Below are 42,005 nucleotides of genomic sequence, written 5' to 3'. Positions count from 1 at the left end.
CATATGTCCTCACCCATCTTTATTTAAAAATACTCCCTCTTTTCTTATTTCGACATATTCCTTCAAAGATTAAGGTGAAAATTCTTATTTTTTTCTTTTTCAATTTGTTAACTTATTATTTTTTCACTATTCTACGATTATTGTTGTTCTCTAACGTTGAAATTTCTATTTCATTTACCTTATTGCTATATTGCTCCTCCTAATTTGTTCCCTAACATAGAGAAAGACAGGGATGGAACCCCTGCCCTTTCTTAGATCAATGCTTATTAAAAAATAAATTGACCTAATAGCTTTTACTGCCGCGAAAATGCTTGTTCCGTATGAGGTGAATCAGTGGCGGAGCAGCAATGTTTTTAGAAATTGTCATCATTTTCATTATTAATTGTTAGAAGAAGAAGCCGCAACCGCAACGTCTTCTGCAACCGCAAAAGAAATCACTTCTTCTGCGATCTGTTCTTCTGCAATCTGTTCTTCTGCGATCTGTTCTTCTGCGATCTGTTCTGCGGACTTCTCTTACATTCACTCTATTGGCAGCAATATTTACTTCATCGGCCCTAATATTCTGAACTCGTCTTCTTCCTGTTTGCTGGAACATTCATCTTCCCCCCTTTCTTTTTCACTAATATAGACTATGTTTTAGTTTAAATATGGAGTGGACAAACAACTAAAATAAAGTGCCCATTTTCTAAATATGCTCGCCTTTTTTATAGCAATCATTCTATCCCTTTACTAGTTGAAACCTAGCTTTTTAAGCTCACTCTTCAGAAAGTTGTTTCTATCCGTTATAAATTTACAAATGAATTCCGGTTCCATATCAAATTGTTCGAAATACATTTTTTTATAGGGATCCTTTAAAACAAAAGGACGGAGGTTCGTATATATGTCCTGTATTATTGGTTCCATAAAATCGACTGTAAATTGATGGTTGAGGATTTGATCGAGGTTTTTATAATATAAATTTCTAAATGAAGGAACATCGAGCATTCTTGCCGATAACGTATTAAAACCCTCTATTCTAACATAGTCATAATCCATAATCTCCCCATGAACATCTCTTCCCCAAGTTGCATCATAATCCCAAGGAAGAATTTCAAATACCCCCCCATCACCATTCCTGCACAGAGCATAGTTCTGAACAAATCCATCGTAGTTTTGAGTACAAACCGCACCTGCTAGCCAAAGCAAATACTTTTCAACATCTATATAATTTCCTATCTCTCGTTCAAATTCTTCTCTTAAAAGTGTATTGGCTTTGAAAATAAACTCTTGTAAGATTAAACATTCTTCGTCCGGTCCATACTTTATTTCATAGCCCATTTCTAAAGATCTCTTAGGAGCATTATCATATTCACTAATCAGTGAAAAATTTGCATCTCCATCAATCGCGTAAAATATCGATTGTACTGGAATATTCCTTTTTTTGAAAAAGTATTCATCTACTGACTCTAATTGCAAATAGACTCCTTCTTGTTTTCCATTTAATACAAGAAAAACATGCTCTGCAGAGGGGGCCATGACACCGATACTAGAGAAAAAATCAAATGAAAGCTTATTTCTTATTAATGAATGATCTTTATATTCTGCATTTAAATGCAGCTCTTTTGCCCCATTCCAAGTCCTAGGTTTATAAAAGTGAATATGATAAGATTTCTTCTCAAACTCTCGAACATAATATCCTCGGTACCTAATATCAATGTCATGCTTTTTATTTTGAATGTTAATTTTTCCTGTAACAGATTTTTCTGCCCAAATATCCTTCTTTAAATCGATGAGGCTTTTCGGATTTATAAATAAGTTATAAATTGGTATATCTGCTTTTTTCAAAATAATCCCCCCTAACCGAACCGTTATTAAATCGTATGAAAAACATTTAAAGGATGACAGTCCTATTTCCAAAAATACGCAATCGTCTAAGGCAAAACTTCTTTCGGATCCGTATTCTAATAGCAGGAAAACGAAGGATGAACCAATCAATAAGGAGGATATGACTTTGAGAGGTTATAGTGAAGCCGATATCCGTCGTGCGGTTAAAGAAGTGATCGCTGCAGGAATGGAAAAGTTTCTATATCAAGAGCCATTTTCATCTAAAAGATCAAGGCAGTCTGATAGCAGAAAATGTTCGCTCGATACAAGAATGGATCGTGAGAATGATGAATAAAAGCTTTGCAGATGCAAAGCTTTTTAATTACAAAGCAATATACATAGGATTTTTTAATTAAGGGGAAGATACATGAAGAAAAACGAAAGGAGCAGATACAAATGGCAAGAGGTAAAGAGTTTAACCATAAAAATAAAAATCACCCGGGTAATTTCCCAGACAATTCAGTAATAGAAAGTAAAGCAACAGAGGCACAAGAGGATGAAGAATTTCTTGTTGTCCAAGAAGCATTCAAAAATCGCATAGAAGGTCACGATGGAACTGAATTTCGGGATAAGTAATTCGAACAACTATCTAGTATAGTATCAATTTAACTGGACAAGTTTTCCTTTTTTGAAAAATTGTCCAATCAATCTACTTTGCTGGACAGCTTTTTTACTTTTTCCTAAAAGCTGTCCACTAAACCTACTTTGTCGGACAGCTTTTTCACATTTTCCAAATACCTGTCCACTAAACTTACTTTGTCGGACAAGTTTTTTCCTTTTGCCGAAAACCTGTCCACTAAACCTACTTTTCCAGTCAGCAACCCTCCACAATTTAAATCCTACAGACAGTTCATATCAAATTCCTTAAGCCATGAAGCACAAGCAGCCGTATCCTTTGCGAAGATTCGATCCTTTGTAATAGACGGAACAATTTTTCTCGCTTCTAAATAAAACGACTTGGTTTTCTCTCCCATTTTTTCATGTCCCTTGAATTCCGCTGCCTGGAGCGCACAAATCAACTCAATCGCTAGTACATTGTTCACGTTCTGAATAATTTGATACGCATGTCTCGCAGCAATTGTTCCCATGCTGACATGATCTTCTTGGTTCGCAGAAGATGGAATCGAGTCAACACTAGCAGGATGAGCTAAGGTTTTATTTTCGGAAACTAAAGCAGCCGCACAGTATTGAAGAATCATCGCACCTGATTGAAGTCCTGGTTCCGGGCTTAAAAACGGCGGCAAGTCATTCAGCTGCGGATTGACTAAACGCTCAATTCTTCGTTCTGAAATGTTTGCAAGCTCTGCAACCGCAATTTTCATAAAATCCATGGCAAGGGCGATCGGCTGTCCGTGGAAGTTTCCGCCTGAAAAAATATTTTCTCCTTGGTCAAAAATAAGCGGATTATCTGTTGCTGCATTCATTTCAATCTCAAGCTTCTCTTTCACATAGTCTAATGCTTGCCATGAGGCCCCGTGAACTTGTGGAATGCATCGAATGGAATAAGCATCCTGAACACGAATTTCCCCTTGCTTCGTGATAAGTCCGCTGCCTGATAAATATTCTCTCATTCTCCTAGCTGTCTCTACCTGCTGTTTGTATCCTCTAGCTAAATGAATTTTTTCATCGAAGGCATCAATAATCCCATTTAATCCTTCCATCGTAACAGCGGCAATTAATTCACTTTGGTAGGCAAGCCTTTCCGCTTCTAAATATGCAACAACACCCATTGCCGTCATTGCCTGGGTACCATTAATGAGAGCCAAACCTTCCTTCGCTTCCAATGTTAACGGCTCCAAGCCTTCTTCCATAAGGACCTCAAGTGCAGGTCTTCTTTCCCCTTTATAAAAAACCTCTCCTTCCCCAACAAGAACTAATGCTAGGTGAGAAAGTGGCGCTAAGTCCCCGCTTGCTCCTAACGATCCTTGCTGTGGAATAACCGGGTGGATTTCTCTGTTCACAAGCTCGAGCAATCTTTCAATAACAACGGGTCTTGCTCCTGAAAAGCCTTTTAACAATGCATTTGCTCTAAATAGGAGCATGGCACGTGAGACAGACTCAGGAAATGGCTCTCCAACTCCACAGGCATGTGAACGAATCAGATTAAGCTGCAGATCCTTCACATCCTTCTGATCAATAAGCACATCACTAAACTTTCCAAATCCTGTAGTGATTCCATAAATCACTTTTTCTTCCTCCACAATCCTCTTCACAGCATCATGACTTTCCTTGACGGCAACCATACTTTCTTTCGATGGCTCTACCTTTTCTTTTTCAAATAAAACCCTTCTTGCTTCCTCTAGCGTTAATGTATTCCCTGTTAAAATAACCATGTCCTTCCTCCTCGGTATGTTGTTAACTTCCTTTAATGTTAAAGTGTTATCAGATAAAACAACCATTTCTTTCCTCCTCAGTACATTAGTGAGATAAAGAAAAGGCTGTACTTCAAACAAGCGTTTGAAATACAGCCTTTTTATCGAATGTAAAAATTAATTTCCTATTACGCATCATCATGATCATTCCCATTTCAAAAATTTTGCGAATATAACTAATTGTATGTTCAGTAGGAGGGGGATGTCAACGAATAATTTACAAATTTTAACAAATTAGATTGTTAGATTGTTAGTGTAGTAAAGGAATACGGTGACAGATTTATTATCCCTCTAACTGGATTCCCTGATATGGAAATATTATTACATTGATGAGGTTTTAAAAAGCAGATTAATATAAACGTTGTAATATATTTTAAAGAAAGAAGGAGCAACGAGAGTGACAAAAACAATATTCAGAATTTTTTCCATACTTTTCATCATTGCTGCTGCAACAATGCCACAGTTTGCCTCTGCACAAGCAGAAGTGGTTTCTTTTAATCTCTCGTCAAATACAGTTGCATTTCAAGGCAGAAGTGTTCCTGGTTATGTAACAGTTGACTTGAAAACGAATGAGCCAACACGCGGATACCTAAGGGTAGAAGGAAATGGCCGCCAAGCAACAATTAATCTCTCGTCACTTGAGTACAAAACAACTCACAAGATCGACTGGGTTCCATGGGACGATGTGAAGAAGGAACCGCTGCCGGCAGGAGAATACCAGATTAAAGCGAACTTGTCGGATAGAGACTTAAACCAAATGGTCGGATACCCGCTTGGAAAATTAATCGTTGTATCAGAACCTAATCCGAAACCGCTGTTTGATCAAGTTTCTATCAGTCCATGTGATTTTTCACCTAAATACGGGAAATCTTCTGAAGCAGTACAAATTCAATATAATCTTAACCGCCCAGCAGAAGTTCAGCTCAGCATTCAGAAGAATGGAGACGAAATTTTTGCAGGCGAAAAAATGAAGCTAACACCCAGCAGTCAAACTTTCAATTGGAACGGCACAGATAAGTCCGGCAGAATTGTAGCTGATGGTGAGTATATTGTTGTTTTTAAGACTATCGAAACAGGCTACAATTATCCTGAAACGAAACAGCGTTCTGAAAAAGCTGGAATCATTACCATTAAAGACGGCGATTATGATATTCCTCAATGGAGATTGAAGGAGTTAGTTACTGAGGCCTCATTTAAAAATTCCGTAATCACACCTGATGGCGACGGCGTAAATGATTCAGCAGAAGGCAAATTTACTCTTACTGAACCTGCCAAAGTTTCCGTCTATATTGCAAATGCCGCAGGTGCACATGTTAAAAATGTAATGACTGAACAAGCACTTCAACCAGGTGTGCATACTTTTAACTGGGATGGAACTGACATGATGGGCGGGAAAGTCCCGAACGGGAATTTTACCATTAAATTGCTAGTCATTGAAGGTGCAAATTTAGGTTATATTTCCTTCCCTAATTCAATTTTGAGAGCTGAAGGCGGCTATGAGTTTAAAATTTTGCAGCCGCAAAAAAATGTTCGTGTCATCATCGAAAAAGCAAATATGTCTATTGATCCAATGGGACAAGGCTATATAGCGCAAAAAGGCGACATCTTCCCGCTTCTCTCTGAAACCATTGTAAATGATCAATATGAGGTACTTGTTAAAGAAGGTATATCTGGAAGAATCAATGTGAAAGATGTTGAATTTGTTTCCGAGTCACCTTCCCAGCAAAATACGACGGACTATATAGTACAGTCAGGCGATACATTATGGAAAATTGCTGAAAAACACAAAACAACCGTTGCAGAAATCATCAAATTAAACCAATTAGATCCGAATAAGTATTTATCCGTGGGGCAGACATTAAAGGTTCCAAACGAGACGCCAGAACCGGTTCCACCGTCTGAGCAGACGATTCATATCGTACAATCAGGGGATACGCTCTGGAAAATTGCTCAGAAATACAATGTTACTGCTCAAACAATCGTTGTAGCCAATAAGCTTGACCCGAATCATTATCTTTCAATCGGTCAGAAACTAGTTATTCCAATGGCTAGTCCTTCTCCACAGCCATCAACTACTTACAAGGTACAATCAGGGGATACTTTATGGAAGATTTCCCAAAAGTTTGGAACTACAATTGATGCGATTGTTGCAGCAAACAAGCTCGATCCTGCAAAGCATTTATTTATCGGTCAATCTTTGGAAATTCCAGAAAAATCTCCAGTTATTAAGCCCGTTATTCATACTGTACAGTCTGGGGATACTCTGTGGAAAATAGCTCAAAAATATAGTACATCTGTGGATACAATCGTTAAAGCTAACCAGCTTGACCCAGCAAAATACCTTGAAATCGGGCAAAAGCTTATAATAAGATAGAGATCCGCTTATCAAAGGGATGACAGTGCCTTTGGCATAATGTTTAATCATTTTTTTTACTATAAACAACGAATAAAAAAGAAAGAGCGTGTTTTGAAAAAAATCGAAACACGCTCTTTCTATATTCAATTGAATCATTCTTTTGAAAAATTTGAAGCAATAAAAACCTTATTCAAAACAAGATTAATCAAATTTTAACCCTTTTAATGCTTCCGCCAGCGCATTATTCAAAGGTTCTTCTTCTTTTTGCTGGTTTTTCAAATACTTTTGGACAGTACGTTTATCCACTTTGCCTTTTGATTCTTTTTTGCGGCGTGCCTCGAAAGCAGATAATTTTTCTCGATATCCACATTTACATGTGAAGATTTGGCCATCACCTTCGCCGCGCAGCTCAAGTTTTTTGTGGCATTGCGGGCAGCGGGCGTTCGTAACACGTGAAACATTTTTACGATGTCCACATTCTCGGTCTTGGCATACGAGCATTTTGCCTTTTTTGCCGTTTACTTCAAGCATCGGTTTTCCACAGTCTGGACAGGTTTTTGTGGAAATGTTGTCGTGCTTGTATTTTTTATTGCTAGCTTTAATTTCAGCAACGATTTCTTTTGTGTAGTTTTTCATTTCGCTGATAAATACATCTTTTTTCAGCTTGCCATGGGCAATTTGTTCAAGTTTTTGCTCCCATTCTGCTGTCAAAGCAGGGGATTTCAGTTCATCAGGAACTAGATCCAGCAGTTGACGGCCCTTTGAAGTAAGATGAATGTCCTTATCACGCTTTTCAATCAGGAATGAGTTAAATAACTTATCAATAATGTCAGCCCGTGTTGCAACTGTTCCTAATCCGCCTGTTGATTTTAATGTATCTGCCAATTTCTTATTCTGCGTATCCATATACTTCGCTGGATTTTCCATTGCCGAAAGTAATGTCGCCTCATTAAAGCGCGCAGGTGGTTTTGTTTGACCAGACGTTTGTGCGATTAGTTTTACGTTTAATGTATCGCCTTTTTCGATGCGAGGTAAAATTTGTTCTTTTAAATCATCTACAGCTTCTTCATCATCGTAGCGGTTTTCGTATACTTCTTTCCAGCCTGCTGATAAAATTGTTTTTCCTCTGGCTACAAAGTTTTCCTCGCCGATTTTCGCACGAAGCGTAAGTTGTTCGTATTCAAATGCCGGAAAAAGGACCGCCAAAAACCGCTTTACAACTAAGTCATAAATTTTCCGTTCTTTATCATTGAAGGATGAGAAGTTTACATAGCTTTCTGTTGGAATGATGGCATGGTGATCAGATACCTTGCTGTCATCCACAAATGCTTTCGAAGTTTTAATCGGTTTGCTTAAAATCTTATGAGCTAATGATCGATATTCTCCTGCTCCACAAGCCTTTAATCGTTCTGGAAGCGTCCCGACAATATCCGAAGAGATAAAACGTGAATCCGTTCGAGGATACGTTAAAACCTTATGCTGCTCATACAGCTTTTGCATAATGTTTAATGTTTCCTTTGCAGAGTAGCCAAAAATTTTATTCGCATCACGCTGTAATTCCGTTAAGTCATATAGACCTGGTGAGAATGATTTCTTCGGCTTTTTTTCAATTTCTGTTACTATTGCATTTTGTTTGCCTAATTTCCCTACAATCCCATCCATTTTCTCTTTATCAAAGCTGCGGCTATTCCCTTTTGCATCTTGCCAAGTCAGTTTTAATTGGTCTGTCGTTTGGGCTTCGATGCCGTAATAGGTTTGTGCTTTGAAATCTTTAATTTCATCCTCACGAGCTGCAATGATGGCAACAGTAGGTGTTTGAACACGGCCGCAGTTTAGCTGGGCATTGAATCTAGTTGTTAAGGCGCGCGTTGCATTAAGACCGATATACCAGTCAGCTTCTGAACGTGCGACAGCAGATGCATATAAATTCTCATAAGCCTTACCCGGCTTCAAATTAGCAAAACCGTCTTTTATCGCTTTATCTGTAACAGATGAAATCCATAGCCGTTTAATCGGTTTATTATCCTTTACTTTATCGATTATCCAGCGCGCGACTAATTCTCCCTCTCTTCCAGCGTCTGTAGCAATGATGATTTCATTGACATCCTTTCTAGTCAGCTGGCTTTTTACAGCTTGAAATTGCTTTCCAGTCTGCTTAATAACTGTCAATTTCATCCGCTCAGGAAGCATAGGCAGATCTTCTAAATTCCATGTTTTATATTTCACATCATAGGCTTCTGGATCAGCAAGTGTGACTAGGTGTCCCAATGCCCATGTAACGATATATTTATCGCCTTCCAGAAATCCATTTCCTTTTTTATTACACTTCAGCACACGTGCAATATCGCGTGCAACAGAAGGTTTTTCTGCAATTACAACACTTTTTGCCATTTTAAAAAACATCCTTTCAAATTCCGTATGTTAAATATAACATACAGACAGTTTTTCTGAATAATTCATTGTATAAGTACCTTATTGGGTTGCACATCCTCCAAAACAATGAAAAAGAAGTTGTCCATTAATCCCAACATCCGATTAATCGACAACTTCTCCATATTCATTACTTCAATACATCTGCTCTCAAGATAAACTGAGCCAATTCTTCCATTTGATCCGAAATAGCACGGTCGCTTTCTAACGGTGGGCAAATGGCTCTAACTTTTTCTAAATATTCTCTAGTAGCAGGAGCTAGCTGGCTTTCTGCTTTTTCTAAATAAATAGCTTGGGAAGCACAAATCATTTCAATCGCTATAACTCTAGCAGAATTATGAATGATTTCCCTTGCCTGACGTGAACCAATTGTACCCATGCTCACATGGTCTTCTTGGTTTGCAGATGTTGGAATGGAGTCAACACTTGCTGGGTGAGCAAGGACTTTATTTTCAGATACTAGTGCTGCTGCTGCGTATTGAGCCACCATCAGTCCACATTCTAAGCCTGGATCTGGAGCAAGGAAAGGAGATAAGCCGCTTAATTGCGGATTTACTAATCTTTCCGTTCTGCGTTCTGAAATATTTGCCCACTCTGCTGCGGCAACCTTTAGGAAGTCCATTGAAAGTGCAATTGGCTGACCGTGGAAATGACCACCTGAAATGACTTCTCCGCTTTCTAACACAATCGGATTGTCCGTTGTGGAATTCATTTCAACTCTTAAGCGCTCATCCACATAATTAAAGGCTTGCCATGAAGCACCATGTACTTGCGGGATGCAGCGGATAGAGTAAGCATCTTGAATGCGGATTTCTCCTTGACGTGTAATCCGTTCACTGCCTTCTAGCCACTTTCTCATCCGTGAAGCAACGAACTCAAGCTCAGGATGTGGACGTACAGCGAGTAGTTCGCTATCAAAAGCAGAAATGACACCATGAAGGGCTTCCATCGTTAAGCACGCTGCCATATCTGCTGCCAAACCGACTCTCTCTGCCTCGTTAAGAGCAACAACTCCAACTCCGGACATACATTGTGTTCCATTGATTAATGCAAGGCCTTCCTTCGCTTGAAGGGAAACCGCCTTCAATCCTGCTCGTTCTAAAGCCTCTCCTCCAGGAAGAATTTCACCCTTGTATTCTGCCTTCCCTTCACCTACTAATACGATTGCGATATGAGAAAGTGGCGCTAAATCACCGCTAGCTCCAACTGAGCCTTTGCTTGGCACGATGGGATGCACACCTTCATTGATCATATCCACAAGCAGCTGAACAGTTTCTTCTCTAATTCCAGAAAATCCGCGCAGTAAAGCATTTGCACGCAATGTCATCATGGCTCTTACAACAGGAGTAGGAAGAGGTTCACCAACACCTACAGCATCTGCTCTTAATAAATTTAATTGTAATTTCTCTATATCATCTTTCTCAATTTCAATATCACTTAGCTTCCCAAATCCTGTGTTCACACCATAAAGTATTTTTCCATCATTAAGCTGCTTTTCAATGCGGTTCCGGCTGGCGCGGACCTTTAGGCGGTTTTCCTCTGGGATTGATACTTTTGCAGTACCTCTAACAATCTTTTCTACCTTATGTCGATCTAATGTGACTCCATCAAGTTCTACTAGATCCAATCCTGCAATTCCACTGTTGCTCATAAGTTGTCCACTCCTCAATTTAAATACTAAAAATTCAGACTCTATAAAGTATTATAAAACTATTGCGACCAAGACACCAAATATAAAAATTAGGTATTGTAATGAATGAACATTGGTACACATGTGTGGACAATCTTCTCCCCTTCGCCTAGCGTCATAATTCTGCCCGTAAACATGAAAATAAACTCAGCTAACGCATTAAGAAAAACCTAGCCAAATTGTAATTACATGATTAATGCCACAACGACTGCCACAAATGTAAGTATCTATCATAGATCCCTAAAGTCTCTTAACCTATTTTTCTATATGATTTTTATACCATTGTTCAATTAAAGCTGCTGTTAGTCTGCCAGTATTAACTAAGTTTTCAATGCTGATGCATTCTCTGAAAGAATGAATATTTTGGAAGCCTAAACCAAGCGTTAAGCATGTTAGTCCATTTTCATTCAGAACATTTGTGTCTGCCCCGCCGAGTGTTTCTGTTAAATATGGCTTTATATGAATATTTCTTGCAGCTTCTTCTGCATTTCTTACGAGAATATCGTTTTCAGGGATATCAAATCCACTGTATTTCTTTTCAATTTTCACATTTACTTTTCCGCCTTTTTCCTCTGCTGCTCGTTTCATTGCTTCAGCCATATGATCTAGCTGCTGATCCAGCTTTTCCTTTGAAAAGCTGCGAACTTCCCCAGCAACCGTTACACTTCCGGGAATGATGGAAGTCAGTTCTCCACCTTTAATTATTCCTATATTCGCCAGTGTCTCATCATCAATCGTGCCTAACTTCATGTTAATTAAACCTTCAGCAGCTATAAGAAACGCACTATTTCCCTCTTCAGCATTGAGGGCAATATGTGCAGCATTTCCTTCTACTTCCATCCAGATCCGGGAGCTATAAGGTCCTTTTAGAATAATTTGACCTACATCCCCGCTGCTGTCGAAAATATAGCCTGTTTTACTCTTTGCTTTCGAGTAATCCATATATCTGGCACCAACTAAACCTGGCTGCTCATTAACAGTTAAAATAAATTCGATTGGCCCATGTGGAATACCGCCTTCAATAATAGCTCTCATTGCTTCCAAATAGGCTGCAAGAGCTGCACGATCATCAGCTCCTAAAATGGTTGTTCCATCAGAATGGATTACTCCATTTTTTATTACCGGCTTAAGCCCTTCTGTTGGCAAAACTGTATCCATATGCGTGGAGAAGAATAATGGCGGAATAGATGGATCTGTACCTTCGTGCCAGGCGACAAGGTTGCCAACCTCGCCATCAAAATTTTTGTGTGCCTCATCGAACTCTAACGTAAAGCCTAGTTCTGGCAATGCCTTAATCAAATAATCTGCAACAAGCTGTTCCTTTGTGCTAGGACCATTAATTTTTGCTAATTCTAGAAATAGCTCCTGCAATCTTTCCCCATTTACATATTCGGCTGCACTGGATGTATGTTTTGTTGTCATAATTGAAACCCTCCCATTTGCTCTGCATGCGTCACCATATTTTAATAGACTTACTTTTTGATCTCGTGATTAAAGGACATAGTTTGAAGATCTCGTAGGTTTTATGTCCTTTAAATCATGATTAAAGGACATGGTTCGGTGATTCCATCGATTGTATGTCCTTTAAAGACTGATGGTTTATGAAAAGTGCGATATTTTTCCTATGGATTTTCAAATATCTATTAACTAGCGGCTAACGACGACTTTTCCTTTTTTAATGACCGTTTCAACGATATTTGTTCCAAGCTCGTAAGCAATATGCTTATAGGTTGGGACATCCCAAATTTGCAGGTCTGCTAGTTTTCCTTCCTGAATCACGCCACGATCATCTAAATCAAGTGCCCTCGCTCCGCCATATGTAGCAGCTTTAATCGCCTCTTCAACAGAGAATTTATATAATCGGCATGCAAGATTTATTACAAACTGCATGGACTCTGTATAACAAGCTGGGCAAAGGTCAGTCGCAAGCGCAATTTCCATTCCTTTGTCTAGCATTTGGCGTGCATCGAATGGCTGTTTATGGTTAACAGCAAAATCCAAAGCTGGCATTAGCACTCCCGTTACCTTAGCTTCAGCTAGCTTTTCCATGACTTCAACTGGTGTATAATTTAAATGGTCAATCGAAACCATTTTCATTTCCGCTGCTAAATCAGAACCGCCGATATAAGAATATGCATCCGCATGAATTTTTGGCTTCATTCCATATTTTAGTCCTGCTTTAAGGATTAATTCAGATTCTTCGGCCGTAAAATAACCTTCATCACACCAAACATCACAGAATTCCGCGAGTCCCTGTTCTCCGACTTTAGGAATCATTTCGTTGATGATGACATCCAAATACTCACTTTTCGTCAGATTCTCTGGAAATCCATGTGCACCTAAAAATGTATTTAACACATCAAGCGGAGTTTCTTGATCCAGCCTTCTGCCTACCTCTAAAATTTTTATCTCACTATCTGTTGTCAGTCCGTAGCCGCTCTTGCCTTCAATAGTTGTAATGCCATGCTCAAGCATTGTCATCACACGTTTTTTCGATTGCTGGAATAATGTCTCTTCTGGTTCATTTCGTGTAAGTTCTACTGTTCTGCTCGGACCTGTTGTAATGCTTAGCTGCTGGAGTTTTTCGGGTTTTCCAGTTAGTTTAGCAGCATATTCTTCCACTCGCGTTCCATAGAAAACTAAATGAGTATGCGAGTCAACAAAGCCTGGAGCGACCACCTTACCTGTTCCATCAATAATAGAGGACTCTCCCAAATCAAAATTTCCTTTTACCTCTGCCTCTGTTCCAACTCCAACAATTTTTTCATCCTTAATTGCAATCCATGCATCAGTCAGGATACCAATTTCCTCCATACCCTCACCGATACATGTAATGACCTCGGATGCATTGCTGATTACTAAGTCTACTTTTAACTTGACCTTCGTTTCAGACATGCTACAAAACCTCCTTTAAGTCTATCAAGCTGTTTATTTTGCTTCTTCTGAAAAAGATTGGGGCTCAAAAGAGTTCCCCCCATGAGCCACCTGATCCATTTTTACAAATTTTTAAGCTTTTACATCTTCTTTTTCTAAATCCTTCGGTCCAAATGTTGCTTTTGGAGACCACCATAGTGGGATTTTGATGCTTTCATTTGTAAGTTTTCCTTTTCCGTTCGCAACATCTTGTGCGATTTCATAGCCAGCCTGTGCATGGCGGACAACCCCAATTCCAGAGTCAACTGTCATCGCTACTTCAAGTCTCATATCAGACTCATCTGTTCCATCTGCGATCATTGTTACACCAGTGTGAACGGCTTCACCCATTGAGTAGTTCGCTTGAAGAGCGATTAAGTCACACATACCCACTGCATTCAACAGACCGTTCAATACCGGCCAGTCAGAAATTAGGTCAGAACCATCCTTCATGTTTTCAGATTCAAATGTTGGGTTCACGATAGAACCTGAGTCCAAGTTGTCACGAGAGAATGCAACCGGACCAGAAAGCTCGCCGCGGCGGATCATATCGTTTACTTCCAATGCAAATGCTTTTCTCTGACCAAAGCCCATATAACAAATACGAGCTGGAAGTGCTTCAATTGGAATATGCTTCATCGCAAGCTTGATCCAGCGAGTTACTAGGTAGTCATCTGCAAATTTTTCTAAAATCATTTCATCAATTTTTCTTAAATCTTCTGGGTCTCCAGATAAGCATACCCAACGGAAAGGTCCGCGGCCTTCGCAGAACAATGGACGAATGTATTCCGCTACAAAACCTGGAAGACGTTTCGCTTCCTTCGGATCAAAACCGGCATCGACACATTCTTTACGGTGACTTGTACCGTATTCAAAGGAGTGAACGCCTAAGTCCATAAATTTGATTAGCGCTTTCAATTCACGGATCATCGTTTCGCGAGCTTTTTCTAAGTAAAGGGTACGATCTGTATCACGAAGCTTTTCTGCTTCTTCTACTGTGTAGCCAGCTGGTAAATAAGAAATTGGATCGTGGCCTGGTGTCATAGAAGTTGAGATGTCTGGCAGCCACCCTTTTTCAAGAACCTCTTCGAAAATATCTGCGGCGTTTCCAACTACCGCGATACCAAGTGGCTTACCTTCAGCAGCCGCTTGCTTCGCCATAGCAATCGCATCATCCAATGAATCGGCTAAAACATCAATAAATTTCTTTTCAATACGGCGCTTAATAATCTCAACATTAGAGTCACATAGAATGGCAACTCCGCCATGCATGGTCATAGCTCTCGTTTGGTTTCCGCCCATTCCGCCAGCTCCAGCTGTTAGAAGGATTTTCCCAACAAGAGAATCATTGTAATGAAGACGTGCGATTGCCGATAAAGTTTCGAAAGTGCCTTGGATAACACCTTGTGTACCGATATACTCCCATGGAGCTGCAGTGTAGTTCGCATACATCGTTAAGTTTTTATCTTGTAAATCGTAGAATGTTGGCCAATCTGCCTTCATGATATTGGTTGTTGCCATAACAACGGTCGGCGCATATTTATGAGTTTTAAATACCGCAACTGGCATTCCAGATTGAACAACTAAAGTTTCATCATCTTCAAGTTCTTTTAACGATTTCACAATCGCATGGTAAGATTCCCAGTTACGTGCCGCTTTCCCAATCCCACCATAGATAACTAGCTCTTCTGGCTTTTCCGCATTTTCCATATTATTTTCTAGCATTCTTAGAATAGACTCTTGTCTCCACCCTTTACAGCGAAGCTCTGGTCCTCTTTGTGCTTTAACGGAATATAAGATTTCTGGTTGTGACATGAATAATTCCTCCAATACTAAATTAATTAAATTCTTATCTAATTATTTTGCAAGTATTATGCCAAGTTAGTAAAACTCGCTGAATTTTTCTGATTTAACCTATTTATTTTTGTCTTTTCATATTTTTCTGGTTTAGAAACCTATAATTCTGTCATTCCTTTTAAATTTTCAATGCGTTTCCTTGAATAAATCGCAGATAAATTTTGCGCTTTTTGCGAAAAATTCGAAAAGCAACTCCAAAATACCTAAAACCGATTTCAATCAGAGGATGCAGATATAATTTGCATGCAAATTATAAAAGAAAAATGCACCCACCCCGTTAGGATGAGTGCATAATACAGATAATTTGTGATTTTTTTCAATCTTGCTCGAATAAGTAAGGGCATGTAACAACATTGGTGATTTGAAAAGTGCCGACACACCTTCAGGCACTTTCTTTGAGTTTATAAGTAAAAGAACAATATTTAGCCACCGAGATAGGCCTTTTGAATAACATCCTGTTCTAATAAATTTCGTGCCTTATCATGATATTTAATTTGTCCATTTTCTATAATATATGCCCTATCAGCAACAGATAATGCTTTTTTTGCATTTTGTTCAACTAATAAAATTGTTAGACCTTGACCTTTAATTTTCTTAATCGTTTCATAAATATCTTTTACAACGATTGGTGCTAACCCCATTGACGGTTCATCGAGCATCAAAACTTTTGGTTTACCCATTAATGCTCTGCCTATTGCTAACATTTGTTGTTCCCCGCCACTCATAGTACCACCTAATTGTCTTTTTCTCTCTTCAAGTCTAGGAAACAATTCAAATATCTCTTCTAATTCATTTGCTTTTATATTATTTGTAACGTTTCTTGTATATGCCCCTAATAGCAGGTTTTCCAAAACAGTTAATTTTGGGAAAATCCTTCGACCTTCTGGAACCATTACTATTCCTTTTTTTACAATTTGATCCGGACTTAATTTATTTATTTCATCACCATTAAAAAGTATTGAACCTGAGGATTTTATTAATCCAGAAATCGCATTTAAACTTGAAGACTTTCCAGCACCATTAGATCCCATTAATGTTACTATTTCTCCTTTATTTAACTCTAAATTGAGATCTTTTACTGCATGAATTTGGTTATAAAAGACATTTAGATTTTTTATTGTTAGCAATTAAATCACTTCCTCTTCTTCACTTCCAATGTAGGCTTTTACTACAGCGCTATCAGAAGTAACTTGTTCAGGAGAACCATCAGCAATTTTCTCACCGTGATTTAATACAGCCATATTATCACACAATCCTACCAGCATCGGGACGTTATGTTCGATAATAATCACTGTTGTCCCATTGTCACGTATTCTTTTTACCAATAAATTAATTTCCTCTACCTCAGTATCATTCATACCTGCACATGGTTCATCCAATAAAATAAGCTTTGGTTCAGATACAAGTGCACGGGCTATCTCTACCTTACGCTGATTTCCATAAGATAAATTACCTGCATTTAAATCCATATACTTTTCTAAACCAACCTCCATCAATGTTTGTTTAACTTTTTCTTCAACAAATGTCTCTTCTGTCCGTTGAAATTTGCTATTTAATATAGCAGAAATTAAACCCGACTTTGTCTTTCGAAACATTCCTATCTTTACATTTTCTGCAACAGTCTCATTACCTAATAACCTTATATTCTGGAATGTCCTTGAAACTCCTAATCTTGCTATTTGAAATGGTTTTAACTTTTGAATCATAGTATCTTCAAATACTATTTCACCATTATTAGGAGTATAAATTCCTGTTAACATATTAAACAATGTTGTTTTACCTGCACCATTTGGTCCAATCAAACCAAAAATTTCATCTTTTTGTACCTTCAGACTTACATTATTTATAGCTGTTATTCCACCAAAAAACTTTGATACATTTTTAACTTCCAACATTCTGATCACCACTTTTCACAGCTGGTTTTAAATTTCTAATTTTAATATTTTTTATGTCTATTAATCCTTTAGGACTATATCTCATAACTAAAACCATAAGTAATCCATAAAGAATCATTTTATAATTATCTAAATAATTTAAGTTCAAAATGTTTCCTACATCAAAAATATGAAATAGTTCCGGTATTGTGTATAAAAGTGTCACACCTAATAAAGTCCCCCTTATACTACCCAATCCACCAATTACTATCATACTTAGGATAGTTGCTGATGTTGTAAACGTAAAAGAGTCAGCATTTACAAAGTAAATTTTATGAGCAAATAAGGCTCCTGCAACTCCTGCAAAGGCTGCTCCGATTGCAAAGGCTAATACTTTATAATACATGGTATTGATTCCCATCGATTGAGCTACAGTTTCATCTTCTCTTATAGTCACCCAAGCTCTTCCAATTCTAGACCGTGTTATTTTCCTCATAATATAGATGGCAGCGATTAATGCAATTACAACCAAAACGAGATATCCTACATTCTCCACCTCTATCCCCAAAAAGTTAGGGGCGGGTATAGAATTTATTCCATATGCCCCTCCTGTAATTTTGGAATTATTAAAGAAAGAGTGTGCAACAAGCCCCAAGCCCAATGTTGTAATTGCGAGAAAATCATCTCTTAAACGCAAACTGGGTAGTCCTAAAAGTCCACCTAATATGAAGGTTACTACAACAGCAATTAGCATAGAAATCCAAACATTCACACCATAATTAGCAGATAGTATGGCTGATGTGTAAGCGCCAATTCCATAAAATGCTGCGTGTCCCAAAGAAACCTGTCCTGCAAACCCAGTTGTTAAATTCAATCCTAGGCCTAAAAGAATATTAATCACTAAAAATATTAAAATATCTACGTAATATGGGTTAATGAAATCCAACAATGATATCACCTACACTTTTTCTATATTCTTTCCGAATATTCCTGAAGGTTTTATTAGTAAAATAGCAACCAGCAATATAAAAGCGATGGCATTCGTATCAATAGGCATCCCTTCTAAATATCCTGTACTTAATGCCTCTGCTATTCCCAATATTAATCCACCTAAGACTGTTCCAGGAATTGAACCTAAACCACCTAGCACAACAACACAGAAAGCTTTTAATCCGGGAATATCCCCCATAGCTGGTGATAGTGAATTATAATTTAACGCTGTTATTATGCCAGCTAAAGCCGCTAACATAGAACCAAGCAGAAAAGTAACCATGACAATTCTATTAACATTTATACCCATTAATGCAGCTGCCTTTCGATCCTGAGAAACTGCTTTAATAGCTATTCCTATTTTGGTGAAATTCAAGAAGAGGTAAAGCAAAGCTAAAACAATAAGTCCGATTATGATCATATAAAGTTTTATATTCGTTAATGACGCAATCCCAAAAATATCAATACTATGTACGGCAATATTTGTTTTTGGAAAGGCATGAGAATCAGATGTAAAAATAATTTGAAACAAATTTTGAAGTAATATAGCTATTCCTACACCACTTATTAGAACCGTAATTGGATGGACATCTTTAAGAGGTCTATAAGCATACTTTTCAATCCCTACACCAACCAGTCCGGAAATTACTAAGGCAAATATCAAAGCGGTAATAAAAGAAAGATTTAGATATAAAATTCCTACCATAGCCGAGAAGGCTCCGACCATATATATAACACCGTGGGCAAAGTGCAAAACTTTTAAAACTCCGTATACCATTGTTAGCCCAAGCGCTATTAATACATATACAAAACCTAATGCTATCCCATTAATTAACTGTTCAACTATCAAGTCATCCCACCCCTTTACCGTTATAAAGGAAAACAAGGGATACAATAATAAATTGAATCCCTTTTATCTCCACTTATAAAATTAATATGTTTTTGAATGTAGGTATTTAAATTCTCCATTTTCAACTTTCATGAATACAATTGGCTTAACGACTTCATGATTTTCATCAATTGTAATATTTCCGGAGGTGCCTTCTAAATCTTTAGTTGAATTAATTGCTTTAGCAATTTCCTCTCTATCAGTACTTGAACGTTCAATTGCATCCTTTATCGTTAATACCGCATCATAGCTTTGGGAAGCTGTAATACTTAAATCGGTATTGAATTTTTCCTTATAGGCTTTAACAAAGTTTTGAACAACTTCTCTCTCATCTGCCGTATAGAATGAGGTAGTAATGACAGTTCCTTCAGCATGATCACCAGCTAATTCGAGAAATTTTGGTGCATCCAACCCATCAATGCCGATTATTCTAGATTCTAGGCCCATTTGTTTTGCTTGGCTTACGATGGAAGATCCCTCATTGTAGTAGGCTACAACAAATAAAGCATCAGGTTTTTGTTCCTTTATAGCAGATAACGCTGAATTAAAATCAGTATCACCCATATTAAATTGTTTACTTACTAAAACTTTTCCGCCTAGTTCACTTATTTCTTTCTCTAAAGCGACCTGGCTTTCGGTTCCATAATCAATATTCATATACACAATACCAAAGGTTTTTAATTTTTCTTCATTAACTGCATAATCAGCAAGAGCTTTTGCTTGTACATTGGAGGTATAGATCATTCTAGAAACGTAGTCCCCGCCCTTTGTAGCTTCCGGATGTTTCGCATATGAAACAATCATTGGTACGCCTTCTTTTTGTGCCAGAGACGCCGCTGCTAAAGTTGGACCTGAATAAGCCCCGCTAATAACGGCAGCTACCTTATCACTATTTATTAACTTTTGAACACCTTTTGCGGCTTCTTGCGGCTTACCTTGGTCGTCAACAGAAATTATTTCTACCTTTTGTCCATTAATTCCACCATTTTCATTAATTTGATCTACAGCTAGTTGTGAAGCATTTAAACTTATTTGCCCGTCAGTTGATGTTGGTCCTGTTAATGGTCCAAACCAACCAATTTTTATAACATCTTGGGTATTCTTTTTTGAATCGGTAGAGCCTTCCTTTCCATCTGTATTTTCTGAACTACAAGCTGATAATATTAAAGAAAAAACTAATAATAATAGATAGAGCATTTTTTTCATGCAATCTCACCCCAGATAATTTTTATTGAGTTATCAGTAAATAGGACTTGGAGTTTCTCATGTTGTAAAAAATTTTACTTCCTTTTAGTGGCATAAACTATTATTCTGACGTTTCCTACGATGTAAACTCTAGTTTAGTAGTAGAATTTTACCTAGGTAACTTCTAAATCTTTATTCAAAAAAGCAATTAGAGGGAAGGTTCTACAAGATAGCGCTTACTTTAATAACAACTCTTTCAATCTACGATTTTTCAATTGATCATTCTTACGAGAATCTGTTTAGAAATGAAACTAATCCCCTCTCATCATTTTTTCGAATCAATTAATATTTTGCAAGAAGTGTGCCAAAGAAACTATTTATTCAAAATCTCAAATTATAATGGATAATCTGATCTTGTGCAGACGAAATATTCCACAATTTTTACAAAATAATACATAAATAGTGCAGATGGATTTTGCTTTTTTAATATTAATTAGTGTATTTTTGGATGATTCATTTAATCGGAAACACTCATAATGTGCAGATAAATTTTGCGATATTTTCGAAAATTTAAACAAAGAAACGTTAAATGTCATGAAAACAATTCCATCTATGCTGTGCAGACAGATTTTGCATGAGCAAATATGTTATCCATTTTTGCAAATAAAAACATCGACCTGCTCGGCCGATGTTTTTATTCTTATAACACTTTGCTTAAAAAAGCTTTCGTTCTTTCATGCTGCGGGTTTTCAAAAATTTCTTTCGGGGCATTTTCTTCTACAATGACACCCCCATCCATAAATAAAACACGATCTCCCACTTCTCGGGCAAATCCCATTTCATGCGTTACAACGACCATTGTCATTCCTTCTTTAGCCAATTGTTTCATTACTTCAAGCACTTCTCCAACCATTTCCGGATCAAGTGCTGAGGTCGGCTCATCGAAAAGCATGATTTTTGGCTTCATCGCTAAAGCTCTTGCAATCGCAACCCTCTGCTTTTGCCCGCCTGATAATGAATCTGGATAGACATCTGCTTTTTCCTCAAGTCCGACTTTTTTCAGGAGCTCAAGACCTGTTTTCTTAGCTTCCTCTGCAGAAATTTTTCTCACTTGCATTGGAGCAAGCATGATATTTTGAATGACCGTTTTATGCGGAAATAAATTAAATTGCTGAAAAACCATTCCGACTTCGGTTCTTACTTTATTAATATCTGTTTTTTTATCGGTTATATCAACTCCCTCAATCGTAATATGACCGCCTGTTATCGATTCAAGCAAATTAATACATCTTAAGAATGTAGATTTTCCTGATCCTGATGGACCAATCACAACGACAACTTCCTGTGGTTGTATAGAAGCACTAATATCTTTTAAAACTTCATTTTGTCCGAATGTTTTTTTTAAGTTCTTCACTTGAATCATTCTGTTGTCAACCTTCTTTCAAGTTTATTCAATAAGAAGCCTAATGTTGTTGTTAACACAAGGTAAATGAGCGCAGCTGTAAGATAAGGCTCCCACACACGGAAAGTTTGACTTGCTAATGCTCGTCCATAGTACATAAGTTCAGGTGTCGCCACGATTGCTGCGAGGGAGGACTCTTTAATAAGGACAATGAACTCATTCCCAAGAGGAGGGATCATTCGTTTGAAGGCTTGAGGCAATATGACATGTTTCATTGCTTGAACATGGGACATGCCTAGAGAACGAGCTGCTTCCATTTGTCCTCTATCAATGGACTGAATACCAGCACGAAAAATTTCTGCAATATAGGCACCTGCAATTAAGGAGAGTGCAATAATACTAGCCACAATCCCATTCGTATGCCCAATAAATAATGGTACGATCCCGAAATGAATTAATAATATTTGAACAAATAAAGGAGTTCCGCGGAAAAATATTATGTAACAATTAAAAATAAATGCAAGCGGCTTATTTTTCACCATTTTCCCTAAGCCGATAAATAAACCAAGAATGGTTCCAAATATAATACCTACAATTGACAAACCAATCGTTAATAATGTCCCCTTTACAAAGAAAGGAATATATTCTACTAAGATGTCAATCCTGAAATCCATTGCCCTTCCCCCTATGTAAATCAAAATTGCGTAACTTTCCTTTCTGCGTTACGCAATTCTGATTTAATTATTTATTTTTGCTGAGCTAAAATGGTCTCTACATCTGGTTCAACTCCGAACCATTTCTTATAAATCTCAGAATAAGTTCCATTTTTCAAGACTTCAGTAACAGCCACATCAAAGTCTGCTTTTAATTCACTGCCTTTTGGAAACATGAGGCCGTAAAATTCATTTTCAAAGCCTTCTTTATCGCTAATAACATTTAGCTTATCGTTTGGATTATTTTGGGCATAAGCCTGAACTACTGCATTATCGGCAACAACTGCATCTGCACCGCCACTCGTTAATTCCAAAATCGCTAAATTATTATTATCAAACTTTTTAATGTTTTTATTGTTTAAGCCTAGTATTTTCTCAACTGCCGCTTCCCCAGTCGTTCCTCCAAGAACTGCCACTACCTTGTCATTCTTTAAGTCAGCCGCACTCTTAATATCACTGCCCTCTGGAACTAGAATCTCATTCGTTGATAAATAGTATGGTACTGAAAAATCATATGTTTCTGATCGCACATCATTAATTGTAATCGCACAAATCCCCATATCCGAAAGCTTGTCTTTTACCTCGACAAATAGAGGATCCCAGCCAACATTAACCATTTCAAATTCATAGCCTGCTTCCTTAGCAACTGCATTCATAAAGTCAACGTCAAAGCCTTTCATTTCACCTTTATCTAAAAATACAAATGGCGCATAGTTTGCCTCTGTTGCGATTTTAAGTTTTTTCTTACCTTCACCTGAAGCTGCACTATCACCGCTGTCCTCTGAAGTCTTTTGGCTCGTACCGCAAGCTGATAGAATAAGAGAGAAAACCATTACAATAGCTAAAAGTGTAAACCTTTTCATTTTAATGCCCCCTTTAATTTTAAAAAGCAGTTCATTTTATTCACGTTAAGTCTTGGAAGCAATTTCCTTTCAGGTTTTGGAAAAATCTCAATCCCCTCTCCATAATTTTTTTCTAATCAAATAATCTTTTGCAAGGATTGTGCCAAAATAACTAATTCTATATATTTCTAATACTAAAGGACTTCTAAAAACTAGACTATACTAAATATTGTATTTATTCAATCAATTCTGTTAAATAATTCGCAGATATTTTTAGCTAAATAATACTATTTATGAATTGCATCCCTATGAAACTTTAATTTATCAAGCTATCATAATATGCAGATGTTTTATGCATATTTGTCATTAATAGTTGGAGCTTAAGGGAGTTTATATTTTTTTGAAAAGTTAATTGTCTAAAGGAACACATTCATTTATATAATATTTATGTTTTTTAGTGATCAATAACTTTCTTATAAAAAACGCAGATATTTTTTGCGTATTGTACCAGAGAAAATTTGGTATATAAAAAGACACCAATTAGTAATTCAGCACTAAGTGAGCCAACAATCCCAACTTGTGGCATTTCCGTATTGATATCTCCAGCAGCAATCCCCACTAAAAAGCCGCTTTCCCTAAAAGAGGAAAAGCAGGCTATTTATTAAATGATCATATTTAAGTTTGTATACGTCTTTTACGACTTAACTTCTTCTTTTTCTAAATCCTTTGGTCCGAATGTTGCTTTTGGTGACCACCATAATGGGATTTTGATGCTTTCCTTCGTTAATTTTCCTTTTCCATTGGCTACGTCTTGAGCGATTTCATAGCCAGCCTGTGCATGACGGACAACTCCAATTCCAGAGTCAACTGTCATCGCTACTTCAAGTCTCATGTCAGACTCGGCTGTTCCGTCTGCGATCATTGTTACTCCTGTGTGAACGGCTTCACCCATTGAGTAGTTCGCTTGAAGTGCGATCAGGTCACACATGCCAACTGCATTAAGAAGTCCATTCAATACTGGCCAGTCAGAGATTAAATCAGAGCCATCCTTCATGTTTTCAGATTCAAATGTTGGGTTCACAATGGAGCCTGAATCTAAGTTGTCACGAGAGAATGCAACTGGTCCAGAAAGCTCGCCGCGACGAATCATATCGTTAACTTCTAATGCAAATGCTTTTCTTTGACCAAAGCCCATATAACAAATACGAGCTGGAAGTGCTTCAATTGGAATATGCTTCATCGCAAGCTTAATCCAGCGAGTTACTAGGTAGTCATCTGCAAATTTTTCTAAAATCATTTCATCAATTTTTCTTAAATCTTCTGGATCTCCGGATAAGCATACCCAGCGGAAAGGTCCGCGGCCTTCGCAGAACAATGGACGAATGTATTCCGCTACGAAGCCTGGAAGACGTTTCGCTTCCTTCGGATCAAAACCGGCATCGACACATTCTTTACGGTGACTTGTACCATATTCAAAAGAGTGAACGCCTAAGTCCATAAATTTGATTAGCGCTTTCAATTCACGGATCATCGTTTCGCGTGCTTTTTCTAAGTAAAGGGTACGGTCGGTATCACGAAGCTTTTCTGCTTCTTCTACTGTGTAGCCTGCAGGTAAGTAAGAAATTGGATCGTGACCTGGCGTCATAGAAGTTGAGATATCTGGCAACCAGCCTTTTTCAAGTACCTCTTCGAAAATATCTGCAGCGTTTCCAACTACCGCAATACCTAGTGGCTTGCCTTCAGCAGCCGCCTGCTTTGCCATTACAATCGCCTCATCCAATGAATCGGCTAAAACATCAATAAATTTCTTTTCAATACGACGCTTAATGATTTCTACGTTTGAGTCACATAGAATCGCTACTCCGCCATGCATGGTCATCGCTCTTGTTTGGTTTCCGCCCATTCCGCCAGCACCAGCTGTTAAAAGGATTTTTCCAACAAGTGAATCACTATAGTATAGACGTGCAATAGCTGATAATGTTTCGAATGTGCCTTGGATAACGCCCTGTGTCCCTATGTATTCCCAAGGTGCAGCCGTATAGTTCGCATACATCGTTAAGTTTTTATCTTGTAAATCGTAGAATGTTGGCCAATCTGCCTTCATAATGTTTGTCGTTGCCATGACAACTGTTGGGGCATATTTATGTGTTTTAAATACCGCAACAGGCATACCTGATTGCACAACTAATGTTTCATCATCTTCAAGCTCTTTCAAAGATTTAACAATCGCATGGTAAGATTCCCAGTTACGGGCGGCTTTCCCAATCCCACCATAGATGACAAGTTCTTCTGGCTTTTCAGCGTTTTCCATATTATTTTCCAGCATCCGCAGAATGGATTCCTGTCTCCATCCTTTACAGCGAAGCTCCGGCCCTCTTTGTGCTTTAACGGAATATAAGATTTCTGGTTGTGACATGTATATTTCCCCCTAGATTAATATTAATTTCTGAAACTCATTAATAGATATTGCAAAGAACGTGCCAAATTTATTAAACTAGTGAATTTTTCAAGAAATTAGTTAATTAGTCCTTATATATCAACAATTTTATTTAATATTTTTCTTTATGAATAATGTAATTATTAAATTTCTTAAATAATATCTTGGTAGGTCCTGCAGATAAAATTGGCATTAGAAATATTTAGCAGTTTCATTAGACACAATGAAGTGTAAGCCGTTACAAATTTAAAGCATGCAGATAAATACTGCATGCAGATTATTTAAAAAATTCATAATTAATGTTATATTAAAAATATGTATTTTCATAGTTAGCAAAGTCAGGAGGGAAAGTTTTGATTGCAGAATCTATTTGTAAATTAATGAAGGGCTATTCAGATGGCGTCATGATTCTAAATGAAAACTACGAAGTTGTTTGGCAGGACATGAATCAGATTAGTTCATTTGAGGTTGCTGAGGGCACTCATATTGCTGAACTCCTCCCATGTGAGCATGTACGCTTTGTGGAAAATGAAACATTCACAGTTTCATTTTCTCAAAAGAAATTTTCCGTTGAAGTGAAAACCTTCTCTGCAGATGTTCACTATATCATTCTTTGTTTTGAGGACATTTCTGACTTATTAGCCAATCCAAAAATGAGATTGTTTTGCTTGGAAAAAATTATAGAATCTCTTGGTGAAGGGGTTATGATGAGCAATCAAAATGGAGAAATTATTTTATACAATCTCGCTCAAGAAAAAATGGAAGGATTAAATCGGAATGAGATTATTGGCAAGCATTTATGGTCAGTTTATAACTATAATCCGCAAAATTCCGAACATAAACATACTTTTAAAACCGGAAAGCCGATATTTTCAAGATACAGGGCGCATTCAACTATTAATGGGGTCCCGAAGTATGTGAACTATAGTACTTTTCCCATTCAAAAGGATGGAGAAACCATCGCGGTATACTCTATTAGCACGAATGAGACTAGACTTAAAGATATGCTTTACCAAACAATTGAGCAAAAGCGGAAGATCGCCTTCACAGAAAAGAATGGTCAAGACTCAAAAAATGGCACTACCTACACATTTGAAAACATTAAGGGCAATAGCCTTTCCTTAAAAAATCTAATTCAGGAAGCACAGAACATTGCGATTCATAATACGGATGTCTTAATTGTCGGGGAAACAGGAACAGGAAAAGAACTGTTTGCCCAAAGTATTCATAATCATAGCTCAAGAGCTAACAGTCCATTTATCGCGATTAACTGTGCAGCCATTCCGGAAAACCTTTTGGAGAGCACCCTATTTGGTACTGTTAAAGGGGCATTTACAGGTGCCACTAATCAAATTGGTCTTTTCGAGCATGCAAAGGACGGGACATTATTTTTAGATGAGATTAACTCGATGCCTATGACATTGCAATCGAAGCTAATGCGCGTTTTGCAGGAACGATTAGTCAGACGAGTTGGCTCAAATGATGTTTCACCTGTTCAATGTACTGTCATCAGTGCCTCGAACGAAGATCCGGAAAAGCTTATAACTGAAGAAAAAATGAGACTTGACTTATTTTACCGTATTGCACGAACAAGCTTGTACATCCCTCCATTACGGGAACGGACAGAGGATATTCACTTCTTTATTGAATATTTCCTAGAATCCTATCAGGAAAAGTTCAATAAGATAGTGCCAAAAATCTCGAAATCATTGATGACAACTCTTCTTCAATATCATTGGCCGGGAAATACTAGAGAGCTTGAGCATTTAATAGAGAATCTCATTATTCGTGTTTCCGAAGCCGACAAGGCAATTGAAATAGATCACCTGCCAACTTACATAAGACGGAAAATCTTTTCCAATAAAAAAAATAAATCTATTGAAATGAAGGAATTAGAGAAAAAGCCGATGAAATCGATTTTTGCCAATTCCAAAGAGCATTTTATCCAAACAACCTTAGAACAAACAGATTGGAATATCTCTAAGGCCGCTAGGAAACTTGGCATTACCCGTCAAAGTCTTCAATACCATATTAAAAAGTATGGACTTGAAAAGCCACGATAAAAGAAAGAGGGACAGATTAGATTGTCAATGGCATCATTGAATCCTCCAATTTTTGGGCTCCTAAGTGTTAAAAAGTGTAAGAACTAATATTCAGATATCTATATCTGATTAATGGAAGTTCCAGGTTTCAAGGATGTTCAAACAGCCTTGAGAAAATTTGAAAAACTTACAGTTCCAAGTTGTATCTGCTAAACTATTAGTTTCTTTTTACATTAAGACTCCTCCGTATGTTTGAAATTTTGGTTGGGTAACCAAAATTTATTGGCAATAAACAGGAGTTTATTAATACCATGCTGAAAGCTTTTGGAACCCTATGCCTAGCATAGGGTTTTTATTTCCACAATAATAATTTACTCTTCACAGCTGTTAAAAATAAGATATTCTTGTATATCCTTCAATAAAATGGTAATATTATTTAGTTATTCTGAAGGGAAATCGAGGATACAGCATGAGAATAAGAGATTGGGATTCAAATCTAAAAGTACGATTATTTGGAGAAGCGGCAATTAACATCACTTTTTGGATGTTCTTCCCTTTTTTGACGATTTACTTTGCAGGTGAATTTGGGAAGGATAAAGCGGGATTGCTGCTTATTTTTTCTCAAGTATTTTCCGTTTTAGCCAATTTAATGGGCGGGTATTGCGCGGATCGTTTTGGAAGAAAAACGATGATGGTTTTATCAGCATTCGGACAGGGCCTTAGCTTTCTAGTCTTTGCGCTAGCCGATTCCCCATGGCTGAATTCGCCATGGCTAGGATTTATTTGCTTTGCCTTTGTTGGCATTTTCAGTTCATTTTATTGGCCGGCAAGTCAGGCAATGGTTGCAGATGTTGTGGAGGAAAAGCATCGCAGCCATGTATTTGCGATTTTCTATACCTCTATTAATATTGCAGTTGTGATCGGACCTGTGTTGGGAGCCATTTTTTACACGAAATACCGTTTCGAGCTTCTATTAATTGCGGGCATCATCTGTATTATTTTAGCTTGTATTTTAGCAAAAATGACGAGAGAAACTATGCCCAAACAGTCCCATATAGTTAATGAAAATGATAAATGGTATTCCTTTTTAATCAAGCAGATGAAGGATTATGGGATCATTTTTAAGGATAAAGTCTTCCTTCTATTTATCATAGCAGGTGTTCTGGCGGCACAAACATTTATGCAGCTGGATTTATTAATTCCGATTTATACGAGCGAGTTTATAAACAACCAAACACTGTTGAAATTCGGTGATTGGGCCTTTACGGTCAGTGGTGAGCAAGCTTTCGGCATTCTTTTATCTGAAAATGGTTTTCTCGTAGCCTTATTTACTGTAGCTGTCACGAAAATCATGATTAAATATAAGGAAAGAAATGTATTTGTGATTTCCTCCCTTACGTATGCAGTAGCCATTTTCATGTTTGGACAAACGACTTGGATTTGGGGTTTAATCATTGCAATGGCACTCTTTACATTCGGTGAGCTAATGACAGTAGGCATTCAGCAAAGCTTCGTTTCAAAAATCGCTCCTGAGCATATGCGCGGGCAATATTTTGCGGCTGCAAGCCTGCGGTTTACATTCGGCAAAACGATTGCACCCATTTCCATTCCCTTGACTGTGTGGATTGGGTATGACTGGACGTTTTCAATTTTAGCTGGCCTTGCGGTTTTAAGTGCTGTGCTTTACTGGCTCATGTTTTCCATTTCTGAAAAACCAAATACAGTAGTTGCCAAAAAGGGATCTGTCTAGGATTCCTTTTTGTTTTTTATTTCTTCAAAGTTTCTTTTTCCAAACAAAAAAGTTACAATTATAAAGAAGATTTTGGTAAAGGAGATTATATAATGAGTGACTTTCAAACGAATTTAGAAAAATATGCAGAGCTTGCTGTAAAGGTTGGCGTTAATATTCAAAATGGGCAAACTCTTGTCATCAATACAGCCCTCGATTCAGCTGAGTTAGTTCGACTTATCGTAAAGAATGCATACGAGGCCGGTGCTTATAATGTAGTTGTGAATTGGAATGACGATATTGTATCTCGTACGAAATATGAGCTCGCACCTGATGAGGCTTTCAATGAATATCCAGAATGGCGTGCGAAGGAACTTGAAGAATTGGCAAAGAACGGCGCTGCCTTTATGTCCATCGTTTCAGCAAGCCCCGACTTACTAAAGGGTGTTAAATCCGAGAGAATCGGTAATTTTCAAAAAGCTGCGGGGAAAGCACTTTCTAATTACAGAAAGTTGGTAATGGCGGATAAAGTCAGCTGGACCGTTATCGCAGCCCCGTCTCCTGCTTGGGCCGATATGGTATTCCCTGATGCACCTGCAGAAAAAAGAGTACAATTATTGTGGGATGCGATTTTTAAAGCTACACGTACAGATTTAGAAAATCCGGTGGAAGCTTGGAAGAAGCATGATGAAACACTGCACGAGAAAGTAGATTATTTGAACAGTAAACGCTATAAAAAGCTGCACTATAAAGCACCTGGAACTGATTTAACGATCGAGCTTCCTGAAAAGCACCTTTGGTGTGGGGCCGGCAGCATCAATGAAAAGGGTCATGAATTCATGGCCAATATGCCAACTGAAGAGGTATTTACTGTGCCTCATAGAACTGGTGTTAATGGAACGGTATCCAGTACAATGCCATTAAGCTATGGCGGAAATATTATCGATCAATTTTCATTAACATTTGAAAATGGCCGTATTGTTGATGTTAAGGCAGAGAAAGGTGAAGAAATTCTTAAACAGCTTGTCGAAACAGATGATGGCTCACATTATCTTGGTGAAGTGGCGCTCGTTCCTTTTAATTCACCAATTTCTCAATCTAATCTGCTTTTCTATAATACTTTGTTCGATGAAAACGCATCAAACCATCTTGCAATCGGCAGTGCCTATGCATTCTGTTTAGAAGGCGGAAAGCAAATGTCTAGTGATGAGTTAAAGGAACATGGTCTCAATGATAGCCTAACACATGTCGACTTCATGATTGGATCGGCCGAAATGGACATTGACGGCATTACAGCAGACGGAAAAACAGAGCCTGTCTTCCGCAATGGGGATTGGGCATTCTAAAAAGAAAAGCGGAAGAGCCTTGATCAGATGAACATCGACTAAAAACCGCCACGTCCTGTGGCGAACGCCGATGTCGGCACATCCTGTGCAAGTCCGACAAGCATAAGCCAAGCCGGCAGGAAGGTTGTACTTTAACCTTCTTGACGGCTTGGCTTATGACCTCGAGGTCGACAAAAACGCAACGTCCTCCCAAAAGCTCAGCTTTTGGTCGTGCGATGATTACGCTTCCGAAGCGTTCCTTGTCCTGTTGCATTGTCGACACTAGTACGTCCTGTACTTCGGGGCTAGGCGCTGAAGCTAGACAATAGCAGCCTTTGCTATGTTTATTTTTTTGATAAATAGATATTTTTCACCATACCATTCTCATCAGACAAAACCTCTACAACATATTTATCTGCATTGTAGACAGCGCGAATCTCCTTATCCGCATTGATCCCCTCTTGCTCCGGATCTCCAAGTAATTTCTTAATCTCTTCTAAAGTTGTTTTCACACGCTCGCCGGGAATGGAGACGGCTGTTACCGAACCAGTTGCACTATCATAAAAATAGGTAATTTCCGGGTACATCAAATAGGGTGTACCTTCCATAATCCCTTCCTCCATAAAATTAGGCTCGGATTTCTTGATGTTAGCAATATTCGTTCCGATTGGATACGGACTTCCTAAAGGGATTCCTTGCTTCGCTTTTTCAACCATATCATGGCTAAGCTCTATGTTATGGAAGGGATAGTATAACTCTCTCTTTTCACTCCATCGTTTATACCATTGCTCGCTTAAATTCTTTGACTTTTCATCAAATGCAGATTCATCTTTTTTGCTGATTTCCAATGTTTCTTCATTAAACTCCCATGTCACAAACTTCCAAACGTTATTTTCCTGTAAATGAGCAGTTTGCAAATATTTTTGATTAATCGTCTTTATTTCCGTTCCCGTAATTTCATCAAGTCCTTCTTCAGGAGCAACCTTCACAATCTCTCCATCTTTTATGGCATATAAATATGGATTAAAAGTACGTTGTTCACTTGGATGAAGTGCAATAAAGACCGCAGTTTTCCCTAACTTTATAGAATAGGCCTGGTTTAAAGATGGATTAAATTTGAAAGGGGCCCCATTGCCTAGGGCTATCTGTTTATATGCTACTGATGAATCCTTGTCTGCTAGATAAAAGAAATACATTCCGGTGAATAGTTGATTTTTCCCGCCTGAACCGTTCTCCTCTTTTATTACATTGTGCTCATCCTCAGCATAAAGAAACACCGAATAATCGTTTGACCCTTCTGTCGCTTCAAACTGGTAAAGCGCTTTTTCCTTTAACCAAGCTATGTCCTTTGTCTTCATCTTATCAACAGATGTTTGTACAGCTGAAGATTTAATTTGTGTATTCCCTGTAGTATTTATAGCATTTGTTTCATTCGAGCATGCTGCTAATAGTCCTGATAACATCAAGAAAGAAAGTATATATAGATAATTTTTCATTAAAATCTCCCTGTAAATAAAAGCAAAATTTGTATAAACAAGTGTTATTTTTTCATTAAAAAAATGACAAACTCTTTTTGTATGTTAAAAGTGTAACAAATCGCTCGCCATTCTACAAATCTCCCAATATACCCATTTTTCGAAAAACTCCCCTCATCGGCTAACCCCTACCTATCCTCTGTCTTAGGATAAAAATAATGCTTTCATAACTGGTGATTTGCCTAACGAGCATAGTATAATTAACGTTAATTTTGTAAGAGAAAGGTGTTTTTCAAGCTATGCTGAATGAATTTAAGAAATTCGCATTAAAAGGGAATGTGTTAGATCTTGCAGTCGGGGTCATAATCGGGGCTGCTTTCGGAAAAATTGTTTCCTCCCTCGTGGAAGATATTATTATGCCGCTAGTAGGGCTGCTTGTGGGTGGGGTTGATTTGACAAAGCAGCTTGTTATTACAGTTGGAACGGCTGAAGTAAGGGTTGGGGCTTTTACTCAGACTATTTTAGATTTCCTTATTATTGCGTTTTCGATTTTTATTTTCGTCAGAATCATCAACAAACGATTTAAAAAGCAGGAGGAATCGAAGCCGGCAGTCGATAAGAAGGAAGTTCTTCTAACGGAAATTAGGGATTTATTAAAAGAAAAATAATTTTTTTTGAAACCCTTATAAAGGACAAACGTATAATTATTAAGAAAAAATTTATGGGGTGAAGCATCATGTATATGCAACAAACAGCAAACCATAGTCATCTTCCTGCTGTCTTAAGAACATTTGCGATTTCATTAGGAATTGCCTTTATTGGCACAATGGCGGGAGTTTTTGTACCACCGGCTATGTTTTTGCCGCTCATTATTCTTGAAATAGGAATGCTCCTTTTTGCATTTATAATACGCCGAAAAAAGGCTATGTCTTATTCGTTCCTATTCGCCTTTACATTTATTTCGGGAATGACAACCTACCCGATTATTTCTCACTATCTTGCAACAATCGGCCCGAACCCGGTTTTGCTTGCATTAGCGACAACAACTACCGTTTTTACAGGCTTAGCGATTTATGCTTCAACAACAAAGCGTGATCTGACCTTCCTGGGCGGTATGCTGATGGCTGCTTTGTTTGCATTGATCGCCATTTCGATCTTTAATATTTTTTGGCCGCTTAGCTCAACAGGAATGCTTGCTTTCTCATTCATTGGTGTGCTTGTATTTAGCGGATATGTTCTTTTTGACTTTAATCGTATGAAAAGATACGGTGTAACGGCTGAGGAAGTTCCATTAATGGCTCTTAACTTATATCTTGATTTTATTAACTTATTCATTAATATACTGCGTATTTTCGGTATTCTTGGAAGCAGAGACTAAATTCTTATACTGGCTGTGTTTGTACTAAATTAATCAATATAAACACATAGAAAAATAGAGTGGAAGTTATGATCCACTCTATTTTATCGTTTTTTAAAAATTTTAACATTTGAAAGATTGTTTGAATCCGTGAAAATAATATCCTTTTTCTTAGTGATTTCTTCCAGCCTTTTTACCGCTTGCTCAAATTCTAAATTGCTCATTTGTTTGGTTGCTAGTAATGAACAAAGTATTGCAAACCCTATAGCAGTCGTATCAACATGAACATCTACCTGCAAATCCACATCTGAGTTTCCACTTTGCCCAATCGAATTTTTACTCTCGTTGTTTATTTTAATTGTATTTTGTTCTTTTGATCGTGCTTCAGCACTATTCCTATTTTCTTCAATGTTATTTATCTCTATGTCATTTTCTTCGTTTGAATTCATGAAACGGGAAATATATTTATTTGCTGGCCTTCTTGAACTCATACCATCACCTATCCTAATAAAGGCGGGACTTAATAATCCCACCTTTTATATTAGAAATCAAAATCAGCATCTATATCAGTATTTTGATTTTGGTCGTTATCCTGCTCCTGATCTGATCTTACACGTGCATTACTTTTGCTGTTTAATCTAATGTCGACTCTAGAGTTACCAGAATTATGGATTGTACTTCGAGCCACATTTGTGTTTTTATCCGTATTTTTAACATTAGCATCTGCTTCAGACTCTGATCTATTACGTAATTCGGTTTCGAAATCAGAATCCACATCTAGATCTACATCTGTGTTTGTATTGTTTCTGCGGTTTCCTCCCGCGCTCACAAAGTTATCATTGTCAAAATGGGATTTCCGTCTCCTTCTCCTCATATTAACTCCCACCTTTCTGATCTTATTAAATTTTTATGGTAGGCGTGTAAAAATACCCCTTTCATACACGCCTAACTATCTGAGTACAGACAAAAAGATTTTTAGCAGTAAAATAATAATTTTCACTGCTAAAAAAGCAATTTATACTGTTAATAAACTATTGAGTGGAGTTAGAATTATTTATACATTAATCATCTATATCTACATTAATATCTTGGTCTTGATCATTTTCCTGTTCTTGTTCTGACCGAACACGAGCGTTGCTTCTGCTATTCAGTGTAATGTCAACTCTCGAATTTCCTGAATTTGTGATTAAGCTTCGAGCAATATTCGTATTTTTATCAGTGTTACGAACATCTGCTTCAGCTTCAGAATTTGACCTATTTCTTAACCTATTATCAATATCTGTGTCAAAGTCTACATCCACATCAACATTTGTGTTTCGACGATTCCCTCTGTTTGAACTCCTAAAAAAATCTTGGTTTCCATTATCATCAAAAGATCTAGTCATTCTACCTTCATCTCCCTTCGGTGTACTTAATAAACAATATATTCGTGTACAACTATCATGAATAGACTAATCACCAAGGTTTTTTACCCATTTATTCATAAAAATATCTCCCACAGGAAAAACCTATGAGAGATAATTATTAAAAATTTTTTTAAGTTTAATAATGATAAATTTTTGAGTAAATCCATGATTTTATTTAATTTCCAAAAACTTGTGATTAGTAATTCATGTACTCCTCTTTTAAAATACTATAATAAGTTAAATCAATGGCCTTTCCGTCTTTAACAACATGATTCCGGAAAACTCCCTCGTGCTTCATTCCGCATTTTTCCATAATTATCCACGAACCAGGATTGCTTTTAAATGCAGCTGCATAAATACGATTCAGGTTTAATATTTCAAAACCGTATTTAATGACCAGTCTCGCTGCTTCCGTTCCATACCCTTTCCCCCAAAATGGCTTGCCAACCCAATAGCCAAGCTCTCCGCGGCGATGCTCCATTACTGGACCAATACTAATGAGGCCTATAAAACTATGATCCTTCTTGCTGATAATGGCAAAAGTGACAGCTTCCCCCTCTTGTTCTGTCTTCAGAACCTTGGCAATAAAATCCCTTGCAGAGCCCTTCGGATACGGATGCGGAATATATAAAGTCGTTTTCGCTATCTCGTAATCACTTGCATACTCTTCAATCTTTTCCGCATCATCCAGGGTTAAAGAGCGTAAAATGATTCGTTTTCCGTCTAAAAGCTCCATACTCGTACACACCTTTATTCAAGAGTTTCTTAACGACTATTATTCTACTGTGACAGCCAGCTCCTTAATTAATAAGGATGGCGAACCGATATAGCCTGGAGCGACAAAGGAGAATGAAAAGTCAAGATCAGATCCAATTTGTTCAATGCTGTTTAATAGCTCATAGAAATTCCCCGCGATTGTCATCTGTTTGACAGCGAACTGAATCTCGCCATCCTTAATATAATACCCTTTGGCAGCTAAAGAAAAATCACCTGAAACTGAGTCTGCCCCAGAATGCAGCCCTTCCAAATCCGTTATGATGATGCCTTCCTTTAAGGATGAAGTTAGCTCATCTAAACTTTTATGGCCAGGGGTAATATAGAAATTCGTTGGGGAAACAGCTAAAGATCCTTTATAGGAAGATTTATAGGCATTCCCCGTTGACTCGACATTTGCTTTCTCTGCTGTTTTCCGATTGTGAAGAAGTGTAACAAGTCTTCCATCTTTGACTATATCCTTTTTAGCTGTTGCCATTCCTTCACTGTCGAAGGTTTTGCTGAATAACCCGTTTTCAAGAAATGGATCATCTACAATTTGTAATGCAGGAACCGCAATGGCTTCTCCAACCTTTTCTTTTAAAAGAGACTGGCCCTTTTGTGCATTTTCAGCAGAAAAAATCGGCGAAAAGGTTTGCAGGAGACTTCCTGCTGCGGTGTTTCGTAATATTACGGGATAGCGTTTACTAACTGCCGTTTGCGCATTTAACTGTGAAAGAGCCTCTTCAACAGCATACTTGGCAATTTCTTCAGGAACTAAAGAGGAGAAATCCCTTGTCACGTTTATATATAAACCTGTTTTAATTTCATCCCCCTGCTTCACAACAACAGAAATAAACAGACCAATATGGTTAAGCCTTTCCTTCAGTTCTAGACCCTTGCTATTTATGATGGTTCTCTCTGAATCTGCACTTTCCAGCATAAAATAATTCGTCCCTGTCACTCTTTCATCATAGGCATAAATATGCTTTTCGATTTTCTTTAGTAGTTCTACTTTTTCTGGAATAGTTACTTTCTCCAGTTCATTTGAATAAAAACTTCCTTCATAGTAAGAGTCGCTTCCAGCAAATATCTCTTCCTTTGTTTCTTCCTCAGAAATTAGGGCATTTTCCTTGGCGCTTTCTACTAAAAATAATAAGGATTCCTCATCAAGCTTTTCGGTGAACGCGCTGCCTGTTTTCCCATCAATTATTCCCCGAAAGGAGACGCCAGCTATCTCAGAGCTTTCATAGGAATCCAGCTCGCCTTTGAACAAACTGCAACTGAATTTCTCCTCTTTTTCATAATAAAGCTCCATATCAGAAAAACCATGCTGCTCACCGAGTGAATAAAGCTTTTGCTTAAAATCCTGGATCATCATCCTTACTCAGCCTCCTTACTGCCGCCAACCGTCATTTCACTTACCCGAACCATTGGCTGGCCAACATTCACTGGGATGCTTCCGCTTAAAGAGCCGCACATTCCTGCACCATGAGCTAAATTATTGCCGACCATGTCGACCAGCTTTAATGTCTCGGCACCGTTTCCAATTAATGTAGCCCCTTTAAGCGGTTTGCCTAGCTTACCATCTTTCACCGTATATGCTTCCATTACCGCAAAATTATAGTCCCCGGTTGCTGGATTAACGGAACCGCCCCCCATATATTTAGCATAAATTCCATGCTCCGTATTGGCGATAATCTCTTCTGGAGTGGATTTGCCTTCCGCAATATAAGTATTCGTCATTCTGGAAGTCGGAGCAAAGCGGTAGGATTGTCTTCTGCCAGAACCCGTTGATGGCATGCCCATTCTTCGGCTGTTAAATTTATCAATCAAATAACCTTTTAATATCCCATTTTCAATGAGGACATTTTTTCGCACTTTTTCACCTTCATCATCGATTGTAATCGATCCCCACTCGTTCTCTAGTGTGCCGTCATCAATATATGTAACGACATCTGAAGCAACTTTTTCGCCTATCCGATTCGCAAAAACAGAGTTATTCTTCGCAACAGATGTAGCCTCAAGTCCATGTCCGCAAGCTTCATGAAAAATAACCCCGCCAAATTCATTATCAATAATAACCGGGAACTTCCCACTTGGACATGGTTCGGCACCTAGCATTGTCACAGCGATCCGAGAGGCTTCCCTCGCATAATGCTCAAGATTTAGATTTTCAAAAAACTCAAATCCCTTGTGAGCACCCGGACCGTAGAAGCCAGGCTGAATTTGGCTGCCGTCAGAGGCAATGGATTGGATCGCCAATCTGCTCCTCACTCTCTTATCCTCAACCAATTTCCCTTCACTATTTGCAATCAGTACATTTTGCTCTTCGTCTATATAACGAATTAATACCTGCTGAATACTAGAGTGATAGTTTTTTGCTATTTCATAAGCCTTTTTCATCACATCCGCTTTGCGGAATTTTTCGGTATCTTTCGGATTTATTTCAATTGGATGTCCGCACTTAATAATCTCTTTAACAAGAGTCTGTGGCTGGATAATCTCATTTCCAGTAATAGCATGGGCTGCATTTCTAGCTGCTTTTAACAATCCTTCCTTTGATGCATCGGTTGTATACGTATAGACACTTTGTAAACCTTTAAAAACCCGGATTCCAATCCCAAAATCCCTGCCTGACAAACTATTTTCAATTTTGCCGCTCTGAAGGGTCAGGTTATTCGTATATCGGTCCTCGACAAACACTTCAGAGAAATCACCGCCGGTTGCAAGCGCAGCGGCAAGGACATCCTCAATGACAGATGTTGAAAGCATGAAACTCCCCCTTTTGATCAGACTATTCAAAACCATCAAACAATAATATTATACTAGTTTTTTCCTATTTTTACTACTATTGTGGGTTTCGATATCTTCGTGATCTGCTTTGATTTGTTTGACAATATCCTCCCAGACCGTTTCATCATCTGCCAAGAAATGTCCCGCTTCAGGCACAAAGTGAGAAACAGCTTCAGGTATCGCTTGCGACACTTTCCTTATCTCATCAAAAGGAGCCATCCGGTCACCCTCCCCGTGCCAAATATGAACCGGGATTTGTATATCACTTAATTGAAATCCCCATGGCCTTGACAGCAATTTGACTTCATCAACTGCCCCGTCTGTTCTTACTTGAAGAGCCCCCATTAAGTGTGCCATCATATCCTTAATCTGATCATCCGTTTGAATGAATTGGCGGTCCCATTCGCCTAAATGTTTATTTCCTTTTTTCATTGAAATCATAAATTTTTCCGGTTTCTGCCCCATCATCTTCTTTTGCATTTTATAAGAATAGTTGACTAACCAAGGTACATGTTTACTTAAGATAAACGCAATTCGATTCTCCTTCACCATACTTTTTGGCGGTTTTCCATTGTCAAAAGGGGCTACGCTTGAAATCATGGAAACATGATTTAATCGTTCAGGTATTTGGTATGCACAAGCGGCCGCAAAAGCTCCTCCACCTGACACACCTAAAACTGAAAAACGATCAAGACCAAGTTCATCCGCTAATTCCCCGACATCAAATGCCCAGTCAAGCAGGCTCCGATTTTTCTTCGGATCGGATGTTCCAAAGCCAGGTCTGTCTGTTGCGATGAGTCTCAGCCCGGCTTTTGTTATCTCACTATCATCTCTAAACCATATTTTGGACCCGGGAGTTCCATGAAAAGCCATCACTGGAATTCCTTCCGCTTTACCGTATTCGATATAACCTAATTTGCGCCCATCTATTAACCGAAATACTCTCTCTTCCATTTTCCTATCCCCTTTATCGTTGTTACCTTCATTGTAAAAGATCACGTAACGAGAGGTTCAAGTGGGATTTTTAAATTTTTTTCAAAAAAATAGAAGCTGTCTAAGCAGCTCCAATTTATAAAACCCCTGAAAACAGTCTTGCAAATGACTCCTTCGATCTTTCAACAAAACCTCTTTTGAAATATTGAACAGGACTGATTTTTTCGCTATATTCCATATCTTCTTCGTAATGGGCTACGAGTTCCCGGATGGAGCTTGTGCCATACAGGAATACATTGACTTCAAAATTCAAGTGAAAACTGCGCATGTCCATATTTGCCGTTCCCAGCGAAGCAAGATTGCCATCAATAATAATAATTTTCTGGTGCAAAAATCCTTTCTTATAAGAATATATTTCTGCCCCAAAACGAAGCAGCTCAGGGAAATAGGATCTGCTTGCATATTGGGTTAGAAAACCATCATTAATTTCCGGAACCATGATTCGAACCTCTATTCCTTTTCCAGCAGCAACTCTTAATGCAGTCCGAATGGCTTCATCAGGTACAAAATAGGGGCTCGCTATCCAGATCGACTTAGTAGCTGAGGAAATCATGGAAAAATAAAAATCACTCATTAGCCCCTGCTGAGTGTCTGGACCACTCGCTACAATTTGTACCGCACCATCCAGGACATCCTCTTCTATTTTTGATTTATATGACGTATATTTCCCAAGAAGCTTTTCCCCACTGACATATTCCCAATCAAGTAAAAAGACTGTATGAAGGGAATACACAGCCTCCCCTATAAGCAGCATATGAGTATCACGCCAAAATCCGATCGTTTTATCCTCACCAAGATACTCTACACCAACATTCAAACCGCCTACAAAGCCAACCTTTCCATCGATCACAATGATCTTACGATGATTGCGAAAATTAATCTTTTGATTAAAAAATCCGTACTTTAATGGGGAAAATGACTTTACTTTTATCCCGGCCTTCTGCATAGCCTGTATATCTTCAGCATCCATTTTTCTGCTCCCGACTGCATCGACCATAAACAAAACCTCTACGTTTTTTCGCGCCTTTTCAATAAGGATTTGAATAATTTCCTTACCAAGACGGTCGGATCGGTATATATAGTATTCCATATGAATAAAAACTTCCGCTTCACTCAATTTTTCCTTAATTTCGGAAAATGTTTCTTCTCCATCTTTTAATATCATTGCTCGTGAAGCTGTACTTATCGGAGTAGGAGAAGCATTGCTTGCATACTTTAAAAAAGAATGCTGAGTGTCTTGTAAAAATGAAAAATCAGGGGAAGATTCCTGCTGCAAAAGCTTCTTCCACTCATCCCGATCCCTTTTTCGCTTACTTTTAAAAAGATATCCTTTTAAATAAAGCTGTCCGGAAAATAAATAAAATAGATATCCTAAAACAGGGAAAAAAATTAAAACGTATACCCATAAAAGGGTATGCTGAGGAGATCGATTCTCTAGCATTAAGGAAAATATACTAATCGCGAGCGCTGAAAAATATAACATTGAAATCACGGCTTTGACTTCCAAGCCGTAATGGCCGAAAAGGATCATATATAGGGAAAGTATTAAAACAAAAGCAATTAAAAACTCCAACCGGCGCTTTCTCATCTCATCGTTCTCCATGACTCATAAGTAGTAAAAACTGTATGCCTATTATTTCCTATTTACCCAAAATTAAATATGAAAAAACTTGGGATTATTGTACACTAATTAGAATTAGAGTCCACGAGGTGAAGTTATGAATATTAGACTTTTAAATCCAGATGATGCTGTTGCTTATCGTGATTTAAGATTAATTGCATTAAAAGATCATCCGTCCGCCTTTGCTTCCAGCTATGAAGAAGAGAAAGACCGTCCTGCTGAAGTATATGGAGAAAGATTTCAATCAGGGGATTCCTTAACTTTCGGTGCATTTGAGGATGATGCTTTAATCGGTTCGGTGACGTTGTTTAATGAATCCAAGTTGAAACTTAAACACCGGGCAAATATTTTCGCAATGTATGTTTCTACTGAAAAGCGTAAAATGGGCATTGGAAAACAATTAATATCTGCGGCAATAGAAAAGGCGAAAGAATTAAACGAGATCGAACAAATTTATTTAACGGTTGAGGCGACAAATGAACCTGCAAAAAAACTATACCATTCTTTTGGTTTCGAAACATTTGGAAGGGATAAAAAAGCGTTAAAAATCGGAAATGTGTATTTCGATGAGGAGCATATGGTGTTGTATTTATGATAGTTATTAATAAAAAAATTTGGTGATGTTCTTTAAGTGCATATCCAATGAATGATTTGCATCAAATGGAGATTCAGGTTTCCGTTATTCGTGAATTCTC

The 42,005-nt window shown here is 37.9% G+C and carries 35 protein-coding genes; 9 read left to right on the top strand and 26 right to left on the bottom strand.

Annotated elements, in window-relative coordinates:
• Nucleotides 1–385 precede the first annotated feature (385 nt).
• Together V7127_RS04495 and V7127_RS04490 are read right to left on the bottom strand one after the other, a co-directional pair.
• Entirely contained in the window at nt 386–595 is a 210-nt protein-coding gene (locus V7127_RS04495) for a hypothetical protein (protein ID WP_335483916.1), read from the bottom strand.
• A 134-nt stretch (nt 596–729) separates the two neighbouring features.
• Nucleotides 730–1,827, bottom strand: a complete 1,098-nt coding sequence (locus V7127_RS04490; protein WP_335483924.1) for a CotH kinase family protein — start codon at nt 1,825–1,827, stop codon at nt 730–732.
• Nucleotides 1,828–1,990: 163 nt separating this feature from the next.
• Here V7127_RS04490 and V7127_RS04485 point away from each other — a divergent pair, with 163 nt between their 5' ends.
• The gene (locus V7127_RS04485) at nt 1,991–2,158 is read left to right on the top strand and encodes a CotG/ExsB N-terminal domain-containing protein (protein WP_335483914.1); all 168 of its coding nucleotides are present in this window, start codon (nt 1,991–1,993) and stop codon (nt 2,156–2,158) included.
• Between the two features lie 101 nt (nt 2,159–2,259).
• The gene (locus V7127_RS04480; RefSeq protein WP_335348395.1) at nt 2,260–2,439 is read left to right on the top strand and encodes a hypothetical protein; all 180 of its coding nucleotides are present in this window, start codon (nt 2,260–2,262) and stop codon (nt 2,437–2,439) included.
• 263 nt (nt 2,440–2,702) lie between these two features.
• On the opposite strand, the gene hutH (V7127_RS04475) is transcribed toward V7127_RS04480, so the two are convergent.
• Nucleotides 2,703–4,196, bottom strand: coding sequence for a histidine ammonia-lyase (gene hutH, locus V7127_RS04475; protein WP_335483922.1), 1,494 nt, complete (start codon nt 4,194–4,196; stop codon nt 2,703–2,705).
• Nucleotides 4,197–4,632: 436 nt separating this feature from the next.
• Between hutH (V7127_RS04475) and V7127_RS04470 the strand changes: the two genes are divergently transcribed.
• Nucleotides 4,633–6,609: a LysM peptidoglycan-binding domain-containing protein gene (locus V7127_RS04470; protein ID WP_335483912.1), complete on the top strand. Its 1,977-nt coding sequence runs from the start codon at nt 4,633–4,635 to the stop codon at nt 6,607–6,609.
• 183 nt (nt 6,610–6,792) lie between these two features.
• Here the strand turns inward: V7127_RS04470 and V7127_RS04465 are convergent, their stop codons facing one another.
• The 14 genes from V7127_RS04465 to hutU (V7127_RS04400) form a co-directional block, all read right to left on the bottom strand.
• Nucleotides 6,793–8,982, bottom strand: coding sequence for a DNA topoisomerase III (locus V7127_RS04465; RefSeq protein WP_335483910.1), 2,190 nt, complete (start codon nt 8,980–8,982; stop codon nt 6,793–6,795).
• Between the two features lie 169 nt (nt 8,983–9,151).
• Nucleotides 9,152–10,672 carry a histidine ammonia-lyase gene (gene hutH / locus V7127_RS04460; RefSeq protein WP_335483908.1) on the bottom strand — a complete coding sequence of 507 codons (1,521 nt, stop codon included), beginning with the start codon at nt 10,670–10,672 and terminating at the stop codon, nt 9,152–9,154.
• 294 nt (nt 10,673–10,966) lie between these two features.
• Entirely contained in the window at nt 10,967–12,133 is a 1,167-nt protein-coding gene (locus V7127_RS04455) for a M20/M25/M40 family metallo-hydrolase (protein WP_335483906.1), read from the bottom strand.
• Nucleotides 12,134–12,358: 225 nt separating this feature from the next.
• Entirely contained in the window at nt 12,359–13,606 is a 1,248-nt protein-coding gene (gene hutI, locus V7127_RS04450; protein ID WP_335483904.1) for an imidazolonepropionase, read from the bottom strand.
• Nucleotides 13,607–13,717: 111 nt separating this feature from the next.
• Nucleotides 13,718–15,439 (bottom strand): urocanate hydratase, encoded by a 1,722-nt coding sequence (gene hutU, locus V7127_RS04445; protein ID WP_335483902.1) that lies wholly within the window; start codon nt 15,437–15,439, stop codon nt 13,718–13,720.
• Between the two features lie 464 nt (nt 15,440–15,903).
• Entirely contained in the window at nt 15,904–16,608 is a 705-nt protein-coding gene (locus V7127_RS04440) for an ABC transporter ATP-binding protein (RefSeq protein ID WP_335483900.1), read from the bottom strand.
• On the bottom strand, nt 16,609–17,376 hold the full coding sequence (locus V7127_RS04435; RefSeq protein ID WP_335483898.1) for an ABC transporter ATP-binding protein: 768 nt from the start codon (nt 17,374–17,376) through the stop codon (nt 16,609–16,611).
• The gene (locus V7127_RS04430; RefSeq protein WP_335483896.1) at nt 17,363–18,301 is read right to left on the bottom strand and encodes a branched-chain amino acid ABC transporter permease; all 939 of its coding nucleotides are present in this window, start codon (nt 18,299–18,301) and stop codon (nt 17,363–17,365) included. Before V7127_RS04430 ends, V7127_RS04435 begins: the two co-directional genes overlap by 14 nt.
• 12 nt (nt 18,302–18,313) lie before the next feature.
• The gene (locus tag V7127_RS04425) at nt 18,314–19,195 is read right to left on the bottom strand and encodes a branched-chain amino acid ABC transporter permease (RefSeq protein WP_335347859.1); all 882 of its coding nucleotides are present in this window, start codon (nt 19,193–19,195) and stop codon (nt 18,314–18,316) included.
• Between the two features lie 81 nt (nt 19,196–19,276).
• Nucleotides 19,277–20,440, bottom strand: coding sequence for an ABC transporter substrate-binding protein (locus V7127_RS04420; protein WP_335354813.1), 1,164 nt, complete (start codon nt 20,438–20,440; stop codon nt 19,277–19,279).
• A 679-nt stretch (nt 20,441–21,119) separates the two neighbouring features.
• Nucleotides 21,120–21,842 carry an amino acid ABC transporter ATP-binding protein gene (locus V7127_RS04415; RefSeq protein WP_335347544.1) on the bottom strand — a complete coding sequence of 241 codons (723 nt, stop codon included), beginning with the start codon at nt 21,840–21,842 and terminating at the stop codon, nt 21,120–21,122.
• Nucleotides 21,839–22,495, bottom strand: coding sequence for an amino acid ABC transporter permease (locus V7127_RS04410; RefSeq protein WP_335347543.1), 657 nt, complete (start codon nt 22,493–22,495; stop codon nt 21,839–21,841). The genes V7127_RS04415 and V7127_RS04410 overlap by 4 nt, the downstream gene beginning before the upstream one ends.
• 71 nt (nt 22,496–22,566) lie before the next feature.
• A complete protein-coding gene (locus V7127_RS04405) occupies nt 22,567–23,397 on the bottom strand; it encodes a basic amino acid ABC transporter substrate-binding protein (protein ID WP_335483894.1) in 831 nt (276 codons plus the stop codon).
• 673 nt (nt 23,398–24,070) lie between these two features.
• Nucleotides 24,071–25,792 carry a urocanate hydratase gene (gene hutU, locus V7127_RS04400; RefSeq protein WP_335483892.1) on the bottom strand — a complete coding sequence of 574 codons (1,722 nt, stop codon included), beginning with the start codon at nt 25,790–25,792 and terminating at the stop codon, nt 24,071–24,073.
• Nucleotides 25,793–26,166: 374 nt separating this feature from the next.
• Between hutU (V7127_RS04400) and V7127_RS04395 the strand changes: the two genes are divergently transcribed.
• From V7127_RS04395 to V7127_RS04385, 3 genes are all read left to right on the top strand, one after another.
• Nucleotides 26,167–27,876 carry a sigma-54 interaction domain-containing protein gene (locus V7127_RS04395; RefSeq protein WP_335354068.1) on the top strand — a complete coding sequence of 570 codons (1,710 nt, stop codon included), beginning with the start codon at nt 26,167–26,169 and terminating at the stop codon, nt 27,874–27,876.
• A 448-nt stretch (nt 27,877–28,324) separates the two neighbouring features.
• Nucleotides 28,325–29,605 carry an MDR family MFS transporter gene (locus tag V7127_RS04390; RefSeq protein WP_335483890.1) on the top strand — a complete coding sequence of 427 codons (1,281 nt, stop codon included), beginning with the start codon at nt 28,325–28,327 and terminating at the stop codon, nt 29,603–29,605.
• A 92-nt stretch (nt 29,606–29,697) separates the two neighbouring features.
• Nucleotides 29,698–30,930 (top strand): aminopeptidase, encoded by a 1,233-nt coding sequence (locus tag V7127_RS04385; RefSeq protein WP_335483888.1) that lies wholly within the window; start codon nt 29,698–29,700, stop codon nt 30,928–30,930.
• 323 nt (nt 30,931–31,253) lie between these two features.
• On the opposite strand, the gene V7127_RS04380 is transcribed toward V7127_RS04385, so the two are convergent.
• Nucleotides 31,254–32,405 (bottom strand): hypothetical protein, encoded by a 1,152-nt coding sequence (locus tag V7127_RS04380; RefSeq protein ID WP_335483886.1) that lies wholly within the window; start codon nt 32,403–32,405, stop codon nt 31,254–31,256.
• 278 nt (nt 32,406–32,683) lie between these two features.
• Between V7127_RS04380 and mscL the strand changes: the two genes are divergently transcribed.
• Together mscL and V7127_RS04370 are read left to right on the top strand one after the other, a co-directional pair.
• A complete protein-coding gene (mscL, locus tag V7127_RS04375; protein ID WP_335346767.1) occupies nt 32,684–33,052 on the top strand; it encodes a large-conductance mechanosensitive channel protein MscL in 369 nt (122 codons plus the stop codon).
• A 68-nt stretch (nt 33,053–33,120) separates the two neighbouring features.
• Nucleotides 33,121–33,762, top strand: coding sequence for a Bax inhibitor-1/YccA family protein (locus tag V7127_RS04370; RefSeq protein WP_335346766.1), 642 nt, complete (start codon nt 33,121–33,123; stop codon nt 33,760–33,762).
• 83 nt (nt 33,763–33,845) lie between these two features.
• Here V7127_RS04370 and V7127_RS04365 read toward each other — a convergent pair whose 3' ends face one another.
• The 8 genes from V7127_RS04365 to cls form a co-directional block, all read right to left on the bottom strand.
• A complete protein-coding gene (locus V7127_RS04365; RefSeq protein WP_335483884.1) occupies nt 33,846–34,274 on the bottom strand; it encodes a hypothetical protein in 429 nt (142 codons plus the stop codon).
• Nucleotides 34,275–34,282: 8 nt separating this feature from the next.
• Complete coding sequence (locus V7127_RS04360; protein ID WP_335346764.1) at nt 34,283–34,615, bottom strand: hypothetical protein; 333 nt, start codon at nt 34,613–34,615, stop codon at nt 34,283–34,285.
• Between the two features lie 187 nt (nt 34,616–34,802).
• Nucleotides 34,803–35,126, bottom strand: coding sequence for a hypothetical protein (locus V7127_RS04355; protein WP_335346763.1), 324 nt, complete (start codon nt 35,124–35,126; stop codon nt 34,803–34,805).
• Between the two features lie 217 nt (nt 35,127–35,343).
• Nucleotides 35,344–35,883 (bottom strand): GNAT family N-acetyltransferase, encoded by a 540-nt coding sequence (locus tag V7127_RS04350; RefSeq protein ID WP_335483882.1) that lies wholly within the window; start codon nt 35,881–35,883, stop codon nt 35,344–35,346.
• 39 nt (nt 35,884–35,922) lie between these two features.
• On the bottom strand, nt 35,923–37,281 hold the full coding sequence (locus V7127_RS04345; RefSeq protein ID WP_335483880.1) for a TldD/PmbA family protein: 1,359 nt from the start codon (nt 37,279–37,281) through the stop codon (nt 35,923–35,925).
• Between the two features lie 2 nt (nt 37,282–37,283).
• Entirely contained in the window at nt 37,284–38,675 is a 1,392-nt protein-coding gene (locus V7127_RS04340; RefSeq protein ID WP_335483878.1) for a TldD/PmbA family protein, read from the bottom strand.
• A gap of 48 nt (nt 38,676–38,723) precedes the next feature.
• Entirely contained in the window at nt 38,724–39,650 is a 927-nt protein-coding gene (locus V7127_RS04335) for an alpha/beta fold hydrolase (RefSeq protein ID WP_335483877.1), read from the bottom strand.
• Nucleotides 39,651–39,765: 115 nt separating this feature from the next.
• Nucleotides 39,766–41,277, bottom strand: a complete 1,512-nt coding sequence (gene cls / locus V7127_RS04330) for a cardiolipin synthase (protein ID WP_335483875.1) — start codon at nt 41,275–41,277, stop codon at nt 39,766–39,768.
• A 130-nt stretch (nt 41,278–41,407) separates the two neighbouring features.
• Between cls and V7127_RS04325 the strand changes: the two genes are divergently transcribed.
• Nucleotides 41,408–41,905: a GNAT family N-acetyltransferase gene (locus V7127_RS04325; RefSeq protein ID WP_335483872.1), complete on the top strand. Its 498-nt coding sequence runs from the start codon at nt 41,408–41,410 to the stop codon at nt 41,903–41,905.
• The last annotated feature ends 100 nt before the right edge of the window (nt 41,906–42,005 follow it).

Origin of the sequence: Bacillus sp. JJ1773 (genome assembly GCF_036962035.1) — a bacterium.
In the GTDB taxonomy this organism is placed as follows: Bacteria; Bacillota; Bacilli; order Bacillales; family Cytobacillaceae; genus Cytobacillus.
This window is presented reverse-complemented; position numbering and strand designations above follow the sequence as displayed.

What these genes read in the sequence shown, in the direction of transcription:
- V7127_RS04495 (WP_335483916.1), bottom strand. Translation starts at nt 595, where the DNA reads ATGTTCCAGCAAACAGGAAGAAGACGAGTTCAGAATATTAGGGCCGAT.
- V7127_RS04480 (WP_335348395.1), top strand. Translation starts at nt 2,260, where the DNA reads ATGGCAAGAGGTAAAGAGTTTAACCATAAAAATAAAAATCACCCGGGT.
- hutH (WP_335483922.1), bottom strand. Translation starts at nt 4,196, where the DNA reads ATGGTTATTTTAACAGGGAATACATTAACGCTAGAGGAAGCAAGAAGG.
- V7127_RS04465 (WP_335483910.1), bottom strand. Translation starts at nt 8,982, where the DNA reads ATGGCAAAAAGTGTTGTAATTGCAGAAAAACCTTCTGTTGCACGCGAT.
- hutH (WP_335483908.1), bottom strand. Translation starts at nt 10,672, where the DNA reads ATGAGCAACAGTGGAATTGCAGGATTGGATCTAGTAGAACTTGATGGA.
- V7127_RS04455 (WP_335483906.1), bottom strand. Translation starts at nt 12,133, where the DNA reads ATGACAACAAAACATACATCCAGTGCAGCCGAATATGTAAATGGGGAA.
- hutI (WP_335483904.1), bottom strand. Translation starts at nt 13,606, where the DNA reads ATGTCTGAAACGAAGGTCAAGTTAAAAGTAGACTTAGTAATCAGCAAT.
- hutU (WP_335483902.1), bottom strand. Translation starts at nt 15,439, where the DNA reads ATGTCACAACCAGAAATCTTATATTCCGTTAAAGCACAAAGAGGACCA.
- V7127_RS04435 (WP_335483898.1), bottom strand. Translation starts at nt 17,376, where the DNA reads ATGTTGGAAGTTAAAAATGTATCAAAGTTTTTTGGTGGAATAACAGCT.
- V7127_RS04420 (WP_335354813.1), bottom strand. Translation starts at nt 20,440, where the DNA reads ATGAAAAAAATGCTCTATCTATTATTATTAGTTTTTTCTTTAATATTA.
- V7127_RS04415 (WP_335347544.1), bottom strand. Translation starts at nt 21,842, where the DNA reads ATGATTCAAGTGAAGAACTTAAAAAAAACATTCGGACAAAATGAAGTT.
- V7127_RS04410 (WP_335347543.1), bottom strand. Translation starts at nt 22,495, where the DNA reads ATGGATTTCAGGATTGACATCTTAGTAGAATATATTCCTTTCTTTGTA.
- V7127_RS04405 (WP_335483894.1), bottom strand. Translation starts at nt 23,397, where the DNA reads ATGAAAAGGTTTACACTTTTAGCTATTGTAATGGTTTTCTCTCTTATT.
- hutU (WP_335483892.1), bottom strand. Translation starts at nt 25,792, where the DNA reads ATGTCACAACCAGAAATCTTATATTCCGTTAAAGCACAAAGAGGGCCG.
- V7127_RS04390 (WP_335483890.1), top strand. Translation starts at nt 28,325, where the DNA reads ATGAGAATAAGAGATTGGGATTCAAATCTAAAAGTACGATTATTTGGA.
- V7127_RS04385 (WP_335483888.1), top strand. Translation starts at nt 29,698, where the DNA reads ATGAGTGACTTTCAAACGAATTTAGAAAAATATGCAGAGCTTGCTGTA.
- V7127_RS04380 (WP_335483886.1), bottom strand. Translation starts at nt 32,405, where the DNA reads ATGAAAAATTATCTATATATACTTTCTTTCTTGATGTTATCAGGACTA.
- mscL (WP_335346767.1), top strand. Translation starts at nt 32,684, where the DNA reads ATGCTGAATGAATTTAAGAAATTCGCATTAAAAGGGAATGTGTTAGAT.
- V7127_RS04370 (WP_335346766.1), top strand. Translation starts at nt 33,121, where the DNA reads ATGTATATGCAACAAACAGCAAACCATAGTCATCTTCCTGCTGTCTTA.
- V7127_RS04360 (WP_335346764.1), bottom strand. Translation starts at nt 34,615, where the DNA reads ATGAGGAGAAGGAGACGGAAATCCCATTTTGACAATGATAACTTTGTG.
- V7127_RS04355 (WP_335346763.1), bottom strand. Translation starts at nt 35,126, where the DNA reads ATGACTAGATCTTTTGATGATAATGGAAACCAAGATTTTTTTAGGAGT.
- V7127_RS04350 (WP_335483882.1), bottom strand. Translation starts at nt 35,883, where the DNA reads ATGGAGCTTTTAGACGGAAAACGAATCATTTTACGCTCTTTAACCCTG.
- V7127_RS04345 (WP_335483880.1), bottom strand. Translation starts at nt 37,281, where the DNA reads ATGATGATCCAGGATTTTAAGCAAAAGCTTTATTCACTCGGTGAGCAG.
- V7127_RS04340 (WP_335483878.1), bottom strand. Translation starts at nt 38,675, where the DNA reads ATGCTTTCAACATCTGTCATTGAGGATGTCCTTGCCGCTGCGCTTGCA.
- V7127_RS04335 (WP_335483877.1), bottom strand. Translation starts at nt 39,650, where the DNA reads ATGGAAGAGAGAGTATTTCGGTTAATAGATGGGCGCAAATTAGGTTAT.
- cls (WP_335483875.1), bottom strand. Translation starts at nt 41,277, where the DNA reads ATGAGAAAGCGCCGGTTGGAGTTTTTAATTGCTTTTGTTTTAATACTT.
- V7127_RS04325 (WP_335483872.1), top strand. Translation starts at nt 41,408, where the DNA reads ATGAATATTAGACTTTTAAATCCAGATGATGCTGTTGCTTATCGTGAT.